At 59.7% G+C, this 57,671-nt stretch carries 49 protein-coding genes and 5 tRNA genes (1 of these 54 cut by a window edge); 39 read left to right on the forward strand and 15 right to left on the reverse strand.

Annotation, left to right across the window (positions count from 1 at the left end; genetic code table 11):
• The first annotated feature begins 129 nt into the window (after positions 1-129).
• Both rlmB and FGQ67_RS00490 read left to right on the forward strand, forming a co-directional pair.
• Positions 130-1,044 (forward strand): 23S rRNA (guanosine(2251)-2'-O)-methyltransferase RlmB, encoded by a 915-nt coding sequence (gene rlmB, locus FGQ67_RS00485; RefSeq protein ID WP_138339594.1) that lies wholly within the window; start codon positions 130-132, stop codon positions 1,042-1,044.
• 3 nt (positions 1,045-1,047) lie between these two features.
• Positions 1,048-1,725: an NYN domain-containing protein gene (locus FGQ67_RS00490; RefSeq protein WP_117786129.1), complete on the forward strand. Its 678-nt coding sequence runs from the start codon at positions 1,048-1,050 to the stop codon at positions 1,723-1,725.
• Positions 1,726-1,752: 27 nt separating this feature from the next.
• Here FGQ67_RS00490 and FGQ67_RS00495 read toward each other — a convergent pair whose 3' ends face one another.
• Positions 1,753-3,093: a DNA-binding protein gene (locus tag FGQ67_RS00495; protein WP_138339595.1), complete on the reverse strand. Its 1,341-nt coding sequence runs from the start codon at positions 3,091-3,093 to the stop codon at positions 1,753-1,755.
• A 223-nt stretch (positions 3,094-3,316) separates the two neighbouring features.
• Here FGQ67_RS00495 and FGQ67_RS00500 point away from each other — a divergent pair.
• Positions 3,317-3,391 (forward strand) — tRNA-Thr (locus FGQ67_RS00500).
• 533 nt (positions 3,392-3,924) lie between these two features.
• On the opposite strand, the gene FGQ67_RS00505 is transcribed toward FGQ67_RS00500, so the two are convergent.
• Positions 3,925-5,310, reverse strand: a complete 1,386-nt coding sequence (locus FGQ67_RS00505; protein WP_249934341.1) for a PTS transporter subunit EIIC — start codon at positions 5,308-5,310, stop codon at positions 3,925-3,927.
• Positions 5,311-5,334: 24 nt separating this feature from the next.
• The gene (locus FGQ67_RS00510; RefSeq protein ID WP_138339597.1) at positions 5,335-6,753 is read right to left on the reverse strand and encodes a glycoside hydrolase family 1 protein; all 1,419 of its coding nucleotides are present in this window, start codon (positions 6,751-6,753) and stop codon (positions 5,335-5,337) included.
• Between the two features lie 151 nt (positions 6,754-6,904).
• Here FGQ67_RS00510 and FGQ67_RS00515 point away from each other — a divergent pair, with 151 nt between their 5' ends.
• From FGQ67_RS00515 to rplA, 11 genes are all read left to right on the forward strand, one after another.
• The gene (locus tag FGQ67_RS00515) at positions 6,905-7,738 is read left to right on the forward strand and encodes a MurR/RpiR family transcriptional regulator (protein WP_070100711.1); all 834 of its coding nucleotides are present in this window, start codon (positions 6,905-6,907) and stop codon (positions 7,736-7,738) included.
• A gap of 403 nt (positions 7,739-8,141) precedes the next feature.
• Positions 8,142-8,223 (forward strand) — tRNA-Tyr (locus tag FGQ67_RS00520).
• Positions 8,224-8,233: 10 nt separating this feature from the next.
• Positions 8,234-8,309: transfer RNA gene (locus FGQ67_RS00525), tRNA-Thr, on the forward strand.
• A 3-nt stretch (positions 8,310-8,312) separates the two neighbouring features.
• Positions 8,313-8,389, forward strand: a tRNA-Met gene (locus FGQ67_RS00530).
• 96 nt (positions 8,390-8,485) lie between these two features.
• On the forward strand, positions 8,486-9,676 hold the full coding sequence (gene tuf, locus FGQ67_RS00535) for an elongation factor Tu (protein ID WP_035137538.1): 1,191 nt from the start codon (positions 8,486-8,488) through the stop codon (positions 9,674-9,676).
• A 279-nt stretch (positions 9,677-9,955) separates the two neighbouring features.
• Complete coding sequence (gene rpmG, locus FGQ67_RS00540; protein ID WP_138339599.1) at positions 9,956-10,105, forward strand: 50S ribosomal protein L33; 150 nt, start codon at positions 9,956-9,958, stop codon at positions 10,103-10,105.
• Positions 10,106-10,118: 13 nt separating this feature from the next.
• A tRNA-Trp gene (locus FGQ67_RS00545) sits at positions 10,119-10,194 on the forward strand.
• A gap of 76 nt (positions 10,195-10,270) precedes the next feature.
• Positions 10,271-10,609: a preprotein translocase subunit SecE gene (gene secE, locus FGQ67_RS00550; RefSeq protein ID WP_035137537.1), complete on the forward strand. Its 339-nt coding sequence runs from the start codon at positions 10,271-10,273 to the stop codon at positions 10,607-10,609.
• Between the two features lie 3 nt (positions 10,610-10,612).
• Positions 10,613-11,149, forward strand: a complete 537-nt coding sequence (gene nusG / locus FGQ67_RS00555; protein ID WP_099432095.1) for a transcription termination/antitermination protein NusG — start codon at positions 10,613-10,615, stop codon at positions 11,147-11,149.
• Positions 11,150-11,269: 120 nt separating this feature from the next.
• The gene (rplK, locus tag FGQ67_RS00560; protein ID WP_022093893.1) at positions 11,270-11,698 is read left to right on the forward strand and encodes a 50S ribosomal protein L11; all 429 of its coding nucleotides are present in this window, start codon (positions 11,270-11,272) and stop codon (positions 11,696-11,698) included.
• Positions 11,699-11,815: 117 nt separating this feature from the next.
• Positions 11,816-12,523, forward strand: coding sequence for a 50S ribosomal protein L1 (gene rplA, locus FGQ67_RS00565; RefSeq protein WP_022093892.1), 708 nt, complete (start codon positions 11,816-11,818; stop codon positions 12,521-12,523).
• 125 nt (positions 12,524-12,648) lie between these two features.
• Here the strand turns inward: rplA and FGQ67_RS00570 are convergent, their stop codons facing one another.
• From FGQ67_RS00570 to FGQ67_RS00615, 10 genes are all read right to left on the reverse strand, one after another.
• Complete coding sequence (locus tag FGQ67_RS00570) at positions 12,649-13,359, reverse strand: metallophosphoesterase family protein (RefSeq protein ID WP_117799696.1); 711 nt, start codon at positions 13,357-13,359, stop codon at positions 12,649-12,651.
• Positions 13,356-15,272: a BMP family ABC transporter substrate-binding protein gene (locus FGQ67_RS00575; protein ID WP_138339600.1), complete on the reverse strand. Its 1,917-nt coding sequence runs from the start codon at positions 15,270-15,272 to the stop codon at positions 13,356-13,358. The genes FGQ67_RS00570 and FGQ67_RS00575 overlap by 4 nt, the downstream gene beginning before the upstream one ends.
• A gap of 91 nt (positions 15,273-15,363) precedes the next feature.
• The gene (locus FGQ67_RS00580; RefSeq protein ID WP_138339601.1) at positions 15,364-16,131 is read right to left on the reverse strand and encodes a mechanosensitive ion channel family protein; all 768 of its coding nucleotides are present in this window, start codon (positions 16,129-16,131) and stop codon (positions 15,364-15,366) included.
• Between the two features lie 129 nt (positions 16,132-16,260).
• Positions 16,261-18,285, reverse strand: coding sequence for a bifunctional metallophosphatase/5'-nucleotidase (locus tag FGQ67_RS00585; protein ID WP_138339602.1), 2,025 nt, complete (start codon positions 18,283-18,285; stop codon positions 16,261-16,263).
• Positions 18,286-18,443: 158 nt separating this feature from the next.
• Entirely contained in the window at positions 18,444-19,238 is a 795-nt protein-coding gene (locus tag FGQ67_RS00590; RefSeq protein WP_055250279.1) for an ABC transporter ATP-binding protein, read from the reverse strand.
• The gene (locus tag FGQ67_RS00595; protein WP_006234992.1) at positions 19,231-20,154 is read right to left on the reverse strand and encodes an ABC transporter permease; all 924 of its coding nucleotides are present in this window, start codon (positions 20,152-20,154) and stop codon (positions 19,231-19,233) included. Before FGQ67_RS00595 ends, FGQ67_RS00590 begins: the two co-directional genes overlap by 8 nt.
• A gap of 203 nt (positions 20,155-20,357) precedes the next feature.
• Positions 20,358-21,338, reverse strand: a complete 981-nt coding sequence (locus FGQ67_RS00600) for an ABC transporter substrate-binding protein (protein ID WP_022093885.1) — start codon at positions 21,336-21,338, stop codon at positions 20,358-20,360.
• A 160-nt stretch (positions 21,339-21,498) separates the two neighbouring features.
• A complete protein-coding gene (locus tag FGQ67_RS00605) occupies positions 21,499-22,284 on the reverse strand; it encodes a hypothetical protein (RefSeq protein WP_138339603.1) in 786 nt (261 codons plus the stop codon).
• A 258-nt stretch (positions 22,285-22,542) separates the two neighbouring features.
• Positions 22,543-23,946 carry an asparagine--tRNA ligase gene (gene asnS, locus FGQ67_RS00610; protein WP_055285210.1) on the reverse strand — a complete coding sequence of 468 codons (1,404 nt, stop codon included), beginning with the start codon at positions 23,944-23,946 and terminating at the stop codon, positions 22,543-22,545.
• Positions 23,947-24,127: 181 nt separating this feature from the next.
• Complete coding sequence (locus FGQ67_RS00615; RefSeq protein ID WP_022093882.1) at positions 24,128-24,691, reverse strand: PTS sugar transporter subunit IIA; 564 nt, start codon at positions 24,689-24,691, stop codon at positions 24,128-24,130.
• Positions 24,692-24,934: 243 nt separating this feature from the next.
• Between FGQ67_RS00615 and FGQ67_RS00620 the strand changes: the two genes are divergently transcribed.
• The 5 genes from FGQ67_RS00620 (at position 24,935) to FGQ67_RS00640 (ending at position 32,084) form a co-directional block, all read left to right on the forward strand.
• On the forward strand, positions 24,935-25,834 hold the full coding sequence (locus tag FGQ67_RS00620; protein ID WP_138339604.1) for an alpha/beta hydrolase: 900 nt from the start codon (positions 24,935-24,937) through the stop codon (positions 25,832-25,834).
• A 422-nt stretch (positions 25,835-26,256) separates the two neighbouring features.
• Positions 26,257-28,668, forward strand: a complete 2,412-nt coding sequence (feoB, locus tag FGQ67_RS00625) for a ferrous iron transport protein B (RefSeq protein ID WP_138339605.1) — start codon at positions 26,257-26,259, stop codon at positions 28,666-28,668.
• 122 nt (positions 28,669-28,790) lie between these two features.
• On the forward strand, positions 28,791-29,987 hold the full coding sequence (locus FGQ67_RS00630) for an MFS transporter (protein WP_138339606.1): 1,197 nt from the start codon (positions 28,791-28,793) through the stop codon (positions 29,985-29,987).
• 153 nt (positions 29,988-30,140) lie between these two features.
• Positions 30,141-31,517, forward strand: a complete 1,377-nt coding sequence (locus FGQ67_RS00635; protein WP_138339607.1) for an alpha-amylase family glycosyl hydrolase — start codon at positions 30,141-30,143, stop codon at positions 31,515-31,517.
• 3 nt (positions 31,518-31,520) lie between these two features.
• Positions 31,521-32,084, forward strand: coding sequence for a uracil-DNA glycosylase family protein (locus FGQ67_RS00640; RefSeq protein ID WP_138339608.1), 564 nt, complete (start codon positions 31,521-31,523; stop codon positions 32,082-32,084).
• Position 32,085: 1 nt separating this feature from the next.
• Here the strand turns inward: FGQ67_RS00640 and FGQ67_RS00645 are convergent, their stop codons facing one another.
• A complete protein-coding gene (locus FGQ67_RS00645; RefSeq protein WP_138339609.1) occupies positions 32,086-32,748 on the reverse strand; it encodes a hypothetical protein in 663 nt (220 codons plus the stop codon).
• A 93-nt stretch (positions 32,749-32,841) separates the two neighbouring features.
• Here FGQ67_RS00645 and FGQ67_RS00650 point away from each other — a divergent pair, with 93 nt between their 5' ends.
• The 12 genes from FGQ67_RS00650 (at position 32,842) to rpsJ (ending at position 50,837) form a co-directional block, all read left to right on the forward strand.
• Positions 32,842-33,978 (forward strand): pyridoxal phosphate-dependent aminotransferase, encoded by a 1,137-nt coding sequence (locus FGQ67_RS00650; protein WP_138339610.1) that lies wholly within the window; start codon positions 32,842-32,844, stop codon positions 33,976-33,978.
• Positions 33,979-34,484: 506 nt separating this feature from the next.
• Positions 34,485-35,006 (forward strand): 50S ribosomal protein L10, encoded by a 522-nt coding sequence (rplJ, locus tag FGQ67_RS00655; RefSeq protein ID WP_055250258.1) that lies wholly within the window; start codon positions 34,485-34,487, stop codon positions 35,004-35,006.
• A 102-nt stretch (positions 35,007-35,108) separates the two neighbouring features.
• Positions 35,109-35,486 (forward strand): 50S ribosomal protein L7/L12, encoded by a 378-nt coding sequence (gene rplL / locus FGQ67_RS00660; RefSeq protein ID WP_006235005.1) that lies wholly within the window; start codon positions 35,109-35,111, stop codon positions 35,484-35,486.
• A 314-nt stretch (positions 35,487-35,800) separates the two neighbouring features.
• Complete coding sequence (locus FGQ67_RS00665) at positions 35,801-36,709, forward strand: UTP--glucose-1-phosphate uridylyltransferase (protein WP_138339611.1); 909 nt, start codon at positions 35,801-35,803, stop codon at positions 36,707-36,709.
• A 287-nt stretch (positions 36,710-36,996) separates the two neighbouring features.
• Positions 36,997-40,488 (forward strand): DNA-directed RNA polymerase subunit beta, encoded by a 3,492-nt coding sequence (rpoB, locus tag FGQ67_RS00670; RefSeq protein WP_199408647.1) that lies wholly within the window; start codon positions 36,997-36,999, stop codon positions 40,486-40,488.
• Positions 40,489-40,494: 6 nt separating this feature from the next.
• Positions 40,495-44,970 carry a DNA-directed RNA polymerase subunit beta' gene (locus FGQ67_RS00675; protein WP_171025112.1) on the forward strand — a complete coding sequence of 1,492 codons (4,476 nt, stop codon included), beginning with the start codon at positions 40,495-40,497 and terminating at the stop codon, positions 44,968-44,970.
• A gap of 384 nt (positions 44,971-45,354) precedes the next feature.
• Entirely contained in the window at positions 45,355-45,873 is a 519-nt protein-coding gene (locus FGQ67_RS00680; protein ID WP_171025113.1) for an RNA polymerase sigma factor, read from the forward strand.
• On the forward strand, positions 45,824-46,900 hold the full coding sequence (locus FGQ67_RS00685; RefSeq protein WP_138339613.1) for a DUF4179 domain-containing protein: 1,077 nt from the start codon (positions 45,824-45,826) through the stop codon (positions 46,898-46,900). Before FGQ67_RS00680 ends, FGQ67_RS00685 begins: the two co-directional genes overlap by 50 nt.
• A gap of 524 nt (positions 46,901-47,424) precedes the next feature.
• Positions 47,425-47,802 (forward strand): 30S ribosomal protein S12, encoded by a 378-nt coding sequence (gene rpsL / locus FGQ67_RS00690; RefSeq protein WP_006235012.1) that lies wholly within the window; start codon positions 47,425-47,427, stop codon positions 47,800-47,802.
• 73 nt (positions 47,803-47,875) lie between these two features.
• Positions 47,876-48,349 carry a 30S ribosomal protein S7 gene (gene rpsG, locus FGQ67_RS00695; protein WP_006235013.1) on the forward strand — a complete coding sequence of 158 codons (474 nt, stop codon included), beginning with the start codon at positions 47,876-47,878 and terminating at the stop codon, positions 48,347-48,349.
• A gap of 19 nt (positions 48,350-48,368) precedes the next feature.
• Complete coding sequence (gene fusA / locus FGQ67_RS00700; RefSeq protein ID WP_117854517.1) at positions 48,369-50,468, forward strand: elongation factor G; 2,100 nt, start codon at positions 48,369-48,371, stop codon at positions 50,466-50,468.
• Positions 50,469-50,528: 60 nt separating this feature from the next.
• Positions 50,529-50,837: a 30S ribosomal protein S10 gene (rpsJ, locus tag FGQ67_RS00705; protein ID WP_022094184.1), complete on the forward strand. Its 309-nt coding sequence runs from the start codon at positions 50,529-50,531 to the stop codon at positions 50,835-50,837.
• Between the two features lie 116 nt (positions 50,838-50,953).
• Here rpsJ and FGQ67_RS00710 read toward each other — a convergent pair whose 3' ends face one another.
• A complete protein-coding gene (locus FGQ67_RS00710) occupies positions 50,954-51,730 on the reverse strand; it encodes a biotin--[acetyl-CoA-carboxylase] ligase (RefSeq protein ID WP_171025114.1) in 777 nt (258 codons plus the stop codon).
• A gap of 176 nt (positions 51,731-51,906) precedes the next feature.
• On the opposite strand from FGQ67_RS00710, the gene FGQ67_RS00715 reads away from it, so the two are divergent.
• The 8 genes in view from FGQ67_RS00715 to fabZ are tightly spaced (at most 52 nt apart) and all read left to right on the forward strand, a layout consistent with a single transcriptional unit that may run on beyond the window.
• Positions 51,907-52,866: a beta-ketoacyl-ACP synthase III gene (locus FGQ67_RS00715; protein WP_138339615.1), complete on the forward strand. Its 960-nt coding sequence runs from the start codon at positions 51,907-51,909 to the stop codon at positions 52,864-52,866.
• Positions 52,867-52,918: 52 nt separating this feature from the next.
• Entirely contained in the window at positions 52,919-53,155 is a 237-nt protein-coding gene (locus FGQ67_RS00720) for an acyl carrier protein (protein WP_055285196.1), read from the forward strand.
• Between the two features lie 2 nt (positions 53,156-53,157).
• Positions 53,158-54,102, forward strand: a complete 945-nt coding sequence (gene fabK / locus FGQ67_RS00725; protein ID WP_138339616.1) for an enoyl-[acyl-carrier-protein] reductase FabK — start codon at positions 53,158-53,160, stop codon at positions 54,100-54,102.
• Entirely contained in the window at positions 54,090-55,016 is a 927-nt protein-coding gene (locus FGQ67_RS00730; protein WP_138339617.1) for an ACP S-malonyltransferase, read from the forward strand. The genes fabK and FGQ67_RS00730 overlap by 13 nt, the downstream gene beginning before the upstream one ends.
• A gap of 30 nt (positions 55,017-55,046) precedes the next feature.
• Positions 55,047-55,820 carry a 3-oxoacyl-[acyl-carrier-protein] reductase gene (gene fabG / locus FGQ67_RS00735; RefSeq protein WP_138339618.1) on the forward strand — a complete coding sequence of 258 codons (774 nt, stop codon included), beginning with the start codon at positions 55,047-55,049 and terminating at the stop codon, positions 55,818-55,820.
• Between the two features lie 39 nt (positions 55,821-55,859).
• Entirely contained in the window at positions 55,860-57,107 is a 1,248-nt protein-coding gene (fabF, locus tag FGQ67_RS00740; RefSeq protein ID WP_138339619.1) for a beta-ketoacyl-ACP synthase II, read from the forward strand.
• Positions 57,108-57,110: 3 nt separating this feature from the next.
• On the forward strand, positions 57,111-57,587 hold the full coding sequence (gene accB, locus FGQ67_RS00745) for an acetyl-CoA carboxylase biotin carboxyl carrier protein (RefSeq protein ID WP_138339620.1): 477 nt from the start codon (positions 57,111-57,113) through the stop codon (positions 57,585-57,587).
• A gap of 9 nt (positions 57,588-57,596) precedes the next feature.
• Positions 57,597-57,671 carry the beginning of a 3-hydroxyacyl-ACP dehydratase FabZ gene (gene fabZ / locus FGQ67_RS00750; RefSeq protein WP_138339621.1) on the forward strand. The gene runs 348 nt beyond the window's last position, so 75 of the gene's 423 nt are visible here — the first part of the coding sequence; it begins with the start codon at positions 57,597-57,599; the stop codon falls past the right edge of the window.

A 57,671-nucleotide genomic window follows, 5' to 3' on the forward strand; every position in this document is an offset into this window, starting at 1 on the left:
AAGTACGCGTCGCTCCTCTTTCACGGCAATCTCGGGCACTTGGAAAACCCGTACCGACCGCCCGAATTAATATTCATGGGCGGTCGTTTATTTTGTTTCGTTTGATAGTTGTATTTAGGAGGTCGCTTTATGGCCGACAATCGCAAGCGTGCGCCTCGTGGCGGCAAGCAGGCTGCTTCTGGCTCGCGTCCGATTCGCCGCAATGACCGCGCTGCCGCTCCCAAGGGCCAGCGCGATCGCGCCCAGGCCGCACGTCCGCAGCGCGATCGCAACCGCGACGCTGTCCAGGCTCCCAAGGGCGAGTTTATCGAAGGTCGTCGTGCTGCCGCCGAGGCGCTACGCACTGGTTTTCCCATCAAGTGCGCGCTCATTGTCGAGGGTGGAGAGCGCGATGCCGCCTTGTCGCGCCTGGTCGACGACCTCAACGCCGCGGGCGTCCGCATTAAGTATGTGCCGCGTGCGCAGCTCGACGCACTGTCGAGCCATGGCGCTCATCAGGGCATCGCACTCGAGGTTGGCAACTTCCCCTATGCTGATGTCGCCGATATTCTCGACCGCGCAGGCGACGGTCCGGCGCTTGTCGTCGTGCTCGACCATGTGACCGACGACGGCAACTTTGGCGCCATTGTGCGCTCCGCCGAGGTCGTGGGCGCGGCCGGCGTCGTCATCGCCAACAAGCGTGCCGCCGGCGTGACCGTGGGCAGCTACAAGACCTCGGCCGGTGCTGTCATGCATCTGCCTATCGCGCAGGTTCCCAATATTGCCCGTGCACTCGATGACCTCAAGGCCGCTGGTTTTTGGGTGGGCGGCGCCTCCGAGCACGCCGAGGGCAGCTGCTGGGATGCTCCCTTCGAGGGCCGCGTGGCGCTCGTCATGGGCTCCGAGGGCGACGGCATCTCGCGCCTGGTGCTCGAGAAATGCGACTTTATGACCAAGCTTCCCCAGCGCGGCATGACCGAGAGCCTCAATGTTGCCCAGGCGACCACGGCGCTGTGCTTTGAGTGGCTGCGCCGCAACGTCGGCGAGCTCATGGGGGAGGAGTAGCGCATGTCCAAAAAGAACCGTGCCAAGTCCAAGGCCAAGCGCTTTGGCGAGGGCTCGGCCAAGCCGATTGTTTCGGCCGCGACCTACGGCGTGGGCGGCAATGCGTTTGCGCAGGCCATCGCCGACCCGGTCTCGACGGTGCACTCCAATAAGCCCGAGCTGCTGGTGGTCGACGGCTACAACGTGATCCACTGCACGCCGCGCTACGAAAAGCTCGTGTACGACCATTCAGACGATCCGTATTCCAGCGACGTTCACGATATGGCACGCACCGCCCTCATCAACGACGTCGCCGCCTTTGCCCAGGGCCGCTACGAGGCCGTGATCGTGTTCGACGGCGCGGGCAATATCTCCAACGAGCGCCCCAACCTGCCGGCCCGCGGCGTGCGCATCGAGTTTTCGCCGACGGGCGTTTCTGCCGATACCGTGGTGCAAAAGCTCTGCATCGAGGCGCGCGAGGAAGGCCGCGCGTGCTCCGTGGTATCGAGCGACGGCACGATCCAGGCCGTCGTCATGGGCAAGGGCGTCACGCGCATCTCGAGCCGTATGCTGGTGGACGAGATCAAACAGATCGACAACGACGTGCACGAGGCCGAGGAGGCCCCGCAGATCAAGATGACCCTGGGCAGCCGTCTAAGCCCCGAGGCCCTGGCCAAGCTCAAAGCTCTGCGCGGGAGGTAGGGGAGTTGGCGGGGCGATGCTGTCTCGCTAACTCCATTCAGCGATGTCGATCATTCTTTCGAGGCGCCATGTTAGCGCCTCTTTTAGATAAGGCAGTCTCGCTGTAAGAGCGTCGTTTTTGGATAGGATTTCGATTGCCTCGTCAACGAAACCCTCGAGTTTGTCGCCGTCAAACCAGCCCATGTCCTCGACGAGCAACATTTGTTTGGCGGGGCTTGAATGAAATTGTGCGCTGGTAAAACTGTGCTCTCCCGCCCTAAGCTCCTCTAGTGATATGTTGCACCAGAGTGATGAGCCCGAATCGAAGATAGGGGCAGGTCTGCAGGCTAGCGTGTTTACGTTTCGCACAAGGCCAAAGTTGCGCCAATGGCGATCATAGTTGGCAATGATGTCATCGCATACGATCATGCGGTCAAGGGCGTCTTTTATATCCGTCGCTCCAAGCTCCTCGCAGTTTGCTACATACCGTTCGTAATCGGTTAGTCGCTCGTCTGCATTTGCATGCTGGTTTACATAGAACGCAGGGACATACTCTTCTTCATCAGTTAAGAAGACATCGCATATGCTCAGGGCGGAAGTGCCCGTGCCCTCGAGCGAGTAAGGCACATAATCGCAAGCGTTTAGGATGCGACGGTGAAGTGCAGTCGCCACCAGCTCGTTATAAGGTTCCTGGTTTAGATGTGCACCTGCCTTGTGGAGGATTCGACGGTCATCCTCGCATGTCCAGTACTTTTGAAGATTGCCGTCCGAGGTGTTATCGGGCTTTGCGGCAGCTGCCTTGCCCTCTGGGGCGAAGGGCGCGATGCTGAGAGAGACGTCGTCAAAAGCATTATTGAAGAAATTGATATCTTCCCACGCGAGACCGGAGTCTTGGGGCCTAATCCAATACTGGTCGGATAAGGAGAGGCCAAGATTTCGCTGGACGAGTTCATCGGGAACATCGACTGCGGCTTCTGCAAGCAGGGAGGCTAGTCCAATGCGTGCGAGCGGGATACCGCGGCCGCGCCACCAGATGCGGAAGGAGTCGAGCGATATGGGGCTATTAGGGCCAAATACTCCAATAGGGGCGTGGGCGTAATCGACGTCGGCGCCGATGTGGGTGAAGTCTTTTCGCGATGTGCTGTAGACCAGTTGGGCTACTTCGTGCGTGCGGTTCATGAGGGTAAATGCGACTTCGCTTTTCCCATGCCCACGACGAGGTCGTCCCCCTCTTTTGGTTGCGGAGCGGAGTCGCGCGTCTACGCTGTCTTTGTCGATGAGCCACACGCCAGAAGCCTTGCGGGCGGTCAGCGCGCCGTTCTTAATGAGCTCCTGCACCCTGCGCGGGCTGATGCCGAGCAGCTCGGCTGCTTCCTTGGTAGTCAACATCGCGAAACCCTTCGCCAGAACGAATAGTTTTATATAGCCAATTGTAATTAAAACTATTCGTTCTGGCGAATGGTTTTAAGATTGAGGGCGCACTGACAGAAATGAACGGGCCTGGTACGCGCTGTTGCTGGATTTTGCATATTTATATAACGCCGTGCGGCCTGTTGCGCCCCGTCCGCAATTCCATTATTCTTAACAGGCTTCGCGCGAAAGCGCCAAGTGTGCCAGTGTGGCGCAACGGTAGCGCAACTGATTTGTAATCAGTGGGTTGCAGGTTCGATTCCTGTCACTGGCTCCATGAGAGTTTCGGGCTCTGTCTCTATATGGGACAGAGCCCGTTTCTATTTAGGTGGCGCGCCATCAGGTTAGCGCCCATCCCGTTTTTGGTTTGTCTCGTCCTCCAGTTTGTCTAAATCTGTAACACCAAGACCGATATTTGGCATCTAACTGTTACAGATTGAGATGAAACTTAGGGTGTTTTAGGAATATCTTGATCTGTAACATGTAGAAGCGGAATAGGCCTCTTGCTGTTACAGATCGAGACAAGGGCGGGTGCGGACCTGGATGTTCTGCTCGAGCGTGGATTTCTGGACACGCGAGCGAAGAAAATCTTCCGACCGGAGAACGAGCGTGGATAATTAACTTGGATAGGGAGCTAAGGTAAACACCGATTGTCTATCGAAGGCTTTAGAAACGACGACCCCGATTTCATTGTGGAATCGGGGTCGTTTGTGCCTGAGGAATCCGAATGGATTAATCGAGCTCCTAAGGGACTTCTTGGGTTCTTGCTAATGGTCTGCCGAGGATGTCCCCAATGCAAGCAGCGGGCATCTACTCAATATAGTTGGGATTCTTCTTGATGATCACGCGTGCAGCGATGAACGAGACGACGATGGCGATGACGGCGACAACGCACGCCAGTACGAAGTTGCCCATGGATCCATCGGGAGCGATAAAGATCAGCGCAGAAAGAAGACCGGGGCATGCTCCCGCAACATACTCCTTCAGGACGAAGATACCTGCAGGGAGTCCCGCGCAGAGGGCGCCGATTGCCGTGCCGACAAGCAGGCGGGGACGCTCGATGAGGCAGCCATAAAATGCGGGCTCAGTTACGCCACAGAGTGCGGTGACGGCAACCGTGGTGACCATACCTCTCTTCTCCTTGTTGCCTTTCATTGCAGTTGCCAAGGCGAGACTCGTGCCGCCAATGCAGAGGTTTGAGATGAAGCCAAAGATGATGGGCGCCCAGCCGAGCTGCGCCAAGCTCGTAACTTCGATCGCGATGTAGGCCTTATCAAGACCGAGCATGACAAAATAGGGGTTAAGGGCTGCAAGGATTGGAGTAGCGATAAATGCCACGTTATCCATGAGCCACGTGGCGGCATCACTCAGCGCGTAGCCCATCATGCTGCCGGCGGGGCCGAGGATAATCAGCTCAACAGGCACGACGATGAACATGGTGAGCAGCGGCTTCAAGAACAGTTTGGTAATGTCGGGGATGATTTTCTGAAGACCGCGATCAACAAAGTACATGAACACAACGCCCAGTACGATTGGCACCACCGTGCTCGAGTAGTCATTCGTCGGGATGGGGATGCCAAGAAAGTCGAGACCCTCAGCACCGCTAATAGACGAGCTAATCATGATTGCGCCCAGCAGTGCGCCCATGATAGGCTGCATCTTCATGACGGCGGCGAGCTGATAGCCGAGGTAAACGGGCAGGAAGCTAAATGAGGCGCTGAAGATCGCCAGCAGAACCTGGGCGGTTCCGCTATCGGTGCTCAATCCACAATAATTGACCAGGAGATTCTTGATCGAAAGAATGAGTCCGCCAACGATGAGCGCCGGGACGATGGGCATGAATACCTGTGCAGAGACGTTCCCGAATTTCTCAATCAAGCCCATGGCGGTGTTACCGCTTTTAATGCCTTCTGCAAGGTCTTTGGCGGTTTGGGCATCGTCGGCAACCGTGCCACCGCCGACTTCGATTCCCGCGAAGTCGAGGAAGTCGTTGTAAGCCTCGGTGACGTTGGGGCCGATGATCACCTGAAGCTGGCCACCGCTGACTACTGCCCCGAGCGCCTGGTCGGCCGATTTGGCGAGCTGGAGATCGATGATCGAGGTGTCTCGTGCGTCGATGCGAAGGCGCGTCGCACAATGAGTTACCGATGTAATGTTCTCTTTGCCGCCAACAGCCTTTAGGACTGTTTCGGACATTGCCTGATATTTCATCTCTTTCTCCTAACCTTCCTGCTCCTGATACTTCGAGATAAGGTCTCGGTACCAATACCAGCTCTTTTTGGGGGTGCGCTCCAGATTGTTCTCGAAGTCGATATGGACAAGTCCGTATCGTTTTTCGTAGCCGTTGATCCAGCTATACAGATCCATCGTCGACCAGAGGTAGTAGCCCTCAACGCGCGCGCCGTCGCGCTTAGCCCTCATCATGTGCTCGATGAACTGGCCCAGAAGCTCGATGCGGTCATCATCGTGGATCATTCCGTCTGCGTCTGGTTGCTCATAGGCGCCATGTCCGTTTTCCGTAATAAAGATGCGGGGCGCGTCATAGCGCTCGTGGACATCCATGATGGTTGAATACATGCAACTTGGGAGTATTTCGCGGCCCCATTTATTGCGGGGAACATTGCTGTCGCGGGCGCTTTCAAACAAGGGCGCAATGCATTTTCCTTCGACCTTTTTGCTCGAACCGCCCTTATTGTTCGCCGAAACGGCAAGCTCTCCACCGTGCCAGTCGGTTACATACTCTCGGCAATACACGTTGAGTCCAATAAAATCGACTTTACCGTCGCTGAATTCTTCTACGTCATTTGGGGATCGATAGAGCGAGACGCCAAGTTTTTCAAGGATTTCGTCCATTTCTGGCGGCAGTTGACCCTGAAGCGCTGGTGCCAGAATCATGCGATTGGCGAAAAAGTCTGCGTATCGAAATACGTCATCGGGGTGCTCGGTTGCCGGGTCGAGTTCGACAACGCCGCCATCGTGGACGGCGCCGATGATGCCGTCGTAGCCCATTTGACGATATGCTCGGACTGCGAGTGCGCTTGCGCGCATCAGGTTGTACTGAAACTGCATGTACGACTGAACATCGAGCGATCGATTGGGGGGATAGTTGCCCAACATGTTTACGCAGTAGCTGTAGAAATGCGGCTCGTTAACGGTAGCCCAGATTTTGACGCGGTCTCCAAAGCGCTCAAAGCAAATCTTGGCGTATTTGCAGAACCACTCTGCCATGTCGTTGTTCAGCCATCCGCCTTTGCAAGCAAGCGTGAATGGCAGATCGTAATGGAACAGCGTAACGTTGGGCTCTATGCCATTTTCGAGGCAGCAATCAATGACCCGATTATAAAAATCGATACCCTCTTCATTCACTTTGCCGATACCGGTGGGGATGATTCGACTCCATGAAAGAGAGAAGCGATAGGTGTTTTGTCCGCCTTCTTTCATCATGCGGATATCTTCTTCATAGCGATGGTAGAAGTCGCAAGATACATCACCGTCAACATGGTTGATGTTCTTATTGCTTGTGTGGCTAAAGAAATCCCACTCACCAAGGCCTTTGCCGTCTTCGTTCCAGGCACCCTCGCACTGATAAGACGCCGTGGCGGAACCCCAGAGAAACGGCATGTTGTTCACGTTGCCCATGAATCCCCTTTCCATCATTCAACACGGTGGATACGTGTGGCGGAATTATGATTAAGATGACGTCAACTGATTTGAATCATAGGAGAACGACCAAAGCTGTTTGATTCAATCAATGAATCATGATTTCGAGGAGAGCGGAAAGAGGGATCACGTGAATATCAATGACTTCGATGTGCTCAATCGCATTAGCTCCATCATCAACAGCGAGTTTGGGTCAAACGATGCCGCCATCGCTCGATATCTCATCGCTCACATTAGGCGTTCGAGCGAAATCAATGTTGCCGCAATAACCCGCGATGCATTCGTGACCCGTTCCGCTGTTCGTCGTTTCTGCAATCGATTGGGCTACCAGTCTCTTAGCGATTTGAAAGAATCATTTACTCAGTCAGTCTTTCCAAGCGACTTAAGCCATCGAGAGGAGGAATTTGGCTACGAGGAGTACAGGGCAGAGCTCGACGTTCGCATGATCGAGATGTTCGCTGAGGTTGAAAGCGGCGTGTCCGATATCGCTATTAAGCATCTTGTCGACGAAATTGATGGCCATAAAAACGTTGAAATCTGGTGCACCAATAATGTGAGCGCCAATCTCGTACGATTTCAGCAGGAAATGTTTTATGCGGGCAAGATAGTTCGCATAGTTGCTGGGGCTAACGTCGCGGAATTGAAAAACATGGGAGACGCTTCGCAGTCATTGATAATTCTCGTATCGGTCTCCGGGCTATTTGCGTCACAGGCGCGTGAGTATCTTGATTGCCGTTCGGGCAGGAAGATTCTAATTACTGCGTTTAGCAACGATGACAAATCGAGGTCTTTTGACCGTGTATATCGTCTTGGTAATGCGGGAAACGGAATTGACCGACTCGGCGTTTATTCGAAATACGCCATGACTTATTTTTTCGACTTGCTATCGTCGTGTTACTTGAGTCGCTACCCCTGCACCAAGGGGGAGCCGCTCTATGGGTCTACTTTGGCCTGGCCCGAGTAGTTGCGGCTTTACAGTTCTCTCGCCTGGAGAATGAACGTGGATAATCTGCCACTTTGGCCTTAGAGCCGCGCTAAAAGTGGGAGATAATCCACGCTCGATCGTGGCGTGGAAGCCCGATCTCGACCTATATATAGGTGCAAATAAGCCGTTATCGAAGTTCGATCCTGAAGGTGTACTCCACTACACCAAAGTGTTACCTCGGGAAACGTCACCTCAGTATCCAAAACCACCGTCCTTCATATCCAAACTCAACAAAACCGCAGGTCACAGCTATATAGATACGCCCGGCACCGTGTATCTAGAGGTTTTCGTTGACAGCCCCCAAGGTTGCATCGTATTATCTTTTTCGTTCGCGGGGGCGGCGGTCCAAAAGACCAAAGGACCTGCGGATACTTGAACGATTGGGAGTTTGCCCGAGTGGTTAATGGGGACGGGCTGTAAACCCGTTGGCTCTGCCTACATAGGTTCGAATCCTATAGCTCCCACCCGTCAAGTGCCTGTATAGCTCAGTCGGTAGAGCACTTCGTTGGTAACGAAGAGGTCACCAGTTCAAGTCTGGTTGCAGGCTCCATCCGGCGGTGTAGCTCAGTTGGTTAGAGCACACGGTTCATACCCGTGGCGTCACTGGTTCGAATCCAGTCACCGCTACCATAGGTAACACGGTGGCTTCTCAATAGTATGTTGAGAGGCCACTATGGTATAAAGGCAAAGTCCCGTCCGGGGACGACCTGTTTAGAGGAGGGCTTTATGGCCAAAGAGAAGTTTGAGCGCACTAAGCCGCATGTTAACATCGGCACCATTGGTCACGTCGACCACGGCAAGACCACGCTGACCGCTGCCATCACCAAGGTTCTCTCCGAGACCGAGGGCTGCAAGGCTGACTTCACTGCGTTCGAGAACATCGACAAGGCTCCCGAGGAGCGCGAGCGCGGCATCACGATTTCCGTCTCCCACGTTGAGTACGAGACCGCTGCCCGTCACTACGCTCACGTTGACTGCCCGGGCCACGCTGACTACGTCAAGAACATGATCTCCGGCGCTGCTCAGATGGACGGCGCTATCCTGGTCATCGCTGCTACCGACGGCCCCATGGCTCAGACCCGCGAGCACATCCTGCTCGCCCGTCAGGTCGGCGTTCCCTACATCGTCGTCTTCCTGAACAAGTGCGACATGGTCGACGATGACGAGCTCATCGACCTCGTCGAGATGGAAACCCGTGAGCTCCTCTCCGAGTACGATTTCCCCGGCGACGACATCCCCGTCATCCGTGGCTCCGCTCTGGGCGCTCTCGAGGGCGACGCCAAGTGGATGGACGCCATTCGCGAGCTCATGAAGGCCGTCGACGAGTACATCCCGACGCCTGCTCGTAACAACGACCTCCCGTTCCTGATGGCCGTTGAGGACGTTATGACCATCTCCGGCCGTGGTACCGTTGCTACTGGCCGTGTCGAGCGCGGTGAGCTCAAGCTCAACGAGCCCGTCGAGATCGTCGGCATCAAGGATACCCAGAACACCGTCGTTACCGGTATCGAGATGTTCCGTAAGTCCATGGACTTCTGCGAGGCTGGCGACAACGTCGGTCTGCTGCTCCGCGGCATCAAGCGTGAGGACATCGAGCGCGGCCAGGTTCTCTGCAAGCCCGGTTCGGTTACCCCGCACACCAAGTTCACCGGCGAGATCTACGTTCTGACCAAGGAGGAGGGCGGCCGTCACACCCCGTTCTTCGATGGTTATCGTCCTCAGTTCTACTTCCGTACCACCGACGTTACCGGTACGGTCAAGCTCCCCGAGGGCACCGAGATGGCTATGCCTGGTGACCACATCACCATCGAGGGCGACCTCATCCACCCGATCGCCATGGAGGAGGGCCTGCGCTTCGCTATCCGCGAGGGTGGCCACACCGTCGGTTCTGGCATCGTCTCCACGATCATTGAGTAAATTAGCTCTTTGATATAGCTGACTTAGAGAACCCGGCACTTATATGGGTGCCGGGTTCTTTTCTGCAATGGATATTGAGCCGTTGCTGGTGTCGAGAGGATCGATAATGGTCCTGGATGCACCGTCGATTAGCTCTCGATGGCTTCATTGATGTGTTCCAAATATGAATGGATCCACCGAGAACCAATTGACTCGAGGTTTTCATTGACAGCACTTACGTGGAGCTGATAAAGTAACAACTCGTGCCCGTACGGGGCGGAAATGAAAGGTTCAGGATACATGCGTACTCTAGTTACTCTTGCGTGTACTAAGTGCAAGCGCCGCAACTATACGACCACCAAGAACAAGTCGACCATGCCTGATCGTATGGAGATCAAGAAGTATTGCCCCTGGTGCCGTCACCACACGCTGCACAAAGAGACTCGCTAGTCTCTAGTCACATACGCCAGTAGTTCAATTGGTAGAGCATCGGTCTCCAAAACCGAGTGTTGAGGGTTCGAGTCCTTCCTGGCGTGCCAGTCATTATTCCGTAAGCTCCCACTTGGGGGCTTACGGTTTACTCATGTATAAGCGCATTGCGCGGAGGTAACCCAAATGGCCAACAAGAAGAACAAGAAGAAGGCTCAGCAGCCGGCACCTGCCAACAAAGCTGCCGCCAACTCCAAGGTTGAGGCCAAGAAGGCCGTTGCCAAGAAGAACGAGAAGGCTGCGAAGTCCAAGAAGAACGAGAAGCCTGGTTTCTTCGCCCGCACCAAGAAGTATTTCGCTTCGGTCAAGTCCGAGATGAAGCGTGTCACGTGGCCCGATAAGAAGGAGCTCGTGAACTACTCGGTTGTTGTTTGCGCTTCTCTGATCGTCGTCGGCGTCGTCATCGCTCTGCTCGATGCTGGCTTTGGCGAGGCTCTTGCTCTGTTCTCTGGATTGAGGGGCTAAACCATGTCTAAGCGTTGGTACGTCGTTCACACTTACTCTGGATACGAGAACCGCGTTAAGTCCGATCTCGAGCATCGCATCGAGACTATGGGCATGCAGGACCGTATCTTTGATATCGAGATTCCTATGGAGCGCGTCACCGAGATTAAAGAGGGTGGCAAGCGTGAGACCAAGGATTCCAAGATCTTCCCGGGTTATGTCCTGGTCCGCATGGAGATGGATGACGATGCTTGGACGTGTGTTCGTAACACGCCTGGCGTCACCGGTTTCCTAGGCGGCAACGGCAAGCCCGCTCCGCTTTCCCGCGACGAGTACAACAAGATGACTCGTCGTCCCGGTAAGGGCGATTCGCCCAAGCGCACCTCGGTTGATATTGAGGTCGGTACGTCCGTCCGCGTCACCGATGGCCCGCTTACCGACTTTGATGGCAAGGTCTCCGAGGTTAACACCGAGGCTGGCAAGCTCAAGGTCACGCTGATGATCTTTGGCCGCGAGACGCCGGTCGAGCTCGACTTTAACCAGGTCGCTGTCATCGCTTAAGTTTTCGTCCGTTCGCGCGAGCGTGCTTCTTCTGTGACTGCTCATCTCAGGAGTGCTTCTAACACGTGCGTGCTTACGATATAGCAAGTACTTCACACTCGTGATTCGAAAGGAATGACCATGGCTGAGAAGAAGGTTGCCAACGTCATTAAGCTCCAGATTCCTGCTGGTGCAGCAAACCCCGCTCCTCCCGTCGGCCCCGCCCTGGGCGCTGCTGGCGTGAACATCATGCAGTTCTGCCAGGCCTTTAACGCCGAGACGCAGGACAAGAAGGGTGACATCATCCCCGTTGAGATCTCTGTCTACGAGGACAAGTCCTTCTCCTTCATCACCAAGACCCCGCCGGCGGCTCACCTTATCAAGAAGGAGCTGAACCTCAAGTCTGGTTCCGCTAAGCCCCAGGCTGACAAGGTTGGTCAGCTCTCCCAGGAGCAGCTCACCAAGATCGCCGAGATCAAGATGCCGGACCTCAATGCCAACGACATTGACGCCGCCAAGAAGATCATCGCCGGTACCGCCCGTTCCATGGGCGTCACCATCGCTGAGTAGCGATTTCTTATGGTAACGGCGGGTGCTCCGACCGGGGCGCCCGTTAAATGTGTGCAATAGGGCACACGATACGATGTGGGAGGGCTCACGCCCGTTTAACCACAGGAGGTAATGCACATGGCTAAGCATGGTAAGAGCTATAACGCCGCTGCCGAGAAGATCGACCGCGCCACGCTCTACACCCCCCTTCAGGCTGCCAAGCTCATCAAGGAGCTCGACACTGCAAAGTTCGACGAGACCGTCGAGGCTCACTTCCGTCTGGGCATCGATACTCGTAAGGCTGACCAGAACATCCGTGGTTCCATCTCCCTGCCCCACGGCACCGGCAAGACCGTTCGTGTTGCCGTCTTCGCCGAGGGCGAGAAGGCCCGTGAGGCTGAGGCTGCCGGCGCCGACATCATCGGTTCCGACGAGCTCGTCGCCCAGATTCAGAAGGGCGAGATCAACTTCGACGCCGCTATCGCTACGCCGAACATGATGGCCAAGGTTGGCCGCATCGGTAAGATCCTTGGTCCCCGTGGCCTCATGCCGAACCCCAAGCTCGGCACCGTGACCATGGACGTCGCCAAGATGGTCTCCGAGCTCAAGGCTGGCCGCGTTGAGTACCGCGCCGACCGCTACGGCATCTGCCACGTGCCCCTGGGCAAGAAGTCCTTCTCTGAGCAGCAGCTCGTCGAGAACTACGCTGCCCTGTACACCGAGATTCTGCGCGTCAAGCCCTCTTCTGCTAAGGGCAAGTACGTCAAGTCCATCTCCGTGTCTTCCACCATGGGCCCTGGCGTCAAGGTCGATCCCGCTGTCCAGCGTGACTTCCTGGCTGAGTAACTGCTAGTTACTGCCTGAGTACAGCAAGCATTGCTAAAGAAACCCGGTTCTGCCTTGTGCAGGACCGGGTTTCTTGCTATCGCGTCAAAAGCACCATAAAGGGGACAGTGTCCCCTTTATGGTGGTTACCAGGGTGTTCTGGCTGTTGAGGACTCGATGGCTTCGTGGCGTTTGAGCTCGCGGCGCATGGTTTGTGAGTTGAGCCAAGCTGCTTGCCAGCCGCGGATGGGGTAGTGCGTCTGGTCGAGCTCAAACTGCGTATAGCCGCAGGCGTTGATGATCGTCGTTCCACACACATGCTGACGCTCGCGCTGAAAATCGCAACCGTAGCTTTGGTGCACATGCCCGTGCACCATGTAGTCGGGATTCCAGGATTCGAGTGCTGTGTTAAAACACTCGAATCCTCGATGCGGCAGATCGTCCAGATCACCCATACCGGCGGCGGGTGCATGGGTAAGCAGAATGTCGCACCCGCCGACCATCCTAACCTTACGCGACAGCTTACGCATGCGCTTGGACATCTCGCGTTCGGTGTACATGTTGGCGCCGTCGCGATAACGCATGGACCCGCCAAGGCCCGCAATGCGAATCCCTCGGTACGTGTACACGCTGTCCTCTACGCAGATACATCCACCCGGTGCATGACGTGCGTAGCGGTCATCGTGATTGCCGCGCACGTAGATGAGCGGTTTGTTGATGACCGTAACCAAAAACTCAAGATAGTCCGGGTCCAGATCGCCGGCGGACAAAATCAGGTCGACTCCCTCAAAGCGTTCCTTGCGAAAGCACTCCCAAAGGCATCGTTCTTCGGTATCGGCTATGGCAAGGATTTTCATAGGGCAGGGACTTTCGGCTCATCGTCGAGCTGCGGAATGGTGCCTACCACGTTGTCCGCCAGCCAATTCATCTCGACAATCTGCGTGCTCGGCAGCGGAGGGAAGCCTTCGATCTGTACCACGCCGTTCTGGCTGTGGAGCTCGCCGCCAAAGGGGTTGATGGATCCCACAACAATGCCGTTGCGGAGCAACTGCACGAGTTTGCGCGTTTGGTAGGGTAGGCCCGGAGCGTAACGGATGTCGATAACGCCGGAGCTCATGCCATACCAGTAGTTGACAGCGCGCACTTGGTTGTCGTCGCTGGTCTCGTCCCACGTGCCGTGAAGAAGGCTGCGAACGATGAGCTCGTAGTAACGGCCCCAGTTCCATACCGGCATGGCGATGCCGGTAACCTTGCCATCGACCAGGCGGTGAAGTCCGTAGGCCGTGGGGTCTTCGAGCGACTTTGACATGTCGGCGCCGGTCATGACGCTTACACCTTCGCGGCACATGGCCTCGGCAAGGCCTCCGGCGGGCACATCGCCCCAAGTCAGGATAATTTGCGCACGGGGGTCGAGCAGCGAGGCGCCAATCGCAAAGGCGTTGATCTCGCTGAGCGCGCCCGAGGCGAAGACCGACGCGTGGTAGCCGATGCGGTGGTTGTCCGCCATGCTGGCGGCAAGGGCGCCCAGGAGGAACTTGGCCTCGTACATCTTGCCAAAGTACGAACGGACGCTTTGATGGGGAAGGCCGATAGAGCAGTTGAGGAACCGAACCTGGGGATACTCAACGGCAGCCCTGAGCGTGTATTCCATCAGGCGGTGCGAGGTCGAGAAGATGACGTTTGCCCCATGTTTGACAGCCGTTTCCACGGCGGCGTAGAACACATCCGGATCGTGACAGTCCTCGAACGCCTCGGTGCGCACGATACCGCCAAAGTGCTCATCGAGATACTGACGCCCTTGGTCGTGCAGGCTGTCCCAGCTCGACATCGCACAGGGGAACTCATGGATAAAGGCGATGCGCAGGGGGTTGGTCGCCGAATAGACGGTCTTGCCCATAAAGAAGTTGAGCACGCCGGAGGTGGACTTGGCGGGCGACTCCTCCTCGTCGACGCTCGGCGCTTCAACAAGATCGACCTTGTCCTCGTCATTTTTGCCGGCAATGACCAGCTCGCGCCAAATCTTGCACAGGCGGTTTACGACGATATCCGTTGGCGTATCCAGCAGGCGGTCCTGGTTGTACACATTGAGGTACACGAGCATGGCGTCGGCGGGCGTAATGTCCAGGTGGTCGCCGCCTGCGCGAAGGTAGGCGCGCTTAAAGAGCAGGAAGGTGTGGCGCAGGTAGTCGACCTTTTTCTGCGGCCATTTTTCGATAAGATTCTGACCGAGCATCTTGGCGAGCGTCTCGTAGCTTCCCTCACGCGAGAACTCGATCTCGTATAGGGGGCAGACGCGCCAAAACGCGCAGAATTCACCGTACAGGCGGCTTTCGACGGAATCCCATGTGCCGGGGTAGAGACGGGTGACCCTGGCCGAAACCGTTGGAGCGTCCAAGAATTTGAGGACACTGACGCGTTTATTGCCTTCCTGGACATAGAACCGATGCATGAACTCGGTGACGATGATGGGGTCGCGATAGCCCTCGGTTACCTGGATGTCGTAGAGGTTGGACCACTTGCGGGCGAACTCGGTGTTAAACGGCAGCAGGGGCATAAAGTTGCATGAAAAGGCGGACTGACGGCCCTTGGTGACAGTGCCGACGACCATTTCGATCGGAATATCCCGCAGGCCGACACTCACTCGCTGACCTAAGGGGAGCTGAGCAATCAAACTGTCGAGGTCCGTAAGGTATGGATGCTCGCTTTGGCTAATGGCGCGTCGACGTCCTTGCTCGCCGCGCTTGCGTGCTTGACGATAGGCCTCTTCCATGATGTTGCTCCCTTAGTCGTTTAAACAACTACATAAACCATGGTACCACGAATGAAAACCACCACAAAGGTGCCTGTCCCTTTTTGGCGGGTTAGGCGATGATGGGGGCGATGGCGCGGATGCAGGCGTCGGCTGCCGTGAAAGTAGTGCTGTCGTCGCTGACGATAAAGATGATCTTTCCTTTGATGCCAAAGTCGTCGATTTCGCTAAAGAGTACGTAGGGCTCCTTGTCAAAGCCCGAGATGGGAAGCACGGCGGCTTTGGTGGCGCTGGTCAGCTCGTCTGCCAGTGCGTCCAGTGAAGCCCACTTGGACGTGTCCTTGACCGCGACGGGCACGGCAACGCGCCCAAAGGGCATGAGGTGCACGAGCGTGTTCTTGGAGATGTTGGAGTTGGGGACGATGATGGTCTGCCCACAGGCATCCTCAATCGTTGTATGGCGCCAAGTGATGTCTTGGACCACGCCGGATACGCCGCCGACCTCGATATTGTCGCCGGGCTTGATGATGCCCATAAAGGTCACCTGCATGCCGCCGATAAGGTTTGACAGCGTGTCCTGAAAGCCGAGCGAGATGGCGATGCCGCCGACGCCAAGGGCGGCGACGAGCGCGTTTGCGTTAATGCCAAAGCAGTTATCGAGGATAAAGCTGCCGCCAATCATCCAGATGACGGCGCGCGCGATGTTGATGAAGATACTCGATGCCGGAAGCGGGTTATCGTCTCGGTTAAGCAGATGGTTCAGGGTCTTGGATACGACCTTGGCGGCGACGGCGGTGCCTATCGCCAAGATGACGGCCCAGATGATGTTGTGGACCCACCGTTGCTCAAAGAAATGAAGAATCGGCTCAAACAATTCCATGTAGGGAAAACCTCCTAATGATCGTTCAACCATGATACCCACCAAGAAGCCCGTCCGATCAAATTCGGACGGGCTTCTGTGCTCGATATAAGGTTTACGCGGCGGGGCTGTAAGGCCCGGCGGTGTAGCTTAGCGTCGACGCTTCCAGATAATGCCGAGCATGATGACGATGATGCCGCCGATAAGGCACGCGCCAACTACTGCCAGCGTGCGGTCTCCCGTTGCGGCGAGCTTACCGGTCGTCTTCTTGGTGATGACCTTCGTGGTCGTCGTGTCCGTCTTAGGCGAGGGCTTAGGCGTCGGGGCCGGTGTGGGCGTGGGGTCCACGGCAGCGGAGCCAAAGCTGATGGTGCCCGCGAGCGAGGTCATCTTGCTCTCCCAGCTGTCCTGCCCGATCAGCGCCCTTAGCGCTGACTCGCAGGTACCCCACTCGGTGTGCTTGGTGGCGTTTGCGAAGGTGGGGAAGTCGGTCGTGTTGGTGATGATGTAGTTGTTGGTGGCGACGGTATAGGTCTTGGCGGGGTCGAGCGTGCTGCCGTCTTTGGTGAGTGTGGCGCTCACAATGCGCTTGCCTTCGGGCTGCGTCCAATCAATCGTCACGTTGATGCCGCCAAAGGAGAGAACGCTGCCAGAGTCATCGCGCCACTTGTACTTGTCTTGCGCCTCCTGCTCGCTGTGACCGGCCGCCACATAAGCCTGCTGAAGCTCGTAGCTGTCGTTGCAATCGTCGCTGATTTGTAGCGAGTGCTCGAGCGCTGCGAGGAAGTCCGCGCCGGTCATGGTCCAGGTCTCCACAGTGTTGCCGTAGGGCGAGATGGCGATGACGTTGCCGGCGGTCACGTTGCCCGCCGCGATGCCGCCGCGGATGCCGCCAGCGTTTTCGATAGCGAAGTCCGCGCCCGTCAGGGCAAGATAGGAGCCGCAAATCACGTGGCCGATGGTCTGGGCCTTGGTGGTGTCGCCCTCCTTGCCGGGGCGGAAATCGGTGGTGCGCACCATTTCCCAACCATGCGTGCCTGCGGCGTCCTCGCCGTAGAAATAGTTGGTGGTGGATGTGCCGAGCACCTTGTTCGATTCGTTTTCAAAGTCCTCGTCGAGCGGCTTGATCTTGTTGCGGACGGCTTCAAGACGGCTTTGGTAGTCGGAGCCCTTGTCGGGGTCTGTCAAAAGGTCGTTGACGTTCTTGGCGGTGTAGAGCTTCTCGTCGCTGCCGTCTGCAGGGACCGTGACCGTGTCATCGTCGGTCGTCTCGGTGCCATTCGTGTCGTATTTGTACGGAATGGAAAGCAGCCCCACCTCGGCAAAGGCGCTGCCTGCCTCGACAACGTGGATCGTCTTGCCGTCGGCTCCCGTCACCTTCTCGTTAAGGTTGATGTGCTCGTGGCCTGCGATAAGGGCATCGACGCCACGGAGCCGCGTGGCAAAGGTCTTTGCGTCGAGCGTGTGCGCGATACACACAACAACATCGCAGCCCTCCTTGCGCAGCTGCTCTGCCTCGGCATTGATGGCGTTCGCGGCACTCGAGAAGCTGGTGCCCGCGACCAGGTCCGCGCGCAGCGAGGAACCTAGCGACTCATCCATGGCTCCGACGACGCCGACCTTGATTTTGTAGTCGAATGTGGAGTGATCCTCGCTATCCTCCCAGGTGCGATCGAGCGTCTTCGTGATGCTCGAGCTCCATGCGCCGTTCGAGGACGTTGCATTCGCGCAGAGCATGGCGAAGGGCGTGCCGGTGGTGCTGTAGCCGGTCATGGTGCGGAGTTTGTCCGCGCCGTAGCTCCAGTCGTGGTTGCCTGGCGTGGTTGCGTCGTAGCCGTCGGCGTAGAAGGTGTCCATGAGCTCGGCGATGCTCTTGCCCTCGCTCATGGTGGCGAAGGACTGTCCGTGGAAGGTGTCGCCCGCATCGAGCGAAAGATCGGGGACGCTGCTTTGGGCGCTATAGAGAACCGCCAGTCCGTCAAAGCCCACAGTGCCGGTGCCCTTGCTTGCGTTGTAGCTGTACTTGTAGCTGCCGTGGATATCGTTGGTGTGCATGACGGCCACGGAGCCGTCAATAGCGGCGGGCAGGTTTCCCGCGAAAGCGAGGCTTGGGATGCCTGCGAGCGCGCCGGCAAACAACGCGGCGGCCAACGCAAAGCGGGGGAGTCTTTTCATGGCAGTTTCCTTAGTCCTTAGCCAGAATGTCTGGTTGAATATCGGATTATCGACATAATATGCGAAAACCGCCGCAAGGGCGTCTGTCCCTTTGCGGCGGTTTTGACGTTTGCGCAGATAAAACCCACCAAAATAAACCTGTCCCTTTTTGGCAGGTTTTAGCTCAGCAGCATGCGGTCGTTGGCGAGCTCGCCTCCCGAGACCTCCTCGAACTTCTGCAGCAGGTCGGCTACGGTGAGCGACTTCTTCTCATCGCCCGCCACGTCGTAGATCACGTGGCCTTCGTGCATCATGATCAGACGGTTGCCCAGACGGATGGCGTCGTTCATGTTGTGCGTGACCATGAGCGTGGTCAGGTGGTTCTCGTCGACGATCTCCTCGGTCAGGTTAAGCACCTTAGAGGCCGTCTTGGGGTCGAGGGCCGCGGTGTGCTCGTCGAGCAGCAGCAGGCGCGGCCTGGTGAGCGTGGCCATCAGCAGGGTGAGTGCCTGGCGCTGGCCACCCGAGAGCAGGCCGACCTTGGCGTTGAGACGCGTGTCCAGACCAAGGTCCAGGCGCTTGAGCAGCTCGACGTACTCATCTTTCTCGGCCTTGGTGACGCCCCACGAAAGGCCGCGACGCTGGCCGCGACGCTTGGCGAGGGCCAGGTTCTCGGCGATCTGCATGTCGGCAGCGGTACCGCGCATGGGGTCCTGAAACACGCGGCCCAGGTACTTGGCGCGCTGCGACTCGCTCAGGCGCGAGATGTCGGTGCCATCGAGCTCAATAACGCCCGAATCGAGCGGGTACACGCCGGCGATCATGTTGAGCAGCGTGGACTTGCCGGCGCCGTTGCCGCCGATCACGGTTACAAAGTCGCCGTCATTCAGGGTGAGGTCGACGCCGGTGAGCGCGCGCTTCTCGGTGACGGTGCCCTTGTTAAAGGTCTTCTTGACGTGCGAGAGCTTAAGCATCTGCCTCATCCCCCTTCGTGTAGGAGCTGCGGAGCTTATAGCGCTCCCAAACCACGGGCACGCACAGGGCCACAGCGACAATTACGGCGGAGAGCAGCTTCATGTCGTTGGCGTCCATGCCCAACTGCAGCACGATGGCGCGGATAAGGAAGTACACCACGGAGCCAAAGACGGCGGAGGCAAGACGGACGCTAAACTGCGTGAGGCCGCCGGGCAGCAGACGGCCGAGCACCTCACCGATAACAATGGCGGCAAGACCGATAACGATGGCACCGGTGCCCATGCCAATGTCGGCATACTTTTGGCTCTGGCAGATGAGCGCGCCCGAAAGGCCGATGAGGGCGTTGGAGAGCACGAGGGCGATCATCTTGGTGGAGTTGGTGTTGACGCCCAGAGCGCGGATCATGTACTCGTTGTTGCCGGTGGCGCGCAGCGCCGAGCCGATCTCGGTGCCAAAGAACCAATACAGGATGGCAACGATAGCCACGGCGAGCAGGATGCCCAAGATGATGGCAACGGTGGACTGCGGCAGACCGGTCATATTGCTGACGGCCGAGAACACGGTGCCCTTGGCAAGAATTGGCGTATTGGACTTGCCCATGATGCGCAGGTTGATGGACCACAGGCTGATCTGGGTGAGGATTCCGGCGAGGATCGCGGGAATCTCGAAGACGGTGGTCAAAATGCCCGTGACGGCACCCGCGATGGCGCCGGCGCACATACCGGCCAGCACGGCGAGCAGCGGGTCGACGTTGTTATTGACGATGAGCACAGCGCAGACGCAGCCGCCGAGGGCAAAGCTGCCGTCGCAGGTCATATCGGGAATGTCGAGCAGGCGGAACGTGATAAACACGCCAAGCACCATAATGCCCCAGAGGACGCCCTGCGAAACGGCGCCCTGCAATGCAATGAGCATGCTTCATACCTCCTAGGATAGGGTGGACACGTGATTCACCATAATAGCGGTAACAATGCATAGAAGAGCTGCGGACAGACGTTTTGTTTTACCTGAAACAAGCAGGGCGGACGCCGGTCTACAGCGCCCGCCCCTGTGGCTCAGATATTGAATAACGCAGCTAAAGCGCGAGCACGGGCTCTAGACGCATGCCGCGTATAGCATTACGCGTCCAGAGCGGAAAGGTCGATGCCCAGGGCCTCGGCCATTTCGTCGTTCTTGACGACGACCAGGTCCTTGCTCGAGAGGTGCTTGATCGGCATATCCTCGGGCTTGGCCTCGCCCTTCAGAATCTTGACGGCCATCTCGCCCGCGGCGTAGCCCAGATCCTCGTAATTGATGGAGAGGGTGAACAGGCCGCCGGCCATGCACATGCCCTCCTCGCCAGTCACGAAGGGAAGCTTGTTCTCCTTGCAGATCTGGCCCACCTGCGAGGCGCCCGCGGCGATGGTGTTGTCGGTGGGGGAGTACAGCGCGTCGACCTTGCCCACGGCAGACTCGACGACGGACTGAATCTCGTTGGAGCTCGAGACGGTGAAATCGGTGTACTCGAGGCCCAGCTTGTCGAGCTCCTTCTTGGCGGCCTTGATCTGGACGTCGGAGTTGGACTCGGCGGTGCAGTAGAGCAGGCCGACCTTTTTAACGTCGGGCAGGACCTTCTGCATCATCTCGAGCTGCTCGGCGACCGGGGTGAGGTCGGAAGCGCCCGTGACGTTGGTGCCGGGCTTGTCGTTGTCCTGGACCAGGCCGGAGGCGGCGTAGTCGGTGATGGCGCAGCCCACGATGGGGATATCGGCCGTGGCGCCGGCGGCAGCCTGCGCGGCGGGCGTGGCGATGGCATAAATCAGGTTGACGTTGTCGCCCACAAACTTGTCGGCAATGGACTTACACGTGGACTGGTCGTTCTGGGCGTTCTTCTGGTCGATTTTGACCTTAAGGCCGCTCTCCTTGATGGCCTTGACAAAGCCGTCGTTGGCGGCATCGAGTGCGGAGTGCTCGGTGAGCTGCAGAACGCCGATGGTGTAGTCGGAACCGGCGGCAGCAGAGCCGGAACCAGAGTTGCCGCCGCACCCGGCGAGCGGGGCGAGCGCGAGCAGGCCGGCGGAGACCAGAAGGCTCCTGCGGCTGATGGTGATGTCCTTCATATCATTACCCCCAGTATAAAAATGGCTGGAAACACTGCACTGGGACAAAGTGCAAGTGGAACTATAGTAGCGCTGATGTCCATTTTTACAACAGCCTGGCGGGTTTTTTAATACAGAATCGGATGGGCGGTGCGGGTAGTCGAATGGGCGGCGGAGGGTCTTATGCGGCGGAGGAGGCGTCGTCCTCGTCTAGGGCGGCGAAGAGCTTCTTGCCGTCGAGGAGACGTGTGGTGACGTTTCTCATTCGGCCAATCTCTACGGTACGCAACGTGTCATCGGCGCCTCGGGCGTCGTAGACCGTTCCCAGCAGATACGAGATGCCATCGCGCTGCCTGATGGCAAAGGGACGCAGCGTCATCCGTGCTGCTTCGGTTTCGCCACGCGTCGTAACGCTCGAAATATCAAAACTCACCGTGGTTCCGTGGTCGATGGCCTGCTCGACGAGCTCGCACGTGTCGATGCGCTTGATGGGCGTGCGTGTTGCCTTGGTAGCCTTGCTGCCTGCGCTCGGAACGGGTTCGGGTGTATCGAGGTAGCCGCGAACGTCGGCACTCGCCATGGCAACTAAGTGCTGCGCCATGCTCTTGCGGATAGCGATAGGCGTGGAGCGGTTGCGCATGACCATACCGTGGAGCCGGATGATCTCTTCATCGGTGAGCGGGCGGGTAAGAAGTTTGTAGCCCACGCCGCGTTTGTACTCAATTTCGTATCCGGCATGGCGAAGCGCGGAGATGGCGGTGTAGATGCTGCGCCGCGCCGCCGAGATGGGCATGCGGGCGGGGTCGTCGGGATGGGCGAGGCGCCGGATCAGCTCATCGGAAAGCATGGCCTTGTCTTCGCCGGTGTTTTCGCTTAATAGTTGCAGGATGCGAACGGCGCGATAGGCCGCCATCGAGGCGGCGCCTCTAGTCGTGGTGTCGTAGGTTTCAACAGCGGCTTCGGTCATCGTGCCCACGTCCTTTCCGTTTTGGGTGGCGACGGTATGGAGCCTAGGACGTGGGGCTTTCCCAGGGGCGCAGGGCGCTCTGGGCGGTCGGTAGTCGTCGGCAAACGGCGGGTCGAGTTTTCAACAGCCCTGCTCAACTGACCAAAAACTTGCCAAAAGCTTGACGGATGCTGTTGAAAAAAGCGCCTCTCGACCGATGTCGAGAGGCGCTTGTGCGATGAGCGTTGGCGTGTGGCGACGCGAGCTAGCGTCCGACGATTAGAAGTCGGCGTTGCCCACGGTGCGCGGGTGCGGCAGGACGTCGCGGATGTTGCCCACGCCGGTCAGATACATGACCAAGCGCTCGAAGCCCAGACCATAGCCGGCGTGCTTGCAGGAACCGTAGCGGCGCAGGTCAAGGTAGTACTTGTACTGCTCGGGATTCATACCCAGGTCCTTGATGCGGGCCTCGAGCAGATCCAGGCGCTCCTCGCGCTGGGAGCCACCGATGATCTCGCCGATGCCCGGCACCAGGCAGTCGGCGGCGGCGACGGTCTTGCCGTCCTCGTTCATGCGCATGTAGAACGCCTTGATCTCGGCCGGGTAGTCGGTCACGAAGGTCGGGCGCTTAAAGTGTTCCTCGGTCAGGAAACGCTCGTGCTCGGTTTGCAGGTCGATGCCCCAGCTCACGGGATAGTCAAACTTGTGACCAGCGGCGACGGCCTGCTCCAGGATTTCGACGGCCTCGGTGTAGGTAACGCGGGCAAAGTCGGAGTTGGCGACATGGTCCAGGCGCTCGAGCAGACCCTTGTCCACAAACTTGTTGAGCATATTGAGCTCGTCGGGGCAGGTGGCCATAACGTCCTTGAGGACGTACTTGAGCATGGCCTCGGCGTTGTCCATGTAGTCGTTGAGGTCGGCGAAGGCCATCTCGGGCTCGATCATCCAAAACTCGGCGGCGTGGCGCGTGGTGTTGGAGTTTTCGGCGCGGAAGGTGGGGCCAAAGGTGTACACGTCGCCAAAGGCCATGGCAAAGTTCTCGGCATTGAGCTGGCCGGACACGGTGAGGCTTGCATGCTTGCCAAAGAAGTCCTGGCTCCAGTCGACCTCGCCGGACTCGGTGAGGGGCGGATTTTTGGGGTCGAGCGTGGTCACGCGGAACATCTCGCCGGCGCCTTCGCAGTCGCTCGTGGTGATGATGGGGGTGTTGACGTAGACAAAACCCTGCTCCTGGAAGAAGCGGTGGATGGCGGCGGCCGCGACAGAGCGGATGCGGAACACGGCGCGGAACAGGTTGGTGCGCGGGCGCAGGTGCTGCTGGGTGCGCAGGAACTCGACGGTTGCGCGCTTCTTCTGCAGCGGGTAATCCGGGGCGCTCGTGCCCTCGACCTCGATGGAAGTGGCAGAAAGCTCGAAAGGCTGGGGTGCATCGGGGGTCAGTTTGACGGTGCCGGTGCAAATGAGTGCGGCCGAGACGTTTTGATGTGCGATCTCGTCGTAGTTGTCGAGTGCCTCGCGGTTCATGACGACCTGCAGGTCGCGGAAGCAGCTGCCGTCGTTGAGCGTAACAAAGCCAAAGTTCTTCATGTCGCGGACGGACTTGACCCAGCCGGCGACGGTGACGGTCTGGCCGCCGAGCGACTCGGCATCGGCATAGAGCTGCGCGATTTTGGTGCGGTTCACGTATCCTCCCATAACGGTTGAATGATAGTTATCCATACAGTTCGATATTCTAGCAGCTCGGCTCATTTGGGCTATACAGATAAGGCATTGGCGGGATGGTTTTTCAAACGAAAAGCGCCCGCGGCCAAATGGTCGCGGGCGCTTGACGAGGTGCCTTTTGGCTGTATGGCGCGGGGCCTGGCTACTTGGTCTTGGCTACCAGCAGCGGGTCGCCCAGCTTGACGAGCGGGTTGCCGCCGATAAGCGTTCCAGATTCGCCGACATGGTCGATGCTCTTAAGACGATCGAGCTCGGAGACGATGACGGTCACGATGTCCTCGTGACCAGCGGCCTTAATGGCCTCGCGGTCGAAGCTGATGAGCGGCTGGCCTGCCTTGACCACATCGCCCATCTCGACAAAGCGGGCAAAACCCTTGCCGTTCATTTCCACGGTGCCCAGGCCAACATGGATGAACACGCGAAGACCGTCCTCGGTGATCATGCCAATGGAGTGGTTGGTGACAGTGGTGGCGCCGATGCGGCCGTTGGCGGGCGCATAGATGGTGCCGGTAATGGGCTCGATGCCATAGCCCTGGCCAAGCATGCCCGAGGCGATCGTCTCGTCGGGAACCTCGTCCAGGTTGACGAGCACGCCGTTGACGGGGGCATAGATGACGCCTTCGCGGGTGGCGAAGCTTGCTGCGGGCGGAACGGACGCCTCGCCGGTCGAGGTGAAGGTGGACTTAAGCGAATCGAGCAGACCCATAGTTGCCTCCAACTTAAATAGGCGCATATCGCGCGTTTGGTTTGCCGGAAACGTTTCACATGTGTTTCGCGGCTTGGTCAACGCCCCTATTCTACGCTGCTCAACGATACCTCTGAACTGGGATTATGTGATATATCAGTTGAAGGGAAACTTATTGCCGGAGTGTTTCTGCGCCACGGGTTCAAGTGGGGTACGCTTGAAGGCGAAAAACAAGGGCGCATAATTTGCGCGAAGGGAGCACATATGATTGTCGAGAACCATGCGCTGTGGGGCGAGGAGCCGACCGAGGATTATCCGGCGACGTTTACGTATTTGGGTGCCGAGCCGTTGCCCGATAAACCGAATGGCCGCCGCCCCGCGGTGATTATCTGTGGCGGAGGCGGGTTTACACATATCGCTCCGCACGAGCAGGACCCGGTGGCGTTTGCATTTTTGGATCACGGTTACCAGGCCTTTGTGCTCAACTATGTCACGAGCTCTACGGGTGACGTGAGCTTTCCGCACCCCCAGGCAGATCTTGCCAAGATGGTCGCCACGGTGCGCGCCAACGCCGACGAGTGGCATGTCGATCCTAAGCGCGTGTGCGTCGTGGGATTCTCGGCGGGCGGCATGATCTGTGCCTCGCTGGCAACGCAGTGGAAGACCGGCCCCTTCGCGGCACTTGCCGGGGCACGTCCGGACGACATTCGTCCCGATGCCGTGGTGCTGGGCTATCCGCTGCTCGACTTTGCCTATGTGCGCGACATGCAGACGCGCGATCCGCGCATTGACTTGCGCGTGCCCAAGACGGGCGGCAAGACGGGGCGCGATTTGCTCAACGACTACCTGTCGATGGTGACGGGTGGCGAGGCAACTGACGAGCATTTGGCCGATATCTGCCCCACCACGCATGTTTCGCGTCAGATGCCGCCGACCTTTGTGTGGGGCGTGTCCGACGACAAGACGGCGCCGATCGCGCAGGTCTACCCGTTTGCGCAGCGCATGGCCGAGGAGGGCGTTGCATGCGAGATGCACGTCTTCGACCAGGGTGGTCACGGCCTTTCGCTCGGCAACGCCAACACCGCGGTCGACAACGAGGACAAGCAGGTGGCGGTCCGTCCCTGGATCCGCCTAGCCTTCCGCTTCCTGGAGCGCCATCTGTAAGAGGACGGGCATCCCAGCCCTTCAATAACTTGCGGTGAAATAGTTCCGATCTGGGGCATCAACCAGCCCATCCAGGAACTATTCCACCGCAACTTCGTTTTTGATGCCCCGCCCGGAAACTGCGCCCCAGTTTTGCCTTTCAAGGTGGGACGCAGTTTCCCATAGGGCCTCGACTGGGAAAGCGCGTCCCGTTTCGAGCGGGGATTCCGGGATGCATTTTCCGTAAGAGGCCTGTTTGGGAAACCATATCCCGTTTCGAGCCGGAATTCTGGGATGTAGTTTCCCCGAGAGGCCTCATCGGGAAACTATGGCCCTGAACTCTCCTGCCTGTCCCCATTGCGCCAATTTGCTGATTGAACATCGTTGCATGTTCGCGCTATCATGCATGGATAAAATTGGTTAGCCATGGCAAACGGTTAGCCATGGCTAACATAAATACAACGCCCTGTGGGCGCCGGGGGAGGAACACGGACGTGAAGCTCGATACACTCGAGATTGGAAAGGACGCCGTTGTCGCATCGGTGACATCCGACGATCAGGCGCTTCGACAGCATATTTTGGACATGGGCCTAACACCGGGCACCGAAGTCACCATGATGAAGTACGCTCCCATGGGTGACCCGCTCGAGATTCGCCTGCGTGGCTACGAGTTGACACTGCGCAAGGACGATGCCGCTCGCATCGAGCTCGTGGGTATCCACGACACCGATACGGGTCCGCGCGCTAACGCAGCAATCGGCACGACGGAGCATCCGGCACTCGGCGAGGGGACGTATTCGCCCCGTGCGGCAAAGACGGCCGTGCCCGAGGGCGCACCGCTGCATTTTGCCCTAGCCGGCAACCAAAACTGCGGTAAGACCACGCTGTTCAACCAGCTTACGGGTTCCAACCAGCATGTCGGTAACTTTCCCGGCGTGACGGTCGACCGCAAAGATGGCGCCATCCGTAACCATCCCGAGGCGAGCATCACCGACCTTCCTGGCATCTACTCGCTGTCGCCGTACACGGGCGAAGAGATCGTCAGCCGCCAATTCATCCTTGATGAGAACCCCGATGCGATTATCGACATCATCGACGCCACCAACATCGAGCGCAACCTGTATCTGACGCTGCAGCTCATGGAGCTCGACCGCCCCATGGTCGTCGCACTCAATATGATGGACGAGGTGACGACAAACGGCGGCGCCATCGACGTCAATCTGCTCGAGAGCTTGCTGGGCGTGCCGGTCGTTCCCATTAGCGCCGCGCGCAACGAGGGTATCGGTGAGCTGGTGGACCATGCCCTGCACGTGGCGCGATTCCGCGAGCGCCCTGGCCGCTTGGACTTTTGCGCGCCCGACGGCCCGGACGGCGGCGCGCTGCACCGCTGCATCCACGGCATCGCCAATCTTATCGAGGACCATGCCGCAACGGCGCACATCCCGGTGCGCTTTGCGGCGACCAAGTTGGTTGAGGGCGATGAACTGGTAACCGAAGCGATTCACCTGGATCGTAACGAGCTCGACGCTATCGAACACATCATTACCCAGATGGAGGGCGAGGCCGGCACCGACCGCCTATCTGCGTTGGCCGATATGCGTTTTAGCTTTATCGGCGACGTGTGCGGGCGTTGCGTCGTCAAGCCGCACGAAAGCCGCGAGCACGTGCGCTCCGTCAAGATTGACCGCATCCTGACAGGTCGTTACACAGCCATTCCGGCGTTTCTGGTGATCATGGGCCTCGTCTTTTGGCTGACGTTTGGCGTGATCGGCGCGGCGTTGCAGGGACTCATGGAGGACGGTATCGCTGCCATCATCGCCTCGGCCGATGCGGGCCTCAAGGCATTCGGAACCAACGACGTGGTGCGCTCGCTGGCTGTCGACGGCGTGCTTACGGGTGTGGGCAGCGTGCTGACCTTCCTGCCGATTATCGTCGTGCTCTTCTTGTTCCTCTCCATTCTGGAAGACTCCGGCTACATGGCGCGCGTGGCCTTTGTCATGGATAAAGTGCTGCGTCGCTTTGGCCTGTCGGGCCGCAGCTTCGTGCCCATGCTCGTCGGTTTTGGCTGCACCGTGCCGGCTATCATGTCGACCCGTACGCTCCCATCCGAGCACGACCGCAAGATGACGGTCATGCTCACGCCGTTCATGAGCTGTTCGGCCAAGTTGCCGGTCTACGGTCTGCTGTGCGGGGCGTTTTTCCCGCAGGCGACAGTTCCCGCCATGGTTTCGCTCTATCTGATCGGCATCGTGGTCGGTTGCATTGCCGCCCTGGTGCTCAACCGCACGGCATTTAAGGGCGACCCGGTGCCGTTTATCATGGAGCTCCCCAATTACCGCCTGCCGAGCGTCAAGACGACGGTGATGCTGGCATGGGATAAGGCCAAGGACTTTATTACCAAGGCCTTTACCATTATCTTTGCCGCTACCGTGGTTATCTGGTTCCTTCAGACGTTCGACATTCGCTTTAATGTGGTCGCCGATCAGTCGCAGAGCCTACTTGCCGGTCTGGGTAGCATTATCGCACCGGCGCTGACGCCGCTTGGGTTTGGCGACTGGCGTGCATCCACGGCGCTCGTCACCGGACTTATCGCCAAGGAGAGTGTCATCTCGACCCTCACGGTGCTTTTGGGTGCTACGTCGCCCGCGGCACTGTCGACCATGTTTTCGCCGTTCACCGCTTACGTGTTCTTGGTCTTTACGCTGCTGTACCCGCCCTGTGTGGCAGCCATCGGTGCCGTTAAGAGCGAGCTGGGCGGACGCTACGCCGTTGCCGTGTTCGCGTTTCAAGTGACGGTCGCCTGGATCGTGGCGTTTGTCGTGCATTCGGCGGGCATATTGCTGGGGTTGGCTTAGTTATTTATTGACGGCGCAATCTCTGTGTATTGAGTTGATTGCGGCCCCGCATCTGTACTGACGGATGCGGGGCCGTTGCTATATAATCGCCCACCGCCCAAGACAATCGGAGAGGTTTCTACATGGCTCAGGCAAGACAAGATGGCATCTCAGTCAAACAGTGGCTCCCGCTTATCGGGCTCGCCTGTTGCGCGTTCGTGTTCAACACGTCGGAGTTCATGCCCATCGGCCTTTTGACTGATATCGCCGCGTCGTTCTCGCTCACCGAGGCCCAGGCGGGCATCATGATCTCGGTTTATGCTTGGGGTGTCATGCTGCTGTCACTGCCGCTCATGGTGTTTGCCTCGCGTTTTGAGTTCAAGCGGATGCTGCTGGGCGTTTTGGCCGTGTTTTCGCTGGGCCAGTTTCTGTCCGCTGTGGCGTCGACTTATCCCATCCTGGTCTGCGCGCGCCTGGTGGTCGCTTGCGCACATGCCGTATTCTGGTCAGTCGCATCGATTATGGCCTCGCGCCTCGTCGACACGCGCCACGGCGCGCTCGCCATCAGCATGATCGCTACGGGCTCGTCCATCGCGCAGATCTTTGGCCTGCCCCTCGGTCGCGCCATTGGCCTGGCCGTGGGCTGGCGCATGACGTTTGCCGTGGTCGGTGCCTTCTCTGCCGCCGCGGTGGTGTACCAAGCCGCGGTGTTCCCGGCTATGCCGGCGGGCGAGCGCTTTACCGTCAAACAGCTGCCCGTGCTGCTCAAGAACCCGTTCCTGATCGCGCTCTACGCCGTTACGGTGTTCATGGCGACCGGCTATTACGCGAGCTATAGCTATATCGAGCCCTTCCTGGCGCAGGTCGCGCATGTCGACGCGGGCGCCATCACCATGACGCTGACGGCGTTTGGCTGCTCCGGCCTGGTGGGCAGCTGGCTGTTCGGTCGCTTGTTCGACGGACATCGCTTCTCGTTCTTGGCTATCACGCTCTCCGGCGTGCCGGTGGCTCTGCTGCTCATGGGTCCGGTCGCATCGTCGCTCGCGGCGGTGCTTGCCGTCTGCGCGCTATGGGGCTGCTGCTCCACGGCCTTTAACGTGGCGTTTCAGGCCGAGCTCATCAAGTACACGCCGGCGGATTCGTCGGCCGTCGCCATGTCGATCTTCTCGGGCCTGTTCAATTTGGGTATCGGCACGGGCACCGCGATCGGCGGCGCCGTGGTTTCGGGTCCCGGTATCGCCTGGATCGGCTTCGTGGGCGGGGCGATTACCGTCGTGGGCGTCATCCTCGCCATCACCGTGCTGTTCCCGGCCATACGCCGCGCAAAGCCCGTTGCCTAATCACGTCACCTCATCAGTTGCGGTGGAATAGTTCCTGTTTAAGGCCTCTGAAGGCCCAAGCAGGAACTATTCCACCGCAACTTATTTTGGGGAAGAGGATACAAGCTGGGCATACAATGGATGTCGTTGTGTTGAGCTTACCGGGAGGTTGTTATGTGGGCATACGAGACGACGTTCTACCAGATCTATCCGCTGGGCTTTTGTGGAGCTCCGCGCGAAAACGCCGCGCCCGTTGCCGAGGATGAGCTCGCCCAGGCTGCCAACGTCGCGACCAACCCCGATGCTCCTATCATGAAAATCGCCCAATGGGCCGACTACCTGCAGGAACTCGGTATTGGCGCTGTGCTCATCAACCCGCCTCTCGAGTCTGATAGCCATGGCTACGACACGCGCAGCCTGCGCCATATAGACCGTCGCTTGGGTGAGGATGCCGACTTTGCCGCCGTATGCGACACGCTGCATGCCCATGGCATCCGCGTGGTGCTCGATGCCGTCTTCAACCACGTCGGTCGCGGCTTTTGGGCCTTCCGCGATGTGCAGGAGCGCAAGTGGGACTCGCCCTATAAGGACTGGTTCCACATCAGCTTTGACGGTGACTCGTGCTACGGCGACGGCTTTTGGTACGAGGGCTGGGAGGGCCATTTTGAGCTTGTGAAGCTCAACCTGCAAAACCCCGCCGTGGTCGATTACCTGCTCGAATCCGTGCGCCGTTGGGCCGAGGTCTTTGGCGTCGACGGTCTGCGCCTGGACGTTGCCTATATGCTCGACCGCGACTTTATGCGCCGCCTACACTCCTTTACCCGTGAGCTCAAGCCCGACTTTGTGCTGATCGGCGAGACGCTCCACGGCGACTACAACCAGATCGTCAACGACGAGATGCTTGACTCCTGCACCAACTACGAGTGCTACAAGGGCCTGTACTCCAGCTTTAACTCGGTCAATATGTTCGAGATCGCGCACTCGCTGCATCGTCAGTTTGGCGGCGACCCGTGGTGCATCTACCGCGGCAAACACCTGCTGTCGTTTGTCGACAACCACGATGTGCCGCGCCTGGCAAGCATCCTCACCGACAAGTCCTGTCTGCGTCCCGCTTATGGCATGCTCTTTGGCATGCCGGGCATCCCGTGCGTCTACTATGGCAGCGAGTGGGGGATTCCCGGCGAAAAGGGCGGCCCCGATGGCGACTGGGCGCTGCGGCCTGCGCTCGATGAGCCTGCACCCAACGAGCTGACGGCCTTCATCGGGCAGCTCACGCACCTGCGCTCGACAGACGATGCGGCGGCACGCGCTCTCAACTACGGTGCGTACCGCAACGTGGTGATCCAGAACAAGCAGCTGCTGTTCGAGCGCGCCTGTGACAGCGCGACGGTACTCGTGGCGGTGAATGCCGTGGACGAGCCTTACACCTTTGGCGCCGGCGAGCTCAACGGCTCCTTTGTCGATCTGCTTGCCAACGGCATGCCCACAGTCGAGCTGGCGGGCTCCCTTGAGCTTGCGCCCTACGAGGTGCGTTATCTGCTGAGGGCCTAGGCCATGGCAGTATCTGACGAGGGCTATCAACATATTGAGCATGGGTTTGAGCCCGTGTTTGACCAGCGCTCGCGTGTTTTGGTGCTGGGATCGTTTCCCTCGGTGCTTTCGCGCGCCAATGCCTTTTATTACGGCAACCCTCAGAATCGCTTTTGGCGCGTGATGGCCGCGTGTCTCGGTGTGCCCGTGCCGCCCAACGAGGGCGACCCTTTGGCAGGCAGCGAGCCTGCGGCGCTCGACGCCTCGATTGCCGCCAAGCGATCCATGCTGCTGAACGGCGGCGTAGCCCTGTGGGATGTGATCGAGAGCTGCGACATTAAGGGCTCGAGTGACGCGAGCATCAAAAACGTCGTTCCGGCAGATATCGAGCGCATTACGGGCAATGCGCCTATTGAGCTGGTGGTGTGTAATGGAGGTACGGCGGGGCGCCTCTATAAGCGCTATCTACAGGAGCGGACGGGCCTGTCCGCTGTCGTATTGCCGTCAACTAGTCCCGCTAACGCGGCTTGGCGTCTGGAACGTCTTGTTGAGCGTTGGCACGAAGCCGTTGACTGGATCGTACGGTAGTCTAGATCCTTGATTGAACATGGGCGCCGAGGCGTTTGATGATGGCGCGCCAGATTGGTGCGGGCACGGCGGGCCTGGCGCGCACCATGCCGTCGGCATCGACGCTACCGGCATTGCCGCCGCCGAGTCGCTGCGCATGCTCAATGGAGCAGCCCATGCGCACGGCGCCTACCAGCTTGTCCATGGCTTCGGAAAACGGCCGGCGCAAGAGGCCCATGCGCGGGGATCGGCGAAGCGCTGCGATGCCGGCGCCGGTGCAGACGGTGATGCCGCCACACCACGACAGCCCTCGATGCTCACATGCTTCACGCAGGCGGCCAACTACAACGTGCGCCTGTTCAGCGCTTCCGTAGGCAGCTTGAACAGCGACATAGACGCGCGTTTCCGCACCCCCAAGGCAATCAAGCGTCTGTTCAACGACGGCCATCGCCTCGCCATCGAGCGCATCTTCAACTGCGAATACGATGCCGTCCGCAACGCTGCTGGCGTCATCCGTCCCCAGATCGACCGGGCGGGGGAGCGCGGTGCCGGAAAGCCGGGCATACGCCGCGATGGCATCCTGAAAGTCCCAAAGCAAAAACTCAAGATCAGCGCTGTCGGGAATACTGATATACGCAATGTTCTGCAGCGTTTTGGGCTCATTGCCACGCGCGGTCGTCTCCATGCCGCCTCCTTTCCGGTTCATTTCCGTTTAGGTTACACCGTCTGCCAGCCGGACGGCGCGCTATCCTAGTGCAACACTTACGAAAGGAATGCCATGCGCCTGCCCATGAACACCTCGCTTGCCACGCTCAAGCCCTCCGGCATCCGCCGAATCAACGCGCTTGCCGCGCAGCATCCGGGATGCATTGCGCTTGCGCTTGGCGAGCCCGATTTCCCCACGCCCGATGTGATTAGCGCCGAGGTGACCGCATCGCTCGATCGCGGCGACACGCACTATCCGCCCAACAACGGTCGCCCTGCCCTGCGCGAGGCTCTGTCTGCCTATATGGGCGACGCGGGCCTTACGTTTTCGGCCGACGAAGCAATCCTCACGGACGGCGCGACCGAGGCGCTATCGGCTACGTTTATGGCTATGCTCAACCCCAGCGACGAGGTCATTATCCCCACGCCGGCTTTTGGCCTGTACGAGAGCATCGTCGTGGCCAACCACGCCAAGGCGGTCTTTTTGGATACGGAGCCTGCGCAATTCCAGATTGACGAGGATACGCTTCGTGCTTGCGTGACGCCGGCGACCAAGGCCATCGTCATCTGCTCGCCCAACAATCCTACGGGCTGTATCCTCAACGCGGCTTCGCTCGACGCCGTGGCGCACGTGGCGGAGGAGGCGGGCATCTACGTGGTCTGCGACGATGTATACAACCGCCTGGTTTATGTGGATGGCTACGAGCGCTTCGCCCAGCGACATCCGGAGCTGCGTGAGCAGACGGTCGTCATCGAGAGCTTCTCCAAGCCCTGGGCCATGACCGGCTGGCGCTTGGGCTGGCTCGCAGCCGCAGCCCCCGTCATCGCCGAGATCGCAAAAGCTCACCAATACCTAGTATCGAGCGCCGTCTCCTTCGAGATGGACGCCGCAGCCCGAGCCCTCACCGTCGACCCAGCCCCCATGCTCAAAGTCTACCGAGTCCGCCGCGAGCGCGTACTCGCAGCCTTAGACGCCATGGGCCTCGACGTAGTGGAACCGGCAGGCGCCTTCTACGCCTTCCCCAGCATCAAACAATTCGGCCTAACAAGCGAAGACTTCTGCATCAAAGCCATCAAAGAGGCAAACGTAGCCCTAGTCCCGGGCGACTGTTTCGGCACCGAAGGCCACATCCGCCTAAGCTACTGCGTCTCCGACCAAGATCTGGACGAAGGCCTAAATCGCCTGTCCACCTTCATTTCAACCTTATAGCCCAACGGGATGCAACACATCAGCCCACCGACTCAAGCACTATGAGTGGGGGCGTCAGCCAACGAAAACCCGGGCTGCCCCAAAGTCACCGCAGGCCGCGCCGCCGAAGGCCGGGCGCAAGGTTTTCGTAGATTCCGCACGAGCCGAAGGCCACTTAATGTGGCCTTCGTGCGAGCCCAGGACTTGACCGAGCGAAAACCTTGCGCCCGGCCTTCGGCGGAGCGTGCCGGATGGTGGAATTGTGTGCAGCCCGGTTTTCCGTTGACCGACGCCGGGGTCCCCGCCATAATACTTTCGGTTCACGCACGAATCCGCTGCCAGAGACAGCCGGCGCAAACGGGTCTTACCCGCGAGCTTAATGGGACATCCCGCCAGCCGAGGTGGTCGAGTAGATATGTCTTCTCGCCCCCGTCGCTCATGCAGCGCGGGGGCTTTCTTTTTGGACATGCCCCCGTCACGTCCTTGTGGCGGACCGTGCCCGGAAAGAATTCGAGGAGGTGTAATTCATGCCCCAGCAGTACAAAATCGACAAGGTTGCAGAGATCGAGTCCCGTATCGCCGAGAACGCCGGTCTGTTCGTCGTCAACTACAACGGTCTGACGGTTAAGCAGGCTCAGGAGCTGCGTCATCAGCTTCGCGAGTGCGGCGCCGAGATGAAGGTCTACAAGAACAACCTGGTCAAGATCGCCCTCAAGAACCAGGAGCAGCCCGAGATCGACGAGATTCTCGCCGGCCCCGTCGCTTATGTGTTCTACGAGACCGAGCCGGTCGAGGCCGCTAAGGCCCTTAAGGACTTCTCCGCTAAGTCCAAGGGCGTCCTTGAGATCAAGGGCGGTATCTCCGACGGCAAGGCCGTTTCCGCTGATGATGTTAAGGCTATCGCCGAGCTGCCCACCAAGGATCAGCTTCTCGGCCAGATCGCCGGTCTCATCTCCGGTTTCGCTCGCGACATCGCTGTCTGCGTCAACGGCGTTTCCTCTGGTCTCGCTCGTTCGATCCAGCAGGTCTCCGAGCAGAAGGCAGCCTAGTCGCTGTCTTCACCCGCGGCGACAACGCCGCACCCCTGGCGCATTCGCGCCGTGTTTTAACTGATCTCCGTGCATTCGCACGGAAACCGAAAGGACTTAGAAATGGCTAAGCTTACCACCGATGAGATCATCGATGCTCTTAAGGAAATGACCCTTCTCGAGGCTTCCGAGCTCGTTAAGGCTATCGAGGACACCTTCGGCGTTTCCGCCGCTGCTCCTGCCGCTGTTGTCGCCGCTCCCGCTGCTGGCGCTGCTGAGGCCGAGGAGAAGACCGAGTTTGACGTCGTGCTCGAGGGCTTCGGCGACAACAAGATCCAGGTCATCAAGGCCGTCCGTGAGCTCACCAACCTTGGCCTGAAGGAGGCCAAGGAGGTCGTCGAGGGCGCTCCCAAGGCTGTTCTCGAGGGTGCCAAGAAGGAGGACGCCGAGGCTGCCAAGGAGAAGCTCGAGGCTGCTGGCGCTGCTGTCACCCTCAAGTAATCAGGCTTTCTCGCCAGATTTCTTTGCAGACGGGGTTCGCATTGCGAGCCCCGTCTTTTTTGTTTTTCGGTCCCTCGACATCGGTTGCTCAAACTGCCATGTTCTGTGATTTGCGTCGTATCGGCTGCCTTGCCGTTGGGCAATAAAATTGCACCATTCGAGCAATAATTTGCGTTGACCTGCTGAAGAATTGTCTCTGCCTTGTAGCGACATATAGTTCCAGCGGTAAGATGCTTGGGTATCGCAATTTGGTCTGCGGCTGTGTGCCGCACGCATGGGGCGCTTTTGCGCCTGCGAAAGGATCTTTGAATAACATGAAGGCAATCATCCCCGCCGCCGGTCTTGGCACGCGTTTTCTGCCTGGCACTAAGTGCACGCCCAAAGAGATGCTGCCGGTGCTCGACAAGCCCGTCATTCAGTACGTCGTCGAGGAAGCGCTCGATCCCGAGGAGGTCGACGATGCCATCATCGTTACTTCTCCCGGTAAGCCCGAGCTACTGAACTACTTCCAGCCCGATCGATCGCTCGAGAACCTGCTGCGCGAGCGCGGCAAGAACGCCTATGCCGACGCCGTCGCCCACGCTGGCGGTATGCCGGTCGACTTCCGTTATCAGTACGAGCCCAAGGGCCTCGGCCATGCTATCCGCTCTGCTTCCGACGCCGTGGCAGGGGAGAACTTCCTGGTTCTTCTGGGCGACTACGTTGTGCCTAACCGCGATATCTGCGACAAGATGCTCGCCGTTTCCAAGGAGCACGGTGGCGCTTCGGTTATCGCCGTCGCTGCTTGCTCGCCCGAGGAAGTCAGCCGCTACGGCGTTATCGCCGGTGAGCGCGTCGGTTCGCTCGAGGGCGCCGAGGGCGTTGCCGATGCCGAGCCGGGCGCTGTCTGGCGTATCGGCGGTCTGGTCGAGAAGCCCGCTCCCGAGGCGGCTCCGTCCAACCTGTACATTGTCGGTCGCTACCTGCTGAGCCCGCTGGTCATGGACCTGCTGGCAGATCAGCAGGCCGGCAAGGGCGGCGAGATTCAGCTCACCGACGCCATGGCCCGTTCGCTCGACCGCGAGGCCATGTATGCAGTCGTCATCGACCCGCTGTCGGGCTACGACACCGGCACTCCCTCTGGCTGGATGGCCACCAACGCCCTCATGGCTGCAAGCGACCCCCGCTTTGCCGATGCCTTCTGGGACGCCATCGACGAGCGCGGCGGATTGATGCGCAAGTAGGCCTTTGGGCATCGACATTTACGGGCGCGGACTTCGGTTCGCGCCCGTTTTTTATAAGAGCTGCGATTGCCGGCTCTCTGTTCACAGAAAATATATGAACAGATGTTCGATACACATACATCTACCTGCGTGTTTTCTGTCGAAAAACTTTGCTACTCCAAAAACTCAATCGCGTCAAGGCTTTTCTTGCCCAACGGTCGGTACCTGATAAACTATTAGGTTGCGATAACTGGCGAAGCTATGCCTCGCCAACCCACCGAGCATTTCCGTGAAGGAGGAAAAACCTGGTGACCTACGCATACACTGCCACTGAGCGCAAGCGCGTCAGCTTCGGGAAAATCCCGGAGGCCATGGAGCTCCCCAACCTTATCTCTGTTCAAAGGGAATCCTTTGAGCGTTTTAAGGACGAGGGCCTTCGTGAGGCGTTCAAGGAATCCAGCCCCATCCAGAGCCAGAACCATGTTCTCGAGGTTACCTTCGGCGAGCATCAGTTCGGCGACCCCGCGCACACCGTCGAGGAGTGCCGCGAGAAGGACATGACCTATCAGGCCCCGCTTCTGACCGACGTCCGTCTCACCAACAAGGAGACCGGCGAGATCAAGGAGCAGCTCGTCTTCATGGGCGACTTCCCCATGATGACCGATCAGGGCACCTTCATCATCAACGGTACCGAGCGTATCGTCGTCTCGCAGCTCGTCCGCTCCCCGGGCGTGTACTACAGCTCCGAGATGGATTCGGGCAAGCAGATCTACAAGGCCCAGATCATCCCGTCCCGCGGTGCTTGGCTTGAGTTTGAGGTCGACAAGCGCGACCAGCTCATGGTCTCCATCGACCGTAAGCGCAAGCAGAGCGCCACGATGTTCCTGCGCGCCCTTGGCATTGCCGTCACCAACGACGACATCATCGAGCTGCTCGGCAACTCCGATGTGATCAAGCGCACCCTGGAGCGCGACACCGCCCTCACCCGCGAGGATGCCCTTATCGAGATCTACCGTCGCCTGCGCCCGGGCGAGCCTCCCACCGTGGACGCTTCCCGCAGCCTGCTCGAGGGCCTGCTCTTTAACCCGCAGCGCTACGATCTGGCCCGCGTCGGTCGTTACAAGGTCAACAAGAAGCTCAACCTCACCACCGAGGAAGAGGTCACGGTGCTCACCGACGAGGATATCGTCGCGACGCTGCGCTACCTGCTGTCCCTCGCTGCCGGCGAGCAGGGCTTCAAGGTCGACGACATCGACCACTTCGGCAACCGCCGCATCCGTACCGTCGGCGAGCTCGTCGCCAACCAGTTCCGTATCGGCATGAGTCGTATGGAGCGCGTCGTCCGTGAGCGCATGAGCTCCCAGGACATCGACGAGATCACCCCGCAGTCGCTCATCAACATCCGCCCGATCGTGGCCTCCATCAAGGAGTTCTTCGGTTCCTCGCAGCTCTCGCAGTTCATGGACCAGGCGAACCCCCTGACCGGTCTGACCCACAAGCGCCGTCTGTCCGCACTCGGCCCTGGCGGTCTTGCCGGCCACAAGTCGGGCTCCAGCCGCCGCACCAACGTGCCGACGGCCGTCCGCGACGTTCACAACTCGCACTACAGCCGCATGTGCCCGATCGAGACCCCCGAAGGCCCCAACATCGGCCTGATCGGCTCGCTCGCCCTCTACGCCCGCGTCAACGAGTACGGCTTCATCGAGGCTCCGTTCCGTCGCGTCGAGAACGGCGTTGCCACCGACCAGATCGACTGGATGACCGCTGACGAGGAAGAGAAGCACGTTATCGCGCCGGCCAACACGCCGCTCGATCCCAAGACCAACGAGTTCATCACGACCGATGCCGAGGGCAAGATCGTCCGCCCGCACACCGTGATCGCCCGTACCCGCGACTTCGACGGCTCCTTCGGCGCTCCCGCCGACGTGCCCGTCGAGGACGTCGACTACATGGACGTCTCGCCGCGTCAGATGCTCTCCGTCGCAGCCACGCTGATCCCGTTCCTCGAGCACGACGACGCCAAGCGTACGCTGATGGGCGCTAACATGCAGCGTCAGGCCGTGCCGCTGGTTCACCCTGCCGCTCCCTATGTCGGTACCGGCATGGAGCGTCGCGCCGCTCTGGACTCCGGCGAGGTCACCCTGGCCAAGAACGCCGGCGAGGTCATCTTTGCCGACGCTGCCAAGATCATCGTCAAGCATGCCGGCGGCATGGACGAGTATCACCTGGCCAAGTACCAGCGCTCCAACCAGTCCACCTGCATCAACCACCGTCCGCTCGTGCGCGTCGGTGACACCGTTGAGCAGGGCGAGCCCCTGGCTGACGGTCCTTCGACCGATCATGGCGAGCTCGCACTGGGCCAGAACCTCACCGTGGCCTACATGCCGTGGGAAGGCTTCAACTACGAGGACGGTATCGTCGTGTCCGAGCGCCTGGTGGCCGAGGACCTGCTGACGACCATCAACATCACCCGTCACGAGATCGATGCCCGCGACACCAAGCTCGGCCCCGAGGAGATCACCCGCGAGATCCCGAACCTCTCCGAGGACATGCTTGCCAACCTCGACGAGGACGGCATCATCCGCATCGGCGCCGAGGTCGGTCCTGGCGACATCCTGGTCGGCAAGGTTACGCCTAAGGGCGAGAGCGCTCTGACCGCCGAGGAGCGCCTGCTGCGCGCCATCTTCGGTGCAAAGGCCCACGACGTCCGCGACACCTCCCTTAAGATGCCTCACGGCGCTTACGGCCGCGTCATCGACGTTGTCCGCTTTAGCCGCGAGAACGGCGACGATCTGGCCCCCGGCGTCAACGAGCAGGTGCGCGTCTACGTCGCCCAGCGTCGTAAGATCCAGCAGGGCGATAAGATCGCCGGTCGCCACGGCAACAAGGGTGTTATCTGTAACGTTCTGCCGGTCGAGGACATGCCCTACATGGCTGACGGTACCCCGATCGACGTTATCCTCAACCCGCTGGGCGTTCCTTCGCGTATGAACGTCGGCCAGCTGCTCGAGTGCCACCTTGGCTGGGCTGCTGCCTGCGGTTGGGATACTGAGCAGGCCGACTCCGATAAGTACGTCCCCGGTCCGTTCTTCACCGCCACGCCTGTCTTCGACGGCGCCAAGGAGGACGAGATCGCCGAGGTCATTCGTCGTGCCAACAAGAACATGCTCAACAAGGCCACCGCTGCCTTTGGCGATCACATGCGTCCCGAGTTCGTCACCCAGCTTGACGAGCGCGGCAAGACCCGCCTGTTCGACGGCCGCACCGGCGAGGAGTTCCGCGAGCCCATTACCGTGGGTACATCCTACATCCTCAAGCTCGGCCACATGGTCGACGACAAGATCCACGCCCGTTCGACCGGCCCTTACAGCCTGGTTACCCAGCAGCCTCTGGGCGGCAAGGCCCAGTTCGGCGGCCAGCGCTTCGGCGAGATGGAAGTTTGGGCACTGTACGCTTACGGTGCTTCCAACGTCCTGCAGGAGATCCTGACCGTCAAGTCCGACGATACCGTGGGCCGCGTCAAGACCTACGAGTCCATCGTCAAGGGCGAGAACGTTCCTGTCCCGGGTATCCCCGAGTCCTTCAAGGTTCTCGTCAAGGAGATTCGCTCCCTCGCACTGGACATCGAGCCCATGCACGATGCCGACGAGGACGCCTCCGCCCCTGTGACCGCCGAGGAGACCTCTGCTCTCGACGACCTGGCTGCGCTCGCCGGCGTTGACGCCGACGTCGAGGCCCAGGATGCCGAGACCGCCGAGGCACCCGAGGCTGTCGCCGCCACGACCACTGATAAGGAGTAGTTGACTGTGGCAGATTTCGAAGCTACTGATTTTGACTCGGTAAAGATCTCCCTTGCCTCCGCCGACCAGATCCGTTCCTGGTCGCACGGTGAGGTCAAGAAGCCGGAGACCATCAATTACCGTACCCTCAAGCCCGAAAAGGATGGCCTGTTCAGCGAGAAGATCTTCGGTCCCGCCAAGGACTGGGAGTGCTCCTGCGGCAAGTACAAGGGCATCCGCTTTAAGGGCATCGTCTGCGAGCGCTGCGGCGTCGAGGTCACCTCGGCCAAGGTGCGTCGTGACCGCATGGGCCACATCGAGCTCGCCGCTCCCGTGTCCCACATCTGGTACTTCAAGAGCCCCACGAGCTTCCCGATGAGCCGTATGCTCGACATCAAGTCCAAGGACCTCGAGAAGGTTCTGTACTTTGCCAGCTACATCATCACCGAGGTTGACTACGAGGCTCGCGAGGCCGACGCCGACGACCTGCGCGAGGAGCTCGCCGCCGATCTGGAAGAGATCGATGCCGAGTGCGCCCGCCAGATCGAGTCCCTCAAGGAGCAGGGCGACCCCGAGAACTTTGACGAGTTCTCCGACGAGGAGCCGCTGACCCCCGAGGAGATCGCCTCCGGCATCGTCGACATCGAGGAAGAGTGCAAGGACGAGAAGCAGCTCCGCACGGACGCCTTCAACGCCTTCATGAAGCTCACTGAGCGCGACCTCATCTCCGATGAGCCGCTGTTCCGCGAGATGACCCGTTACTACTCCATGTACTTCAAGGGTGGTATGGGTGCCGAGGCCGTCCGCGACCTGCTCGCTGCCATCGACCTCCCCTCCGAGGCCGAGAAGCTCAAGGCCATCATCGCCGACGAGGATTCCCAGAAGCAGAAGCGCGAGAAGGCCGTCAAGCGCCTCGAGGTCGTTGACGCCTTCCTGAAGGGCGGCAACAGCCCCGCGAACATGATCCTGGACGTCATCCCGGTCATTCCGCCCGATCTGCGCCCGATGGTCCAGCTCGACGGCGGCCGCTTCGCCGCGTCCGACCTCAATGACCTGTATCGTCGCGTGATCAACCGTAACAACCGACTCAAGCGCCTGCTCGACCTGGACGCCCCCGCGATCATCGTGAACAACGAGAAGCGCATGCTCCAGGAGTCCGTGGACGCCCTGTTCGACAACGGCCGTCGTGGTCGCCCGGTCTCTGGCCGTGGCGGTCGCCCGCTCAAGTCGCTCGCCGAGGCTCTCAAGGGCAAGCAGGGTCGTTTCCGTCAGAACCTGCTGGGCAAGCGTGTCGACTACTCCGGCCGTTCGGTTATCGTTACCGACCCCAAGCTGCTGCTGCACCAGTGCGGTCTGCCCAAGACCATGGCGCTGGAGCTCTTCAAGCCCTTCGTCATGAAGCGCCTGGTCGAGCTTGGCAAGGTCGAGAACATCAAGGGCGCCAAGCGCGCTATCGACCGCGGTGCCACCTTTGTGTGGGATATCCTCGAAGAGGTCATCGACGGCCGCGTCGTGCTGCTCAACCGTGCACCGACCCTGCACCGTCTGTCCATCCAGGCCTTTGAGCCGGTGCTGGTCGAGGGCAAGGCTATCCACCTGCACCCGCTGGTCTGCTCGCCCTTCAACGCCGACTTCGACGGCGACCAGATGTCTGTCCACGTGCCGCTGTCCAGCCAGGCTCAGGCCGAGGCCCGCGTGCTCATGCTCTCTGCGAACAACCTGCGCTCGCCGGCATCCGGCAAGCCGGTCAACATCCCCTCGCAGGACATGATCATCGGTGTGTACTACCTGACCCAGGTCCGCGACGGTCTGCCGGGCGAGAACCACGTGTTCTCGAGCTTCGACGACGCGCTGCACGCCTATGACTGCCGCTCTGAGGTCGACATGCAGGCCAAGATTCAGGTCCGCGTGTCTGCCGAGAACGCCAACGTCATCAACGAGGACGGCACCCGTATCTTCCGCGTCAAGAACGGCAAGAACGAGTTTGTCGACTACGACGTCACCGGCAACAAGACCGCGCGCTTCGAGACCTCCATCGGCCGCATCATCTTCAACCGCCAGTGCCTGCCCGAAGACTATGAGTTCATGAACTACAAGATGGTCAAGGGCGACGTGGCCAAGCTGGTTGCGGACTGCTGCGATCGCTATCCCGAGGCCAAGGTCGGCCCGATCCTCGACGCCATCAAGTACTCCGGCTTCCACTACGCTACCCGCGCCGGCCTTACCATCTCGGTGTGGGACGCTCTCATCCCTGCTGAGAAGCAGGAGCTGCTCGATCGCGCCCAGGCCAACGTCGACCAGATCAACGAGTACTTCGAGGAGGGCTTCATCAACGAGACGGAGCGCCACATCGAAGTCGTTAACGAGTGGACCGCTTGTACCGACAAGGTTGCAGCGCTCATGCTCGACATGTTCGACGAGGAGAACCCGCTCTACATGATGGCCGACTCCGGCGCCCGTGGCTCTAAGACCCAGCTGCGTCAGCTCGGCGGCATGCGTGGCCTGATGGCAGACATGTCCGGCGAGACGATCGACCTTCCCATTAAGGCGAACTTCCGCGAGGGCCTGCTGCCGCTCGAGTACTTCATTTCGACCTACGGCGCCCGTAAGGGCCTGGTCGATACCGCATCCCACACCTCGGACTCTGGTTATCTGACCCGTCGTCTGGTCGACGTGGCCCAGGACGTCATCGTCCGCGAGGAGGACTGCGGTACGCACGAGGGCGTCACCTACAACCTCATCATCCCCGGCACCACCGACCTCAACACCGACCTCGTCGGCCGTTGCTTCATTGAGGACGTCGTGGCTCCCGATGGCACCGTGCTCTTTGAGCAGGACGGCTACATCGAGAAGGTCGCCGACATCCAGAAGATGGTCGATGCCGGCCTTAAGAAGGTCAAGCTTCGCGCGCTGCTCACCTGCCGCTCCAAGTACGGCGTGTGCCAGAAGTGCTACGGCTGGGATCTTTCCACCCGTCGTCCGGTCGCCATCGGTACCGCGGTCGGCATTATTGCCGCCCAGTCCATCGGCGAGCCCGGTACACAGCTTACGATGCGTACCATTCACTCCGGCGGCGTCGCTGGCGTCGACGATATTACGCAGGGTCTGCCTACGGTCAGCCGTATGTTCGATATCGTCGGCAACGTCAACGAGAAGATCCTGGGTCGCGAGGCCGAGCTGGCTCCGTACTCCGGCCACCTCTCGATTAAGCCCGAGAAGTCCGAGTACGTGCTGACGCTCACCGACTCCGAGGATCACACCCGTGTCCTCGACGAGCGTCGCGTCCCCGCTTCGGTGCGCTTTATGCCCGAGATCGAGGACGGCTGCGAGGTTCGCGCCGGCGACCAGATCACCAAGGGCTTCGTCAACTTCCGCAACCTGCGCAAGCTGACCGACATCGAGTCGACGATGCACACCTTCGTCGAGAGCGTCAAGGACGTCTACACCAGCCAGGGCGTCGACCTGAACGACAAGCACATCGAGGTGCTCGCACGTCAGATGCTGCGTCGCGTTCAGATCACCAACCCCGGCGACTCCAAGTACCTGCTTGGTCAGTACGTCGACCGCTACGAGTTTGCCGACGAGGTCGAGCGCGTTGCCCGTCTGGGCGGTCAGGCTCCCGTGGCCGAGCCCGTCATCCTGGGTACGCTCAAGGTCGCGTCCAACATCGACTCCTGGCTGTCGAGCGCTTCGTTCATCCGTACCGCTGGCGTCCTTACCGAGGCTGCCATCGAGGGCAAGGTCGACCACCTGCTCGACCTTAAGTCCAACGTCATCGTCGGTAAGAAGATCCCGGCCGGTACCGGCCTCAAGCCGTATGCCAATGCCAAGCTGACGTATCGCACGGCCGACGGCTACGTGGACATCGACGGCCCGGCTTCGCCCAACGCCAAGTCGCTGCCCGAGTGGGCTCCGGTTGAGCTCAAGGACCTGGACGAGCAGCTCCCGCAGCAGCTTGACTGGGCCGGCTACGACGAGTTCGGTGGTGCTGACGGTTCGTTCACCCGCAACGGCCACACCATCTCCGCCGAGAAGGCTCGCCTGTACCTGTTCGATGACCTGGGCGTGTCGCAGCGCTGGACCAACAAGTTCAGCGAGGTCGGCATCGAGACGGTCGGCGACCTGGTCGGCAAGTCCGAGGAGGATCTGCTGCGCATCGATGGTATCGGTGCCAAGGCGATCGAGGAGCTCCGTGACGGCCTCGAGGCCCACGACCTGCTCTACATCCTCGAGAACAACGACGACGTTGCCGACGAGGAAGACCTCTCGCAGCTGCTGCAGATGGTCTTTAGCCCCGACGGTCCGGACGATATCCTGCTGGGTACCTCCGCTCCGACGCATCACGCCGACGCCGACGAGGAGCTCCTGGGCGCCCCGATCGACGACAAGAAGGCTCCCGCCAACGGTGCCATCAACGAGGACATGGCGTCCCTCGACGAGCTGCTCAACCAGCTCGTGGACACCGACGACGCCGAAGAGGCCAAGGACAACGACGAGGAGTAATTTCCTAGTACGTTAACCGCCCTTCCAAAGACCCGTTTCCCAACAGGGAAGCGGGTCTTTTTTGTTGAGGAACGTTGCCCTGACGAGCGCGTCGGATTCCCGGCCCGGGCTGCCGTCGGCTTAAGTTTGTCGCGAGTTCCGCACGCAAAGGAAAGCACTTAATGTGCTTTCCGTCTTGCGCAGGACTGTAGAGCAGCAAACTTAAGCCGACGGCAGCCCGGGCCGGGAATCCGCTCCCGCGCACAGGAGGGGATTCCTTTCGCCAAAAGGGACAGGTTTATTTTGGTAGGTTATTCCTGCTTGAATTTGAAACATTTCGTTCGGTCAAAGCGTATCTATGGTGAGGGCCTCAGCAAGAATCATTAACGTCACCGGGAGGTGATTATGGAAGAACAGGCATTTAGACAGGCGGTCGAAGATCACCGGGATGTCGTGTTTCGAATCGCATTGACGTACCTGCGCGATCGTGCCGATGCCGACGATATTGCCCAAGATGTCTTTCTGAAGTTACTCAAAAACGATGCGCAATTTGAAAGCTGGGAACATCTTCGTCGATGGCTTATCCGGGTCACGATCAATGAATGCAAATCTCTCTTTCGAAAGCCATGGAGGCGTGTGGAGGATATTGAGAACCTGGCCGATTCGCTTTCGGCGGCGCAGGATGAGACCAAGGCGGTCCTGTCAGACGTTATGCGACTTCCGGAGCGATTCCGTGTCCCCATCGTGCTCTATTACTATCTGGGCTTTTCGACCTCAGAGATTGCCGAGTTGTTGCATGTACCAGCCGCGACCGTTCGAACGCGTTTAGCTCGCGGCAGATCGAAACTCAAGTTCATCCTAGAGGAGGGCGACCGTGAAATCCAATCAAATCAAGCAGGCCTTCGAGTCCGTCCAAGCCGATAGCGATCTTGCTGACCGTGTTCTTTATGCCGCTGCTGGTGAGCCGCTTCGCCGAAAGGGTCACGCGAAGCCTCTGTATGTTGCCGTGATCGGATGCCTTGCCGGAGTGCTGGCGACCGGAGGGGTCGCCTACGCCGTTGTCAATTCCGGCTATTTTGCCTCAGCCTGGGGAAACCACGGCAATGGGGATTCCATTACCTGGACCAACGGTGGCTCATCGGGGACTAAATACACCTACACCAGAGAGTTTGGTGATGGCATCGCGCCCCAAAGCCTGGAGGGTGCAGTCCAGAAGGTTAATCTGTCCGTCGAGGGTAACGGTTATACGCTCGATATCCATGAGATGGCTATCGATCAAAACGGCTGCGGCGCCGTGACGTTTACGTTGTCCAATCCAAATGGAGTTAACTGCTACAAGCCGGCAGCAGAGATCGGCGAACTTGTTCTTTATGGTGAAGAAGAACAGGGCATCGGCACGCCCGATATGAAGTTCGGCGAGGAATGGGCTGACACACGCTGCACCATTGATAAGGACACATCAAGCGATACTGTCATTAATGGCACGATGTACTTTGCTTCTATGGATCGCGAGCGAGGTTTTCAACATGCGGTCACCTGGAATATCTCGTGGACCGAGGGCGAAGGCGAGGATGCGAAGCCGTTCGAGGCATCGACGCCCGAGTTTAGCGTTGGAGCGTACGTCGATACAAAGGAACTCCGCTCCGATGACTCGACTCTTGAGATTAGCCCGTTTTCCATCCAGACGCACATCGATGATCTGGGCTATGAAGCAGTTGATAATAAGCTGACCGTCAGCTACAAGGATGGATCGGAGCAGACTATCGAAGATGACGACGCAGGGGTGTTCAACTTATATTTTTCTTATGCGCGCAATAGCGGAGAGAACATCTGGGTGCCAACGAAGTTGATTGATGTCGACCAAGTGGTCTCAGTAACGCTTGAGGGCACGAGGTGCACGTCAACAGGAGAGACCGAAACAGAAGTACCCTTTACCATCGTCTATTTGTAAGATTTGGGGCCGCTTCCTACTAGGGGAAGCGGCCTCTTTTGCGTTAAATGGAAACGCCGCCGATTTCCATGCGACAGATGAGAGCAGATTACCGCTGGAGCGCGACGTTTCCCCAGATAAAACCGACCAAAATAAACCTGTCCCTTTTTGGCAGGGAACGTTGCCCCGACGAGCACGTCGGATTCCCGGTCCGGGCGGCCCGCTGTTTAAGTTTGTCGCGAGTTCCGCACGCAAAGGAAAGCACTTAATGTGCTTTCCGTCTTGCGCAGGACTGTAGAGCAGCAAACTTAAACAGCGGGCCGCCCGGACCGGGAATCCGCCCCCGCGCACCGAAGGGGATTCCTTTTGTGTAGGCTTTGCGGAAATATGCTCATTTTGGGATACGCCCGGCGGCGTGGTCTGTTGACGGCACAGCTAACGCCACGTATCCTATCGAACTGCGTGTTTCGTAGGGGGATGCTGACCCCTCGATTCAAGCCGTTGCACTTTACAGAAAGCTGGAATCATTCGAGAAGGAGTACGCTTTGCCTACTATTAACCAGCTGGTTCGCCAGGGCCGTCGTTCCGTGCCCAAGAAGTCCAAGAACGCTGCTCTGCAGCACAACTCCCAGAAGCGCGGCGTGTGCACCCGCGTCTTCACCACGAGCCCCAAGAAGCCGAACTCGGCTCTTCGTAAGGTTGCCCGTGTTCGCCTTGTCAACGGCATCGAAGTTACTGCTTACATCCCGGGTGAGGGCCACAACCTGCAGGAGCACTCCATCGTGCTCGTCCGCGGCGGTCGTGTCCGTGACCTCCCTGGTGTCCGTTATCACGTCATCCGTGGCGCCTACGACGCTGCTCCGGTCCAGAACCGTATGCAGGCCCGTTCCAAGTACGGTGCTAAGCGCCCCAAGGCTAAATAAGCCAGATAACGTTTTGATACTTTCGCCGTGTGCCGCCTAAGCGCCGCACGGTAGACACTTAAGGAGATTTCACATGCCGCGTCGTGCAGCAGCTAATCGTCGTGAGGTTCAGCCTGACGCCGTTTACAACAACCGCCTGGTGACTCAGCTCATCAACAAGGTCCTTCTTGACGGCAAGAAGGCCACCGCTGAGCGCATCGTTTACACCGCTTTCGAGATCGTTGCCGAGAAGTCCGAGGGTGGCGACGCTCTCGCTACCTTCAAGAAGGCTATGGACAACGTCAAGCCCACGCTCGAGGTTAAGCCCAAGCGTGTCGGTGGCGCTACCTATCAGGTCCCGATGGAGGTCAACTCCCGTCGTTCCACCGCTCTGGGCATTCGCTGGATCGTCAACTTCTCCCGCGCTCGCAAGGAGAAGACCATGGCCGAGCGTCTCGCCAACGAGATCCTCGACGCTTCCAACGGCCTGGGCGCTTCCGTCAAGAAGCGTGAGGACGTCTTCAAGATGGCCGAGGCCAACCGCGCGTTTTCTCACTATCGTTGGTAAGTTAAGGTAAGGAACTAACATGGCTAAGCCTAAGTACAAGCTTTCCGATACCCGTAACATCGGCATCATGGCTCACATCGATGCCGGTAAGACCACCACGACCGAGCGTATTCTTTACTACACCGGTAAGACCCACAAGATCGGTGAGGTCCATGAGGGCGCTGCCACCATGGACTGGATGGTTCAGGAGCAGGAGCGCGGCGTAACCATTACCTCCGCTGCTACCACGTGCTTCTGGAACAAGGACGGTAAGGACTACCGCATCCAGATCATCGACACCCCGGGCCACGTTGACTTTACCGCCGAGGTCGAGCGCTGCCTGCGCGTCCTCGATGGCGCTGTCGCCGTCTTCGACGCCGTTGCCGGCGTTCAGCCCCAGTCTGAGACCGTTTGGCGTCAGGCTTCTACCTTCAACGTCCCCCGTATCGCCTTCATCAACAAGTATGACCGCGTGGGCGCTGACTTCTTCAACGCTATCGAGACCATGAAGGACCGTCTCGACGCTAACGCCGTGGCCGCTCAGGTCCCGATGGGCGCCGAGGACAACTTCTGGGGCGTCATCGACCTCGTCACCATGACCGCATGGGACTTCAAGGCCGACGACAAGGGCATGACCTACCCCGAGCCGATGGACGAGATCCCGGCTGAGTTCGCCGACATCGCTGCCACCAAGCGCGAGGAGCTCCTCGACGCTGCTGCCAGCTTTGACGACGAGCTCATGGAGAAGATCCTCATGGAGGAGGACTTCACCGTCGAGGAGCTCAAGGCTGCTCTGCGCAAGGGCGTTCTGGCCAACGAGCTCAACCTCGTCTTCGTGGGCTCCGCCTACAAGAACAAGGGCGTCCAGGAGCTGCTCGACGCTGTCGTCGACTACCTGCCCAGCCCGCTCGACGTCGAGGCCGTCACCGGTACCGATCCGGACACCGGCGAGGAGATCGAGCGTCATCCTTCCTTCGACGAGCCCTTCTCCGGCCTGGTCTTCAAGATCATGACCGACCCGTTCGTCGGTAAGCTCACCTACGTCCGCGTTTACTCCGGCCGCGCCGAGTCCGGCTCCTACGTTGTCAACGCTTCCAACGGTCAGCGCGAGCGCCTCGGCCGCATCCTCGAGATGAACGCCGCCGAGCGTATCGACCGTGACGACGCTGCTGCCGGCGACATCGTTGCTTGCGTCGGCTTCAAGAACTCCACCACCGGCGACACCCTGTGCGCCGAGGGCAAGGAGATCGTCCTCGAGAAGATCGAGTTCGCCAAGCCCGTTATCGACGTTGCCATCGAGCCCAAGACCAAGGCCGAGCAGGACAAGATGTCCCTGGCTCTGACCAAGCTCGCCGAGGAGGACCCGACCTTCCAGGTGTCCACCAACCACGAGACCGGCCAGACCATTATCGCCGGCATGGGCGAGCTGCACCTCGAGATCATCGTCGACCGTCTGCTCCGTGAGTTCAAGGTTGACGCTAACGTCGGTAAGCCCCAGGTTGCCTACCGCGAGACCGCTGGTCACGACGTCGAGAAGGCTGAGGGCAAGTTCGTCCGTCAGTCCGGTGGTCGCGGTCAGTACGGCCACGCCGTCATCAAGCTCGAGAAGATGGAGGAGGGCTTCGGCTACGAGTTCGTCAACGCTATCGTCGGCGGCGTCGTGCCCAAGGAGTACATCCCGTCCATCGACAAGGGCATCCAGGAGGCCCTGAACACCGGTGTTATCGCCGGCTTCCCGGTCCTCGACGTTAAGGTCACCCTGTTCGACGGTTCTTACCACGAGGTCGACTCCTCCGAGGCCGCCTTCAAGATCGCCGGTTCCATGGCTATCAAGGACGCCCTCAAGAAGTCCGACCCGCAGCTGCTCGAGCCGATCATGGCTGTCGAGGTCGAGACCCCCGAGCAGTACATGGGCGACGTTATGGGCAACCTCTCCGGTCGCCGCGGCAAGATCGAGGGCATGGAGGATCGCAAGAACAGCAAGCTCATCCGTGCCAAGGTGCCGCTGGGCGAGATGTTCGGTTACGCTACCGACCTTCGCTCCCAGACCCAGGGCCGTGCATCCTACACGATGCAGTTCGACTCTTATGAGCCCGCGCCCAAGTCCATCGTGGACGAGGTCATGAGCAAGAACGCCTAAGTTCGAGCTCCCTGTTACGTAATCCGCGAGAACATCTCTCGCACTCTTTGGAGGTTTAAGTTGGCTACCCAGAAGATCCGCATTCGCCTCAAGGGCTATGATCACGAGGTCGTCGATCAGTCCGCGAAGCTCATCGTCGAGACCGCTCAGAAGACCGGCGCCCGCGTTTCCGGTCCTGTCCCCCTGCCCACCGAGCGCAACCTGTACACGGTTATCCGCTCGCCGCACGTGAACAAGGACTCCCGTGAGCAGTTCGAGATGCGCACCCACAAGCGCCTCATCGACATCCTCGACCCCACCTCGGGCACCGTTGATTCGCTTATGCGTCTCGACCTCCCCGCTGGCGTCGACATCGACATCAAGCTCTAAGCGAAATCGCTCATAGCTTACAGAGCCCCGCTGCCATTACGGTAGCGGGGCTCTTTTGTTTTGAATGGTGACCTTGGGGACCCGGGCAATGCAGCCGAATGGGTGGCTATGGCGTCTCATTTACCCATGGGGCGCAGCGACGCCTCTTCAAAATGGAAGGATCGCAAGTCGTCTTCGGTCTCGATGCACGCGCGACCAAAGTCATCGACGGTTTTAAAGATGCCTCGCGCCAGCTCGTCCCCAGCGGGGGAACGGGCGATAACGTGATCCCCAATCCAATTGAGATGACCGATGTATTCGCCGTGGACGGGCGCGAGCGGTCCGGCGTCTTCTTCCATGGCGTTGAGACGCTCTGCCCATGTGTCTACAGCGTTCACGACCGCGTGATAGACCTCCTTGAGTAGCACATCGACGGCGGGAACATTCTCGTTGAGGTCCGAGAGACCGATTGCCGGCAGGCCGCCATCGGGCACTTCCTGGGGCGTGTAGTTTACGTTGACGCCAATGCCGCAGACGGCGAAGGGCTTGCCCTCGATGTCACGAGCCGCCTCGACTAAGATACCGCCGAGTTTGCGCCCTCGCGCGACGAGGTCGTTGGGCCATTTGAGGCCGATCTCGTTAGCGAGACCTTGCGCCTCGAGCGCGTCGAGCACCGCTAGGCCGCTGACGGCCGCAAGACCAGAGTACTTGGCGGGATCAACACGTGGACGTAGGACAATCGAGAGCAACAGGTTGCCGGCGGTTGAATCCCACTTGTGGCCGCGTCGGCCGCGTCCTGCTGTCTGAGCCCGGGCGGCAAGTCCTGTGCCGTGCGGCGCTCCTTGTTTTCCTGCTTCGAGCAGGTCATCGTTGGTCGATCCGGTTACGTCGACTATCGTTAATTGGGCATCCATAGCGGCTGCTACCTCCTTAATGAATAAGTGAATAACGCAATGATGTCGTGAGGCAGACACAATGTGAAGCCTTTGTCGCATTTGGACAATTTAATGTTAACACGTCAACAAAGACTGAAATGCGCTATCCTCTCTTGGTCGATGTAAACACGTCAACAACTCAAAGGAGGTTAGTGATGGGTTTCACGATACTGGGAACGGGCTCGGCACTTCCCGAGCACAGCGTTTCCAACGACGAGCTGTCCGAGTTCCTTGACACCTCGGATGAGTGGATTTTTACCCGCACGGGGATCAAGAGCCGCCATGTGTGCACCACCGAGTCACTCGACGATCTTGCCGTGGCAGCGAGCGAGCAAGCGCTCCAGACGTCCGGAATCGATGCGAGCCAGTTGGATCTTATCGTCTGTTCGACGACGACGGGCGATCATCTCGTTCCTGCCGAAGCGTGCGCCGTTGCCGAACGCCTGGGTGCCACATGTCCTGCATTCGACGTTTCGGCGGCTTGTGCCGGCTTCGTATTTGCGCTCGATGTCGCCGAGGGCTATATCGCCCGCGGTCGCGCCAAGCACGTGCTGGTCGTAGCCGCCGAGCAGATGACGCGCGCGCTCGATTGGACCGACCGTGCCACGTGCGTGCTCTTTGGCGATGGCGCGGGTGCTGCGGTCATAGGGGCTGGGGGAGAGAATCCCCTTGCTGTTGAGCTTTCGACGGCGCCCGACGTCGAGACGTTGCACGTTCCCGGTCTGGTCGGCAACTCGCCGTTTAAGGCTTCCGCAGATAGCGAGAGCGTGCTGTCCATGAATGGCCGCCGCGTGTTCAAGTTCGGCGTCAACGCCATCTGCGACACGGTCCATAAGCTTGCGAGCGATGCGGGCATTTCGGTCGAAGACATCGACCATTTTGTATTCCATCAGGCTAACGAACGAATCCTGAGTCAGGCGGTCAAGCGCCTGGGCGTGCCGGACGAGCGCGTGGTTCGCACGTTGCGCGAGACCGGCAACATTTCGAGCGCATGCATTCCGCTTGCTCTCGATCGACTGGCAAATACCGGCGCGCTGCACGCGGGCGACACCATCGCCCTGGTCGGATTTGGCGCCGGCTTGGATGTAGGTGGCTATCTACTTCGCTGGAAGTAGTTGCACATAGGAAATGAAAACGCCCCTAGGGCACAAACAAAGGAGAACTACCATGGCAGATCAGAAGACCTTCGAGCGCGTTTGTGACGTTATCCGCGAGACGGCCGGCCTTGACGATGTCGAGATGAAGCCCGAGTCCACGCTCGAGGAGATTGGTCTCGACAGTCTGGGTACCGTCGAGATCCTCGTTGCCGTCGAGGACGAGTTTGGCATTGAGCTCGATACCGAGGAGAACCCCAAGACGGTCGGCGAGTTCGTCGATACGGTCGAGGCGGCATTGGAGAAGTAGTGATGCTCAAGTCTCCTCTCTGCGATCTGCTCGGCATCGAAAAACCCGTGTTCCAGGGTGGCATGGCCTGGATTGCCGACGCCTCGCTGGCATCTGCCGTGTCCGAGGCGGGCGGCTTAGGCATTATCGCGGCCATGAATGCCGACGCAAACTGGCTGCGCGATCAGATCCACGAGCTGCGCGCCAAGACGGATAAGCCCTTTGGCGTCAACGTAATGCTCATGAGCCCGTTTGTCGACGAGGTCGCACAAGTGGTGATTGATGAGCGGGTGCCCGTTGTGGTGACCGGCGCCGGCAATCCCACCAAGTACATGAAGGCCTGGAGCGATGCGGGCATCAAGGTTATTCCCGTCGTGGCTTCGGTGGCGCTGGCGCGTCTCGTGGCGCGTCGCGGAGCAACTGCCGTGGTTGCCGAGGGCACCGAATCAGGCGGCCATATTGGAGAGACCTCGACGATGGCGCTGGTGCCGCAGGTTGTCGATGCGGTCGATATTCCCGTGGTTGCGGCTGGCGGCATCGCCGATGGCCGCGGTGTGGCGGCCGCCTTTATGCTCGGCGCTGCCGGCGTCCAGGTGGGAACACGCTTTCTGGTCGCAAACGAGTGCACCGTATCCGAACAGTACAAAGAGCTGGTGCTCAAGGCAGGCGACACGTCGACGCGTGCGACCGGTCGCTCGACGGGACATCCGGTTCGCGCCCTCAAGAGCCCCTTCACCAACGCGTATGCCAAGAACGAGGCGGCGGGCGCAAGCCCCGAGGAGCTTGGGGCCATGGGCACGGGCGCGCTTCGTAAAGCCGCAAAGGACGGTAATTACGAAGAGGGTTCGTATTTGTGCGGACAGATTGCCGGCATGGTCAACGAACGCCAGAGCGCACGCGAAATCGTCGACGATCTGGTCGATGGCGCCGAGCATGTCCTGAAGGGTGCGTCCGCATGGGTAGCGTAGCGTTTCTGTTTGCCGGTCAGGGTGCCCAGCATCCCGCGATGGGCGTCGACCTCATCGAGGCATCACCGGCGGCTGCCGAGGTGTTCGCCATTGCCGACGAGGTGCGCCCGGGGACCAGTGAGCAGTGCCGGAGCGCCTCCAAGGAGGAGCTCTCGCAGACTGAGAACACGCAGCCTTGCGTGTTCGTGCACGACTTGGCTGTCGCCGTCGCCCTGCGTGAGCACGGCGTGGTACCTGCCGCCTGTGCGGGATTCTCGCTGGGCGAGGTCGCCGCGCTCACCTTTGCGGGGGCGTTCGATACGCGAGCGGGCTTTGAGCTCGTGTGTGAGCGCGCGGCATTGATGGCCACGGCGGCTGAGCGTCACCCCGGCGGCATGCGCGCCGTCATCAAGCTCGATGCGGCGCAAGTCGAGGGCCTGGCAAAACAGGCCGGCGAGGACTGCTGGCCGGTCAACTACAACAGCCCTCAGCAGACGGTTGTGGCCGGAGCGCCCGGTGCGTTGCAGACCCTCGACGTCCTGGTAAAAGGGGCTGGTGGCCGGGCCATGAAGGTCGCGGTGTCGGGTGCATTCCATAGCCCCTATATGGCCGAGGCGACCTGTGGCCTTGCTGCATATATCGATGCCGGTCACGCGCCGTCCCCGTTGCTCATTCCTGTTATGGCAAATATGACGGCGGCGCCCTATCCGGCGGACCCCCAGACGGCATCGGATGTCTTGGCCAACCAGGTGAGTCATGCCGTGCGCTGGGTCGACACGCTGCATGCTCTGCAGGATCAAGGCATCGACACGTTTATTGAGGTCGGCCCCGGCAAAACGCTGTCTGGCCTGGTCAAGCGTACGTTGAGCGACGTTCGTGTGTATTCGTGCGAAACGGCCGAGCAGGTCGCAGCTATTGCCGACGAGCTCGCATAGTTCACAGGGCTGTAACCCGAAAGGAATGACATGGGCAACTTGAACAACGGCGCGCTCGAGCGCAACGACTCACGTCGCGTGGCGCTGGTCACGGGCGGCTCGCGCGGCATCGGTCGCGCTTGTGCCGTGGGCCTGGCGGAGGACGGCTTTGATATCGCCGTCGTCTATGCCGGTAGCGCAGATGCGGCGCGCGAGACGTGCGAAGCCTGTGAGGCGGCTGGCGCCACGGCGCGCGCATATCAATGTGACGTGGCCGACCCCGCTGCCGTCAACACTTGCGTGGAGACGGTCCTCAACGACTTTGGCTCCATTTGGGCGCTCGTCAACAATGCCGGCATCACGCGCGACGGCCTGCTCATGCGTATGGGCGACGATGCCTTCGACCGCGTGCTCGATGTCAATCTCAAGGGAACATTCAATATGACGCGCGCGCTCACCAAGACCTTTATGCGCCAGCGTGGCGGTTGCGTCATCAACATGAGCTCGGTTGTGGGCCTGATGGGCAATGCCGGACAGACCAACTACGCTGCCTCCAAGGCGGGCGTCATCGGCCTGACCAAGGCGGTAGCGCGCGAGCTTGCGCCCCGCGGCGTACGAGTGAACGCGGTCGCCCCCGGATTTGTCGAGACCGATATGACGGCAAAGCTATCGGATAAGGTGCGTGCGGCGTGCGAAGAGCAGATTCCCCTAAAGCGCATGGCGCGCCCCGAGGAAGTGGCCGGCGTGGTGCGCTTTTTGGCGAGTGATGCGGCTGCCTACATTACGGGCGAGGTCGTGCGCGTCGACGGCGGAATGGCGATGTAGAAACCAGGGCCGAACAACGGCTTGGATGAGGAGACCAAGATGGAACAGAGAGTTGCAATCACCGGTATCGGTGCCGTATCGCCGCTCGGTAACACGGCGCTTGCTACCTGGGCGGCCATGTGCGCCGGCACGTGCGGCATCGGCCCGATCACGCACTTCGATACCGATGCGTTTGCCGTTAAGGTGGCGGCCGAGGTCAAGGATTTTGACGGCAACGAGTACTTTGGCAAGCGTGACGCCAAGCACCTGGACCCCTGCGTTCAGTTTGCACTGGCGGCGTCGGACGAGGCCATGCACGATGCGGGCTTTGATGTCGAGGGCGCCATCGATCGCGAGCGCCTGGGCGTCTACGTGGGTTCGGGCGTGGGCGGCATGCAGACACTCGTCGACAACGTCCACACGATTGCCGACCGTGGGCCCCGCCGCGCATCGCCCTATATGATCGCGATGATGATCCCCAATATGGCTTCGGGCAATATCGCAATCCGCCACAAGGCAAAGGGCCCGACCCTGCCCGTGGTGACCGCCTGCGCGACCTCGGCCCATGCCGTGGGCGAGGCGTTCCGCGCCATCAAGCATGGCTATGCCGATGCGATTCTCGCCGGCGGTGCCGAGGCCGCAATCATCCCCGATGCCGTTGCGGGCTTTACGTCCTGCCGTGCTCTCACCACTAATCCTGACCCGTCGACGGCATGCCGTCCGTTCGATGCAGACCGCGACGGCTTTGTGATGGGCGAGGGCGCCTGCGTGCTGGTACTCGAGAGCATGGAACACGCGCTGGCTCGCGGGGCGCACATTTATGCCGAGGTCGTGGGCTACGGCAACACCGATGATGCCTATCACATCACGAGCCCCGATCCCGAGGCTGCCGGCATTGCCCGTGCGATATCGCTGGCGGTGGCCGAGGGCGACGTTAAGCCTTCCGAGGGCCTCTACATCAACGCTCACGGAACCTCGACTAAACTTAACGATTCGTCCGAGACGGCGGGCATTAAGCGTGCGCTCGGCGAGGACGCGGCACGCGCCGCGCACGTCTCGTCGACCAAGTCGATGACCGGCCACATGATCGGTGCTACGGGTGCCATCGAGGTCATGGCCTGCGCCATGGCGCTCGAGCAGGGCGTGGTGCCCCCGACCATTAACTACCACACGCCCGATCCCGCCTGCGATCTTGATTACACGCCCAATCGAGCGGTTCGCGCCGACCTTACCTGGGCGCTTTCGACCAACCTGGGCTTTGGCGGGCACAACGCCGCCATCGCGCTGCGTAGATATACGAGGAGCTAGAGCATGGATTCCAAAAGACTTGCCGAGATAGCCGATGTTATGGAAGACCGCGGCCTCACACGCGTGCGTGTTGAGGAGCCCGATGGCACCGCGGTCGAGCTCGAGCGCGCGAGTGCAGCGCAGCCGGTTGCCGTGCCCATGCCTATGCCGGGTGCCGTGACTGCTCCGGCGGTGGCTCCTGTCGCCATGCCTGCCGCCGCACCGGAACCCGCCGCGCAGGCGTCTGCCGCCGCACCGGAGCCTAAGGGCACAGAGGTGACCGCTCCCATGGTCGGCGTTTTCTATGCTGCCCCGGCGCCGGGCGACGAACCGTTTGTGCACGTGGGCTCCAAGGTCAAGGCCGGCGAGACCCTCTGCATCATCGAGGCCATGAAGGTTCTCAACGAGGTGACGGCAGAGGCGGATGGCGAGGTGCTCGAGATCTGCGTGGCCGACGGTGACCTCGTGGAGTTTGGCAGCTGCCTCATGAGGATCGGATAGGTGATATCCATGAACAAAGAAGAGCTCAAGAAGCTGTTGCCGCATCGCGAGCCGATGCTTTTGCTCGACGAAGCCGAGCTGGTG

The organism is Collinsella aerofaciens, from assembly GCF_005845035.1.
GTDB lineage: Bacteria > Actinomycetota > Coriobacteriia > Coriobacteriales > Coriobacteriaceae > Collinsella > Collinsella aerofaciens_I.

Excerpts from the sequence above, each read along its gene's own strand:
- accB (WP_138339620.1), top strand. The coding sequence starts at position 57,111 with ATGGATTCCAAAAGACTTGCCGAGATAGCCGATGTTATGGAAGACCGC.
- FGQ67_RS00730 (WP_138339617.1), top strand. The coding sequence starts at position 54,090 with ATGGGTAGCGTAGCGTTTCTGTTTGCCGGTCAGGGTGCCCAGCATCCC.
- FGQ67_RS00715 (WP_138339615.1), top strand. The coding sequence starts at position 51,907 with ATGGGTTTCACGATACTGGGAACGGGCTCGGCACTTCCCGAGCACAGC.
- FGQ67_RS00615 (WP_022093882.1), bottom strand. The coding sequence starts at position 24,691 with ATGGGTCTGCTCGATTCGCTTAAGTCCACCTTCACCTCGACCGGCGAG.
- FGQ67_RS00605 (WP_138339603.1), bottom strand. The coding sequence starts at position 22,284 with ATGACCGAAGCCGCTGTTGAAACCTACGACACCACGACTAGAGGCGCC.
- FGQ67_RS00600 (WP_022093885.1), bottom strand. The coding sequence starts at position 21,338 with ATGAAGGACATCACCATCAGCCGCAGGAGCCTTCTGGTCTCCGCCGGC.
- FGQ67_RS00585 (WP_138339602.1), bottom strand. The coding sequence starts at position 18,285 with ATGAAAAGACTCCCCCGCTTTGCGTTGGCCGCCGCGTTGTTTGCCGGC.
- FGQ67_RS00645 (WP_138339609.1), bottom strand. The coding sequence starts at position 32,748 with ATGGAGACGACCGCGCGTGGCAATGAGCCCAAAACGCTGCAGAACATT.
- FGQ67_RS00710 (WP_171025114.1), bottom strand. The coding sequence starts at position 51,730 with ATGGATGCCCAATTAACGATAGTCGACGTAACCGGATCGACCAACGAT.
- FGQ67_RS00490 (WP_117786129.1), top strand. The coding sequence starts at position 1,048 with ATGTCCAAAAAGAACCGTGCCAAGTCCAAGGCCAAGCGCTTTGGCGAG.
- FGQ67_RS00575 (WP_138339600.1), bottom strand. The coding sequence starts at position 15,272 with ATGGAAGAGGCCTATCGTCAAGCACGCAAGCGCGGCGAGCAAGGACGT.
- FGQ67_RS00680 (WP_171025113.1), top strand. The coding sequence starts at position 45,355 with ATGGAAGAACAGGCATTTAGACAGGCGGTCGAAGATCACCGGGATGTC.
- rlmB (WP_138339594.1), top strand. The coding sequence starts at position 130 with ATGGCCGACAATCGCAAGCGTGCGCCTCGTGGCGGCAAGCAGGCTGCT.
- FGQ67_RS00720 (WP_055285196.1), top strand. The coding sequence starts at position 52,919 with ATGGCAGATCAGAAGACCTTCGAGCGCGTTTGTGACGTTATCCGCGAG.
- rplA (WP_022093892.1), top strand. The coding sequence starts at position 11,816 with ATGGCTAAGCATGGTAAGAGCTATAACGCCGCTGCCGAGAAGATCGAC.
- secE (WP_035137537.1), top strand. The coding sequence starts at position 10,271 with ATGGCCAACAAGAAGAACAAGAAGAAGGCTCAGCAGCCGGCACCTGCC.
- fusA (WP_117854517.1), top strand. The coding sequence starts at position 48,369 with ATGGCTAAGCCTAAGTACAAGCTTTCCGATACCCGTAACATCGGCATC.
- rpsG (WP_006235013.1), top strand. The coding sequence starts at position 47,876 with ATGCCGCGTCGTGCAGCAGCTAATCGTCGTGAGGTTCAGCCTGACGCC.
- fabF (WP_138339619.1), top strand. The coding sequence starts at position 55,860 with ATGGAACAGAGAGTTGCAATCACCGGTATCGGTGCCGTATCGCCGCTC.
- FGQ67_RS00640 (WP_138339608.1), top strand. The coding sequence starts at position 31,521 with ATGGCAGTATCTGACGAGGGCTATCAACATATTGAGCATGGGTTTGAG.
- FGQ67_RS00650 (WP_138339610.1), top strand. The coding sequence starts at position 32,842 with ATGCGCCTGCCCATGAACACCTCGCTTGCCACGCTCAAGCCCTCCGGC.
- fabK (WP_138339616.1), top strand. The coding sequence starts at position 53,158 with ATGCTCAAGTCTCCTCTCTGCGATCTGCTCGGCATCGAAAAACCCGTG.
- feoB (WP_138339605.1), top strand. The coding sequence starts at position 26,257 with ATGGCTAACATAAATACAACGCCCTGTGGGCGCCGGGGGAGGAACACG.
- FGQ67_RS00620 (WP_138339604.1), top strand. The coding sequence starts at position 24,935 with ATGATTGTCGAGAACCATGCGCTGTGGGGCGAGGAGCCGACCGAGGAT.
- rpmG (WP_138339599.1), top strand. The coding sequence starts at position 9,956 with ATGCGTACTCTAGTTACTCTTGCGTGTACTAAGTGCAAGCGCCGCAAC.
- fabG (WP_138339618.1), top strand. The coding sequence starts at position 55,047 with ATGGGCAACTTGAACAACGGCGCGCTCGAGCGCAACGACTCACGTCGC.
- FGQ67_RS00510 (WP_138339597.1), bottom strand. The coding sequence starts at position 6,753 with ATGGGCAACGTGAACAACATGCCGTTTCTCTGGGGTTCCGCCACGGCG.
- FGQ67_RS00635 (WP_138339607.1), top strand. The coding sequence starts at position 30,141 with ATGTGGGCATACGAGACGACGTTCTACCAGATCTATCCGCTGGGCTTT.
- FGQ67_RS00595 (WP_006234992.1), bottom strand. The coding sequence starts at position 20,154 with ATGCTCATTGCATTGCAGGGCGCCGTTTCGCAGGGCGTCCTCTGGGGC.
- rplJ (WP_055250258.1), top strand. The coding sequence starts at position 34,485 with ATGCCCCAGCAGTACAAAATCGACAAGGTTGCAGAGATCGAGTCCCGT.
- FGQ67_RS00630 (WP_138339606.1), top strand. The coding sequence starts at position 28,791 with ATGGCTCAGGCAAGACAAGATGGCATCTCAGTCAAACAGTGGCTCCCG.
- FGQ67_RS00570 (WP_117799696.1), bottom strand. The coding sequence starts at position 13,359 with ATGAAAATCCTTGCCATAGCCGATACCGAAGAACGATGCCTTTGGGAG.
- tuf (WP_035137538.1), top strand. The coding sequence starts at position 8,486 with ATGGCCAAAGAGAAGTTTGAGCGCACTAAGCCGCATGTTAACATCGGC.
- rplK (WP_022093893.1), top strand. The coding sequence starts at position 11,270 with ATGGCTGAGAAGAAGGTTGCCAACGTCATTAAGCTCCAGATTCCTGCT.
- FGQ67_RS00590 (WP_055250279.1), bottom strand. The coding sequence starts at position 19,238 with ATGCTTAAGCTCTCGCACGTCAAGAAGACCTTTAACAAGGGCACCGTC.
- rplL (WP_006235005.1), top strand. The coding sequence starts at position 35,109 with ATGGCTAAGCTTACCACCGATGAGATCATCGATGCTCTTAAGGAAATG.
- nusG (WP_099432095.1), top strand. The coding sequence starts at position 10,613 with ATGTCTAAGCGTTGGTACGTCGTTCACACTTACTCTGGATACGAGAAC.
- FGQ67_RS00580 (WP_138339601.1), bottom strand. The coding sequence starts at position 16,131 with ATGGAATTGTTTGAGCCGATTCTTCATTTCTTTGAGCAACGGTGGGTC.
- FGQ67_RS00495 (WP_138339595.1), bottom strand. The coding sequence starts at position 3,093 with ATGTTGACTACCAAGGAAGCAGCCGAGCTGCTCGGCATCAGCCCGCGC.
- FGQ67_RS00505 (WP_249934341.1), bottom strand. The coding sequence starts at position 5,310 with ATGTCCGAAACAGTCCTAAAGGCTGTTGGCGGCAAAGAGAACATTACA.
- FGQ67_RS00665 (WP_138339611.1), top strand. The coding sequence starts at position 35,801 with ATGAAGGCAATCATCCCCGCCGCCGGTCTTGGCACGCGTTTTCTGCCT.